General features: G+C 49.8%; 52 protein-coding genes and 1 riboswitch (2 of these 53 only partly in view). Of the genes, 37 read left to right on the top strand and 15 right to left on the bottom strand.

The annotated features are described in order from the left end of the window. The 8 genes from MHB80_RS21235 to MHB80_RS21200 all read left to right on the top strand — a co-directional run. Positions 1–634: the 3' portion of an AraC family transcriptional regulator gene (locus tag MHB80_RS21235; RefSeq protein WP_341278843.1), read on the top strand. Its footprint begins 245 nt before the window's first position; the window shows 634 of its 879 coding nt (coding positions 246–879); its start codon lies beyond the left edge, outside the window; the stop codon is at positions 632–634. A gap of 142 nt (positions 635–776) precedes the next feature. Continuing rightward, positions 777–2,288 (top strand): alpha-glucosidase/alpha-galactosidase, encoded by a 1,512-nt coding sequence (locus tag MHB80_RS21230; RefSeq protein WP_341278842.1) that lies wholly within the window; start codon positions 777–779, stop codon positions 2,286–2,288. Between the two features lie 122 nt (positions 2,289–2,410). Beyond that, positions 2,411–3,463 carry a substrate-binding domain-containing protein gene (locus MHB80_RS21225; RefSeq protein ID WP_341278841.1) on the top strand — a complete coding sequence of 351 codons (1,053 nt, stop codon included), beginning with the start codon at positions 2,411–2,413 and terminating at the stop codon, positions 3,461–3,463. 292 nt (positions 3,464–3,755) lie between these two features. After that, on the top strand, positions 3,756–4,673 hold the full coding sequence (locus MHB80_RS21220; RefSeq protein ID WP_341278840.1) for a sugar ABC transporter permease: 918 nt from the start codon (positions 3,756–3,758) through the stop codon (positions 4,671–4,673). Then, positions 4,670–5,503 (top strand): carbohydrate ABC transporter permease, encoded by an 834-nt coding sequence (locus MHB80_RS21215; RefSeq protein ID WP_341278839.1) that lies wholly within the window; start codon positions 4,670–4,672, stop codon positions 5,501–5,503. Before MHB80_RS21220 ends, MHB80_RS21215 begins: the two co-directional genes overlap by 4 nt. 65 nt (positions 5,504–5,568) lie before the next feature. Then, on the top strand, positions 5,569–6,900 hold the full coding sequence (locus MHB80_RS21210; RefSeq protein ID WP_341278838.1) for a sugar ABC transporter substrate-binding protein: 1,332 nt from the start codon (positions 5,569–5,571) through the stop codon (positions 6,898–6,900). Positions 6,901–7,056: 156 nt separating this feature from the next. After that, the gene (locus MHB80_RS21205) at positions 7,057–9,588 is read left to right on the top strand and encodes a glycoside hydrolase family 2 protein (RefSeq protein WP_341278837.1); all 2,532 of its coding nucleotides are present in this window, start codon (positions 7,057–7,059) and stop codon (positions 9,586–9,588) included. Positions 9,589–9,615: 27 nt separating this feature from the next. Further along, positions 9,616–12,171, top strand: a complete 2,556-nt coding sequence (locus MHB80_RS21200; RefSeq protein ID WP_341278836.1) for a glycoside hydrolase family 2 protein — start codon at positions 9,616–9,618, stop codon at positions 12,169–12,171. 139 nt (positions 12,172–12,310) lie between these two features. Here the strand turns inward: MHB80_RS21200 and MHB80_RS21195 are convergent, their stop codons facing one another. From MHB80_RS21195 to MHB80_RS21165, 7 genes are all read right to left on the bottom strand, one after another. Next, positions 12,311–13,177, bottom strand: a complete 867-nt coding sequence (locus tag MHB80_RS21195) for an SDR family oxidoreductase (protein WP_341278835.1) — start codon at positions 13,175–13,177, stop codon at positions 12,311–12,313. Positions 13,178–13,179: 2 nt separating this feature from the next. Further along, positions 13,180–13,683 carry a hypothetical protein gene (locus MHB80_RS21190; protein ID WP_341278834.1) on the bottom strand — a complete coding sequence of 168 codons (504 nt, stop codon included), beginning with the start codon at positions 13,681–13,683 and terminating at the stop codon, positions 13,180–13,182. Between the two features lie 107 nt (positions 13,684–13,790). After that, positions 13,791–14,357: a MarR family transcriptional regulator gene (locus MHB80_RS21185; protein WP_341278833.1), complete on the bottom strand. Its 567-nt coding sequence runs from the start codon at positions 14,355–14,357 to the stop codon at positions 13,791–13,793. Between the two features lie 196 nt (positions 14,358–14,553). Further along, positions 14,554–14,973 carry a hypothetical protein gene (locus MHB80_RS21180; protein WP_341278832.1) on the bottom strand — a complete coding sequence of 140 codons (420 nt, stop codon included), beginning with the start codon at positions 14,971–14,973 and terminating at the stop codon, positions 14,554–14,556. Between the two features lie 4 nt (positions 14,974–14,977). Continuing rightward, positions 14,978–15,144, bottom strand: a riboswitch (cyclic di-AMP (ydaO/yuaA leader). Positions 15,145–15,355: 211 nt separating this feature from the next. After that, positions 15,356–16,720 carry an arsenic transporter gene (locus tag MHB80_RS21175; protein WP_341278831.1) on the bottom strand — a complete coding sequence of 455 codons (1,365 nt, stop codon included), beginning with the start codon at positions 16,718–16,720 and terminating at the stop codon, positions 15,356–15,358. Between the two features lie 51 nt (positions 16,721–16,771). After that, positions 16,772–16,948: a hypothetical protein gene (locus tag MHB80_RS21170; RefSeq protein ID WP_341278830.1), complete on the bottom strand. Its 177-nt coding sequence runs from the start codon at positions 16,946–16,948 to the stop codon at positions 16,772–16,774. A 200-nt stretch (positions 16,949–17,148) separates the two neighbouring features. Continuing rightward, positions 17,149–17,475, bottom strand: a complete 327-nt coding sequence (locus MHB80_RS21165) for a helix-turn-helix domain-containing protein (RefSeq protein ID WP_341278829.1) — start codon at positions 17,473–17,475, stop codon at positions 17,149–17,151. Positions 17,476–17,712: 237 nt separating this feature from the next. Between MHB80_RS21165 and MHB80_RS21160 the strand changes: the two genes are divergently transcribed. The 3 genes from MHB80_RS21160 (at position 17,713) to MHB80_RS21150 (ending at position 20,732) form a co-directional block, all read left to right on the top strand. Then, entirely contained in the window at positions 17,713–18,474 is a 762-nt protein-coding gene (locus MHB80_RS21160; RefSeq protein ID WP_341278828.1) for a GTP cyclohydrolase II, read from the top strand. A 164-nt stretch (positions 18,475–18,638) separates the two neighbouring features. Further along, positions 18,639–19,658 carry a hypothetical protein gene (locus MHB80_RS21155; RefSeq protein ID WP_341278827.1) on the top strand — a complete coding sequence of 340 codons (1,020 nt, stop codon included), beginning with the start codon at positions 18,639–18,641 and terminating at the stop codon, positions 19,656–19,658. 111 nt (positions 19,659–19,769) lie between these two features. After that, complete coding sequence (locus MHB80_RS21150; protein ID WP_341278826.1) at positions 19,770–20,732, top strand: aldolase catalytic domain-containing protein; 963 nt, start codon at positions 19,770–19,772, stop codon at positions 20,730–20,732. A gap of 100 nt (positions 20,733–20,832) precedes the next feature. On the opposite strand, the gene MHB80_RS21145 is transcribed toward MHB80_RS21150, so the two are convergent. Both MHB80_RS21145 and MHB80_RS21140 read right to left on the bottom strand, forming a co-directional pair. Continuing rightward, positions 20,833–21,273, bottom strand: a complete 441-nt coding sequence (locus tag MHB80_RS21145) for a GNAT family N-acetyltransferase (RefSeq protein ID WP_341278825.1) — start codon at positions 21,271–21,273, stop codon at positions 20,833–20,835. Positions 21,274–21,310: 37 nt separating this feature from the next. Continuing rightward, positions 21,311–21,625: a hypothetical protein gene (locus MHB80_RS21140; protein ID WP_341278824.1), complete on the bottom strand. Its 315-nt coding sequence runs from the start codon at positions 21,623–21,625 to the stop codon at positions 21,311–21,313. A gap of 148 nt (positions 21,626–21,773) precedes the next feature. On the opposite strand from MHB80_RS21140, the gene MHB80_RS21135 reads away from it, so the two are divergent. After that, on the top strand, positions 21,774–23,096 hold the full coding sequence (locus MHB80_RS21135) for a VWA domain-containing protein (RefSeq protein ID WP_341278823.1): 1,323 nt from the start codon (positions 21,774–21,776) through the stop codon (positions 23,094–23,096). On the opposite strand, the gene MHB80_RS21130 is transcribed toward MHB80_RS21135, so the two are convergent. Further along, positions 23,074–23,238, bottom strand: coding sequence for a hypothetical protein (locus tag MHB80_RS21130; protein ID WP_341278822.1), 165 nt, complete (start codon positions 23,236–23,238; stop codon positions 23,074–23,076). The genes MHB80_RS21135 and MHB80_RS21130 overlap by 23 nt on opposite strands. Before the next feature lie 182 nt (positions 23,239–23,420). Here MHB80_RS21130 and MHB80_RS21125 point away from each other — a divergent pair, with 182 nt between their 5' ends. The 7 genes from MHB80_RS21125 to MHB80_RS21095 all read left to right on the top strand — a co-directional run bounded on the left by MHB80_RS21125 (position 23,421) and on the right by MHB80_RS21095 (position 36,439). Continuing rightward, positions 23,421–24,869, top strand: coding sequence for a CopD family protein (locus tag MHB80_RS21125; protein WP_341278821.1), 1,449 nt, complete (start codon positions 23,421–23,423; stop codon positions 24,867–24,869). A 22-nt stretch (positions 24,870–24,891) separates the two neighbouring features. After that, positions 24,892–25,755, top strand: coding sequence for a histidine kinase (locus tag MHB80_RS21120; RefSeq protein WP_341278820.1), 864 nt, complete (start codon positions 24,892–24,894; stop codon positions 25,753–25,755). A gap of 52 nt (positions 25,756–25,807) precedes the next feature. Then, a complete protein-coding gene (locus MHB80_RS21115) occupies positions 25,808–26,191 on the top strand; it encodes a RidA family protein (protein ID WP_341278819.1) in 384 nt (127 codons plus the stop codon). Between the two features lie 345 nt (positions 26,192–26,536). Then, entirely contained in the window at positions 26,537–27,349 is an 813-nt protein-coding gene (locus MHB80_RS21110) for a copper amine oxidase N-terminal domain-containing protein (protein WP_341278818.1), read from the top strand. Between the two features lie 414 nt (positions 27,350–27,763). After that, positions 27,764–28,795 (top strand): phenylalanine--tRNA ligase subunit alpha, encoded by a 1,032-nt coding sequence (pheS, locus tag MHB80_RS21105; RefSeq protein WP_341278817.1) that lies wholly within the window; start codon positions 27,764–27,766, stop codon positions 28,793–28,795. A gap of 24 nt (positions 28,796–28,819) precedes the next feature. Further along, positions 28,820–31,264 (top strand): phenylalanine--tRNA ligase subunit beta, encoded by a 2,445-nt coding sequence (gene pheT / locus MHB80_RS21100; protein ID WP_341278816.1) that lies wholly within the window; start codon positions 28,820–28,822, stop codon positions 31,262–31,264. A 774-nt stretch (positions 31,265–32,038) separates the two neighbouring features. Beyond that, on the top strand, positions 32,039–36,439 hold the full coding sequence (locus MHB80_RS21095; RefSeq protein WP_341278815.1) for a hypothetical protein: 4,401 nt from the start codon (positions 32,039–32,041) through the stop codon (positions 36,437–36,439). Between the two features lie 167 nt (positions 36,440–36,606). Here MHB80_RS21095 and MHB80_RS21090 read toward each other — a convergent pair whose 3' ends face one another. From MHB80_RS21090 to MHB80_RS21080, 3 genes are all read right to left on the bottom strand, one after another. Further along, on the bottom strand, positions 36,607–37,287 hold the full coding sequence (locus MHB80_RS21090; protein ID WP_341278814.1) for an SDR family oxidoreductase: 681 nt from the start codon (positions 37,285–37,287) through the stop codon (positions 36,607–36,609). A 371-nt stretch (positions 37,288–37,658) separates the two neighbouring features. Then, positions 37,659–38,030 (bottom strand): cytochrome C oxidase subunit II, encoded by a 372-nt coding sequence (locus MHB80_RS21085; protein ID WP_341278813.1) that lies wholly within the window; start codon positions 38,028–38,030, stop codon positions 37,659–37,661. A 214-nt stretch (positions 38,031–38,244) separates the two neighbouring features. After that, positions 38,245–38,622 carry a phage holin family protein gene (locus MHB80_RS21080; protein WP_341278812.1) on the bottom strand — a complete coding sequence of 126 codons (378 nt, stop codon included), beginning with the start codon at positions 38,620–38,622 and terminating at the stop codon, positions 38,245–38,247. A 200-nt stretch (positions 38,623–38,822) separates the two neighbouring features. On the opposite strand from MHB80_RS21080, the gene MHB80_RS21075 reads away from it, so the two are divergent. The 5 genes from MHB80_RS21075 (at position 38,823) to cysK (ending at position 44,837) form a co-directional block, all read left to right on the top strand. After that, entirely contained in the window at positions 38,823–41,192 is a 2,370-nt protein-coding gene (locus MHB80_RS21075; protein ID WP_341278811.1) for an endonuclease MutS2, read from the top strand. Positions 41,193–41,263: 71 nt separating this feature from the next. After that, positions 41,264–41,686, top strand: a complete 423-nt coding sequence (locus MHB80_RS21070) for a DUF350 domain-containing protein (RefSeq protein ID WP_341278810.1) — start codon at positions 41,264–41,266, stop codon at positions 41,684–41,686. 115 nt (positions 41,687–41,801) lie between these two features. After that, positions 41,802–42,332: a hypothetical protein gene (locus MHB80_RS21065; RefSeq protein ID WP_341278809.1), complete on the top strand. Its 531-nt coding sequence runs from the start codon at positions 41,802–41,804 to the stop codon at positions 42,330–42,332. Positions 42,333–42,554: 222 nt separating this feature from the next. Further along, the gene (locus MHB80_RS21060; protein WP_341278808.1) at positions 42,555–43,889 is read left to right on the top strand and encodes an MFS transporter; all 1,335 of its coding nucleotides are present in this window, start codon (positions 42,555–42,557) and stop codon (positions 43,887–43,889) included. Between the two features lie 30 nt (positions 43,890–43,919). Continuing rightward, positions 43,920–44,837, top strand: a complete 918-nt coding sequence (gene cysK, locus MHB80_RS21055) for a cysteine synthase A (protein ID WP_341278807.1) — start codon at positions 43,920–43,922, stop codon at positions 44,835–44,837. Between the two features lie 10 nt (positions 44,838–44,847). Here the strand turns inward: cysK and MHB80_RS21050 are convergent, their stop codons facing one another. Continuing rightward, entirely contained in the window at positions 44,848–45,972 is a 1,125-nt protein-coding gene (locus MHB80_RS21050; protein WP_341278806.1) for a CotH kinase family protein, read from the bottom strand. A gap of 354 nt (positions 45,973–46,326) precedes the next feature. Here MHB80_RS21050 and MHB80_RS21045 point away from each other — a divergent pair, with 354 nt between their 5' ends. The 11 genes from MHB80_RS21045 to MHB80_RS20995 all read left to right on the top strand — a co-directional run bounded on the left by MHB80_RS21045 (position 46,327) and on the right by MHB80_RS20995 (position 55,011). Then, positions 46,327–47,088, top strand: coding sequence for a hypothetical protein (locus tag MHB80_RS21045; protein WP_341278805.1), 762 nt, complete (start codon positions 46,327–46,329; stop codon positions 47,086–47,088). 112 nt (positions 47,089–47,200) lie between these two features. Next, positions 47,201–47,866: a DUF2642 domain-containing protein gene (locus MHB80_RS21040; RefSeq protein WP_341278804.1), complete on the top strand. Its 666-nt coding sequence runs from the start codon at positions 47,201–47,203 to the stop codon at positions 47,864–47,866. A 289-nt stretch (positions 47,867–48,155) separates the two neighbouring features. Then, positions 48,156–48,380 carry a hypothetical protein gene (locus MHB80_RS21035; protein WP_341278803.1) on the top strand — a complete coding sequence of 75 codons (225 nt, stop codon included), beginning with the start codon at positions 48,156–48,158 and terminating at the stop codon, positions 48,378–48,380. Between the two features lie 36 nt (positions 48,381–48,416). Continuing rightward, a complete protein-coding gene (locus MHB80_RS21030) occupies positions 48,417–48,824 on the top strand; it encodes a spore coat protein (protein ID WP_341278802.1) in 408 nt (135 codons plus the stop codon). 97 nt (positions 48,825–48,921) lie between these two features. Further along, positions 48,922–49,413, top strand: a complete 492-nt coding sequence (locus tag MHB80_RS21025) for an Lrp/AsnC family transcriptional regulator (protein WP_046233088.1) — start codon at positions 48,922–48,924, stop codon at positions 49,411–49,413. A gap of 12 nt (positions 49,414–49,425) precedes the next feature. Further along, positions 49,426–50,643 carry an aminotransferase class I/II-fold pyridoxal phosphate-dependent enzyme gene (locus tag MHB80_RS21020; RefSeq protein WP_341278801.1) on the top strand — a complete coding sequence of 406 codons (1,218 nt, stop codon included), beginning with the start codon at positions 49,426–49,428 and terminating at the stop codon, positions 50,641–50,643. A 213-nt stretch (positions 50,644–50,856) separates the two neighbouring features. Continuing rightward, complete coding sequence (locus MHB80_RS21015; protein WP_341278800.1) at positions 50,857–51,429, top strand: cob(I)yrinic acid a,c-diamide adenosyltransferase; 573 nt, start codon at positions 50,857–50,859, stop codon at positions 51,427–51,429. 17 nt (positions 51,430–51,446) lie between these two features. Next, positions 51,447–52,418 carry an RluA family pseudouridine synthase gene (locus MHB80_RS21010; RefSeq protein WP_341283043.1) on the top strand — a complete coding sequence of 324 codons (972 nt, stop codon included), beginning with the start codon at positions 51,447–51,449 and terminating at the stop codon, positions 52,416–52,418. 30 nt (positions 52,419–52,448) lie between these two features. After that, a complete protein-coding gene (locus MHB80_RS21005) occupies positions 52,449–52,832 on the top strand; it encodes an arsenate reductase family protein (protein ID WP_341278799.1) in 384 nt (127 codons plus the stop codon). A 7-nt stretch (positions 52,833–52,839) separates the two neighbouring features. After that, on the top strand, positions 52,840–54,075 hold the full coding sequence (locus MHB80_RS21000) for an aminotransferase class I/II-fold pyridoxal phosphate-dependent enzyme (protein ID WP_341278798.1): 1,236 nt from the start codon (positions 52,840–52,842) through the stop codon (positions 54,073–54,075). Positions 54,076–54,150: 75 nt separating this feature from the next. Beyond that, a complete protein-coding gene (locus MHB80_RS20995; RefSeq protein WP_341278797.1) occupies positions 54,151–55,011 on the top strand; it encodes a 5'-3' exonuclease H3TH domain-containing protein in 861 nt (286 codons plus the stop codon). A 286-nt stretch (positions 55,012–55,297) separates the two neighbouring features. Here MHB80_RS20995 and MHB80_RS20990 read toward each other — a convergent pair whose 3' ends face one another. Then, positions 55,298–56,575: an MFS transporter gene (locus MHB80_RS20990; protein WP_341278796.1), complete on the bottom strand. Its 1,278-nt coding sequence runs from the start codon at positions 56,573–56,575 to the stop codon at positions 55,298–55,300. A gap of 145 nt (positions 56,576–56,720) precedes the next feature. Between MHB80_RS20990 and MHB80_RS20985 the strand changes: the two genes are divergently transcribed. Further along, complete coding sequence (locus MHB80_RS20985) at positions 56,721–57,530, top strand: acyl carrier protein (protein WP_341278795.1); 810 nt, start codon at positions 56,721–56,723, stop codon at positions 57,528–57,530. Further along, positions 57,527–57,671 carry the 5' portion of a hypothetical protein gene (locus tag MHB80_RS20980; RefSeq protein ID WP_341278794.1) on the top strand. The gene runs 131 nt beyond the window's last position, so 145 of the gene's 276 nt are visible here — the first part of the coding sequence; it begins with the start codon at positions 57,527–57,529; its stop codon lies beyond the right edge, outside the window. Before MHB80_RS20985 ends, MHB80_RS20980 begins: the two co-directional genes overlap by 4 nt.

The following is a 57,671-nucleotide window of genomic DNA, read 5'->3' as shown; positions in this document are numbered from 1 at the left end:
GGGCACCGCATGCCGGATGCTCAATGTTGAATTTATTTTTAGCCATACCGGTGTGGGACTTCCTTCCCTTAAACGGCTGGCGGAGACAGATCGTGCGCTTGCGGCGCTGTTCGCCGTGCAGCACGATTATTTGCTGCTTTACGATCCGAGCGATGTGTATCAAATGCTGAAGGCGCTCGTGCTGGAGCTGGACGGCAAGCGGCGCGCGGAGCAGCTTCTCACTGCACTTCAACTGACGCAGCTGCTTGTTCAAATTGGCAGGCTTGCGCAGGAGGCCTCCAGCCAGTCACATGATGCATCGGAGTTTTATGTGGGCGAGAGCCTCGCTTTTATTCAGCAAAATTATGACCGCGACATTCAGGTCAAGGATATTGCGGCGGCGGTAAGGCTGCATCCGGGGTATTTCCACCGCATATTTAAAGCGGGAACGGGCTGCTCGGTTATGGACTACGTCATGCGCTTTCGGATGGAGAAGGGGCGAATGCTGCTGGAGCAGACCGATATTCCGGTCAGTGATATTTGCCATTATGTCGGCGTGAACAGCAGCCAATATTTCAGTACCCTTTTCAAAAAATATACGAATGAAACGCCGCTGGCCTATCGCCGCGCGGTGCGCAAGGAAGTGGAGCGCTAGTCAATCGTTCAACTTATAAAGTTAGAATTTTATACAAAGAAGCAAAATAGAAGTTACAATTGTGCAAACGCCTCCACACTGCCGGTGCTACAATTAGCGTATTGTTCACCATTATATTGCGAGCCATTGGAGGCGTAAATCAATGTCATTTAAAGTTGCGTTTATTGGAGCAGGAAGTATTGGTTTTACTAGGGGATTGCTGCGTGATTTGCTGACCGTTCCAGAGTTTAATAACATCAAGGTCGCTTTTCAGGATATTAATCCGCAAAATCTCGACATGGTTACCCAGCTATGCCAAAGGGATATTAATGAGAACGGCCTAGTAATTGAAATTGAGCCTACGACCGATCGCCGGGAAGCGCTGAAGGATGCACGTTACATTTTTGTAACGATTCGCGTCGGTGGTTTGGAAGCTTTTCAGACCGATGTAGACATCCCGCTCAAATACGGCATAGACCAATGTGTGGGAGATACTATTTGTGCAGGCGGCATTATGTATGGGCAGCGGGGCATCGCCGAAATGATGAATATTTGCAAGGATATCCGCGAGGTGGCGGAGCCGAACTGCCTGCTGATGAATTATGCGAACCCCATGGCGATGCTTACATGGGCATGCAATAAATATGGCGGTGTACGGACGATTGGCTTATGTCATGGTGTTCAGGGCGGACATGCGCAAATTTCCGAAGTATTTGGCCTTCTGCGTGAAGAGGTAGACATTATTTGTGCGGGAATCAATCATCAAACGTGGTATGTGCAAATTAAACATAATGGCGAGGATATGACGGGCAAGCTGCTGGAGGCATTTGAACAGCATCCGGAATTCAGCAAGACAGAGAAGGTACGCATCGATATGATGCGCCGCTTCGGCTATTACAGCACGGAATCCAACGGTCATTTGAGCGAATATGTGCCTTGGTACCGCAAGCGGCCGGAGGAAATTCGCGACTGGATCGATCTTGGAACGTGGATTAACGGTGAAACGGGCGGCTACTTGCGCGTATGTACAGAAGGGCGCAACTGGTTCGAGACCGATTTCCCGAACTGGATGAAGGAAGAACCTAAGGCATACACCAAGGAGCATCGCGGGCAGGAGCATGGCTCGTATATTATCGAGGGGCTGGAGACGGGACGGGTGTACCGCGGCCACTTCAACGTCGTCAACAATGGCGTGATCTCCAATTTGCCGGATGATGCCATTATTGAAGCGCCGGGCTACGCGGATCGCAACGGCATCAGCATGCCGCATGTTGGCGATTTGCCGCTAGGCTGCGCGGCTGTGTGTAATGTCAGCATTTCTGTTCAGCGTCTGGCTGTAGAAGCAGCGATTCAGGGCGATGACAAGCTGCTGCGCCAAGCGATGATGATGGACCCTCTGGTTGGAGCGGTGTGCAATCCAAATGAAATTTGGCAAATGGTCGATGAAATGCTTGTTGCCCAGGAGCAATGGCTTCCGCAATACGGAGAGGCCATTGCTGCCGCAAAAAAACGTTTGGAAAAGGGCCTTGCCATTCCGGTGCGCACCTATGAAGGAGCAGCGCGTCTGAAAACAAAATCGGTTGAAGAAATGCAGAGCAACCGCGAGGAAGCAAGCCGCAATGCAGGCGAGTCGGATAAGGCGATCGATCGCCCTGCCGCCGCAACCGCTGAATAGTAAAATATTCCAAAACATTACCTTGTGTACAGGGAGGAGTGTATTTGTTATGATAATCAATAAATTATTTGGTTTACAAAATAGTAGTTGACTACAGTGCTTGAGACTTGGAGTGATTGGCCGTGAGGAAGCAAAAAAAGATTACGATGCAGGAAATAGCGGATCGGGTAGGCGTATCCAAATATGCGGTATCCAAAGCTTTATCGGGAAAATCGGGCATTAGCGCCGTTACGCGCAGCAAAATATTTGAGATGGCCTCGCAGCTTGGCTACATGAATCAGAAAAGCGCCAAAAAAATGCCAAGCAGCAAGCAGAATGAGGAGGAAGAGCACCAAATCGTCGGCATTCTCATTCCGAATATTCGGAGCCAAAACAAGGAATCGGGCTATTGGGGCAAAGTGCTTGACGGCATTTCCAAAAGCTTGGAGGCAAAGGGGCTGGGCTCCGTCCTCATATCGGATGATTCGCCGCGAAATTTCAACCTCGTCATGAAGCCAGAAGGCTTAATGGGTATTATTGGTGTTGGCTTGATCGCTACACCGATGCTGGTTGAGCTGCGTAACAAGGCGATTCCGTTTATTTTAGTTGACCATGAAGACGAGCTGCTGGAATGCGACAGCATCTTTATGAACAACTATGATATCATTCGCAAGCTGGTCAAGTTTTTGATTGGCAAAGGCCATACCCAGATTCAATTTATTGGGCAGCTTGGCTATTCCCGCAGCTTTATTGACCGCTGGAGCGGCTTCCGCTCGGTTATGGATGAGAGCCGGCTTGATTACACGCCTAGCGAGGGTCTGCTTAAAGTAAAACCGACGCTGGACGAGTTTAATTTGAATTTGCTGCAGTCCAGTCTGAAAGAGCTTGAAGCAAGCCGTTTTCCAACTGCATTCGTATGTGCGAATGACCAAATTGCCTTGCTCGCAATGAACGCCTTACAGCGGCTGGGCAAGCAGGTTCCCGAGCAATGCTCCTTAACGGGCTTTGATAACAATCTTGAAATATTAGGCGAAACGCCAATGATTACGACGGTAAATGCAGAGAAAGAGGCGCTAGGCATAAAGGCCGTTGAATTGCTGCAATGGCGGCTGGAAAACGGGCATATGCCCTATGCGAAGATTTTGCTGCAAAGCGATTTAATTATTCGGGAGAGTGTAGGCGATCCTGTAAATTAGTAAAGGTTTATTTGTTAGGTTTCGAGATGGAGTGCAGCAATTAGAAAATGGCGTGAACGAGACGGTTAGCGGGGAATGCTCCTCGTTAAACCGTCTTTTTTTGTGGAAAAAGTAGATTTTTGTCGATTGTTATTGTTGTAAACGCTTTAAGTAAACTTTTATTATTTATTGTAAACATAACAATTTCAAAAATTTAGGTTGACAATGTTTACGCTTTCATACTACTATTGGTTTACGTTATCAGGGTTCAACAAGTTCGACCATTTATCCCGCGCTGAAAAGAGGTCTTGCCATGCTTAATAAAAAACAAAGCCGCTGGAAAATTACGGGTCATGATATTGCCGGCTACGTATTTATCTCTCCTTGGCTAATCGGTTTTCTGCTGCTGACGCTGTGGCCGATTTTACAATCGTTCTACTTGTCTTTCACCGATTATTCGCTGCTGGATTCACCAACGTGGACCGGGACGGATAATTACGAGAGCATCTTTACGAAAGATCGGCTGTTTGTAAAATCGCTAACGGTCACCTTCACCTTCGTGTTGCTTGCTGTTCCGATTAAACTGTTTTTCTCGCTAATGGTTGCGCTTTTACTTAACAAGAAGGTAAGAGGCCTCAACTGGTACCGGACGGCGATTTATTTTCCATCGCTAATCGGCGGCAGCATCGCGGTATCCGCGTTGTGGAGAAATATGTTCGGCCTAGATGGCTACGTCAATCACGTGCTTAGCTGGTTCGGCATTGAAGGAATTGGCTGGATATCCAATCCGGATACGGCACTAGGCACATTGATCTTGCTGAACGCTTGGCAATTTGGATCAACGATGGTTATTTTTCTGGCCGGCCTTAAGCAAATTCCGAAAGACCTATATGAATCGGCTTCCGTCGATGGAGCGAGCAAGCTTCGCCAGTTTTTCAAAATTACGATTCCGATGCTCTCGCCCGTTATGTTCTTTAACCTCGTGCTGGGCATTATCAACGCCTTCCAAATGTTTACCTCGGCTTTCATCATTACACAGGGCGGACCAGCGAACGGAACCTATATGTACGTGCTGTTCCTCTACGAGAAGGCATTCAAGCAGTATGAGATGGGTTATGCATCGGCGCTTGCCTGGATATTGCTCGTCATTATCGCGGCCTTTACGGCCATTAATTTCCTAGTATCGAAATATTGGGTATTTTACGAATCGGATGGGGGGAAAGCCAAATGAGATCAGAAAAGCTAGCTGGACTCCGCACCCATTTGATTTTGCTCCCATTCTCGCTGCTGATGCTTTATCCGGTTATTTGGTGGGTTGGGGCATCGTTCAAAAGCACGGCTGAGCTTGGAGAGCCATCGCTATGGCCGACCGTCTTCATGTGGGAGAACTATTCGAATGGCTGGAACTTCTCGCCACAGTTCACCTTTGCCACTTTCTTCGCCAACACCTTGATGATGGAATTTTGGAACGTTATAGGCGGCGTCGCCACAGCTGCGCTTGTTGGCTATGGCTTTGGCCGTCTGAACTTCAAGCTTCGCAATTTCTGGTTTTCAATCTTGCTGCTCACGATGATGCTGCCAGCTCAAGTAACCGTCGTGCCGCAATATATATTGTTCAACAAGCTAGGGTTCACTGACAGCTATGTTCCGCTTATCCTCCCGCATTTTTTCGGCGGCGGCGCCTTCTTCGTCTTCCTGGTCGTCCAGTTCGTGCGGGGCATTCCACGCGAGCTTGATGAAGCGGCGCAAATTGATGGGGCATCGGTATATGGCATCTTCTTCCGCATCATCGCACCGCTCATTAAGCCAGCGCTTGTCACGGTAGGGATTTTCACCTTCCTATGGAGCTGGGATGACTTCTTCTCGCAGCTGCTTTACCTCAGCTCAGTCGAGAAATTTACGGTTGGCCTGGCATTGCGGATGTTCATTGACCAATTCGAAGTCCAATGGGGACAATTGCTTGCGATGTCACTATTGTCTGTCGTTCCGTCGGCGATATTGTTCTTCGTCGCCCAGAAGCATTTCGTAGAAGGCATTGCGACAACGGGGATCAAAGGGTAAGGCATCAAACGTTTTTCAACAACCGGCTTCACCAACATTTATATAAAAAAGGGAGTGTTCTACGTATGAAAACACAAAGAAAATGGCTGAAATGGTTGCCCGTTACTCTGATTTCGGTTCCCCTCGTTCTTTCCGGCTGCGGCTCAAACAGCGGTGGCAATTCAACTGCGGCAAGCACTGCGCCAGCGGCTTCGTCTACTGGAAATGCCGATGCAGCGGCAAAGCTGAAGGTGATGTGGTGGGGCTCGCAGGCAAGACATGATGCCACGCTTAAGGATTTGGAGCTGTACACCTCGAAGAACCCGAATGTGACGTTTGCGCCTGAGTATACAGCGTGGGACGGTTATTGGGAAAAGCTGCCGACGCTCGCGGCATCGAGTACGCTGCCAGATGTACTGCAGATGGATGCAGCTTACATTCAAGGCTATGCGAAACGGGGCCTGCTGGCGGATCTGTCCGATATTGATCTGTCGGGAGTCGTAGATGCACAGGTTTTGGAAAATATTAAAATTGGCGGCAAGGTGTACGGCGTTCCTCTCAGCTATAACGGACAAGGCATCGTCTACAATAAAGAGGTGCTGGAAGCGGCGGGAGTTAGCCTTCCAGCGAGCAACTGGTCGTGGGATGATTTCTTCGCTTATGCGAAAGAAGCGCATGAGAAGCTGCCGAAGGGCCAATACGGCATTGACGATATGACGAACATTTGGGAATTTTATCAATATTACCAAACCTCCCAAGGAAAAGGGCCGATCTTTAAAGACGGTACAACGTTTAATCTCGATAAAGACACTTGGATGAAGTTCCAGCAAATTTATGCGGACTTCCGCAAAGATGGCATAGTCCCTGCAGCAGACCAGCAGCTATCCTTTAAGGAAAATGATCCGCAGCTCGATTCGATGGCTTCAGGCAAAGTTATGCTGAGAACCGCATCTGTCGGCTCGGCAAGTGTGATTGAATCCTTGCTCCCTGGCAAGCTTGGAGTAGGCAGCATTCCGATCGGTGAAGCTGGCGGCGGCTGGGCGCAATCAACGATTTTCCTGTCTGTGAGCGAAGGCTCGGCTAGCAAGGAGCAGGCGAAAGCGTTCATTAAATGGTTCGTGGCTGACAAAGAATCCGGCAAGACGCTTGGTCTGACACGCGGTATTCCAATTAATGAAGAGGTGTTCAAAGAGCTCGAGCCGACGCTTACGTCCGGCGACTTGTTTGCTAAAGAGCTGCTTGAAGCGGCAAAACCGAAAGCATTGCCTTTCTATCCAGCTCCAGCGGGTGCGGAGGATTTCGTAAAAACCTACAAATCCGAGATGGAAGCGGTTATGTTTGGCCAAGCCACATTGGAAGAGGCTTATCAAACGCTGCTCGATAAAGGGAAAGACGCAGAAGCGAAGCTGAACAAATAAGGATAGCGAACCGGAAATGTAAAAAAAGCACGGCGAAAAAGCCATAGCGCGAAGAAGGCCCAGCTAAAAATCGCAAGCGATTGGAGGCGGGTCTTTTCGCGCTTCACGTATTTTTTTCAACACACATATAGAGATAAATTGGAGGAGGAGAGCCATATGAAAATAACAGACTGGCGGTTGCAGCATTTTGAAGTAGGGGAGAAGCCTCCTCTTCAGGTGGCGGCACCTGGACTTGACGACCGTTTTTGGATGACGGCGAAGGTTCCCGGGGATGTGCATTCCACTCTGATTGATCGGCGCATTATTGAGCATCCCTATTTTGGGCATAACGACATCAAATGTCGCTGGATCGAGCAGAAGGAGTGGTGGTATCGAGCGCAGTTCGACTATGAGGTTCATGAGGGTCAAGGGGAGCGGCATGAGCTGATTTTTGAAGGCTTGGATACATTTGCGACGATCTTCGTCAATGGACTCGAAGTGGGTACGGCGGAAAATATGCATCGCATTTATGTTTTTGATGTGACGAGGGTTGTGCGTCCAGGCAAAAATGCCATTGCTGTCCGTTTTGACCCGCTGCATTTGCATCATCAGGATAAGGAGCCATTCCAGTGGTCCTCCTATACAAAGGAACGTCCATGGCTGCGCAAGGCCGCGATGAACTTCGGCTGGGACTGGGGGCCACGAATGGTCACCGTCGGCATTTGGGGCAGCGTTCGTCTGGAGCGCAGACGTGCCGCTAAGCTCGGCAGTGTATTCGTTCAAACGTTATCGGCTGGCAAGGAAGAAGCGGCTTTGAAAGTAGCAGTTGATACGGTTGCCTATCACAAGCTGGCGCAGCTGACTGCTGAAATCAAGCTGTTTACGAGAGAGGGAGAGGTTGCGGCATCCGCAGCGATTTCCTTGAAAGGCGGGCACGAAGCATCGGCGGAGCTGGCTGTAAAGCAACCGCAGCTATGGTGGTCGCATGATCTTGGCGAGCCGTATTTGTATGAGCTGGAGGTGCAGCTGTTTGCGGATGGTGAGCAGGTTGACAGCTATCGCAAGCGCTGCGGCATCCGGACAATTGAGCTGCAGCTGGAGGATGAGGCTGGAAAGCCCGCTTTTGCCTTCCTGCTGAACGGCGTCAAGCTGTTCGCCAAAGGCTCCAACTGGATTCCGGCTGACAGCTTTATTGGAGCGGTGAAGGACAAGCGCTATACCGATCTCATCGAGCTGGCTGTCGATTCCAATATGAATATGCTGCGCATTTGGGCTGGCGGCATCTATGAGAAGGATGTTTTTTACGAGGAATGCGATCGTCTTGGTGTACTCGTCTGGCAGGATTTTGCCTTTGCGAATGCACTATTCCCAGATTTCAACCGTAATTTCATGGAAAATGTGAAGCAGGAAGCGATCGATAATGTGAAGCGTCTGCGCAATCATCCGTCGCTTGCTTTATGGTGCGGCAACAACGAAATTGACTGGCTGTATGACATGAAGTCGGCTGGCGGGGATATTACTTGTCCCTTCTATGGCGAGAGCATCTACCATGAGCTGCTGCCGGAAGTGCTGGAGCAGTATGACAGCAGCAGGCCGTATTGGCCGTCGTCGCCATATGGCGGCAATGATGCCAACGATCCTGATGTCGGTGACCGCCACAATTGGCAAGTATGGCATGGCTCGGTGTATCCGCGCAAATTCGGCGAGGCGCCGCTGCTTGATTACAGCATTGAAGGCGTTACGTTCAAAAATTATAAAAAAGATTTCACTCTGTTCAGCAGCGAGTTCGGCATGCACGCATCTGCGAACCGCTATACGCTGGAGCGCTATATCCCGGAAGGCGAATTTTATTGGGGCAGCGTAGAGATGGCGCATCGCAACAAGGATACGAACCATCAGAAGGGCATTTTGCTCATGGATGGTTATACAGGCATTCCGCAAAATATCGAAGAATATATGAACTTCTCCATGCTCACGCAGGCGGAGGGCTTAAAATATGGCATTGAGCATTACAGGCGCAATAAGCACCGCACCAGCGGATCGCTCGTCTGGCAGCATAATGACAGCTGGCCAGGCACCAGCTGGTCGCTGATTGACTATGAGCTGCTGCCGAAGGCTTCTTTTTATTATGCGAAAAAGTTTTATCATCCACTCCTGCTGTCGCTCGATTATGAGCCAGGGCAGCCGCTCTGCGTATGGGCAGTTAATGACCGGCTGGAAGCGTATGAGGGCGAAGTGCTGTTCAAGTGTTATACGCAGGAAGGCGCCTTGATGTATGAGCAGAGCTTTGACGTCAATCTGCCGCCGAATACGGCAATTCAAATTGGCGAGCTTGCAGAGGCAGTAGTGCTAGGCAATGCTGCGCCAGAGCAGGTCATTGTGAAGCTGTCCGCTCCTCGGTGGGACGCGCCGGACAATTATTATTATTTACGTGATCATCGAGAGCTCAGCTTGCCGGACAGCATCCTTGCAGCGACGTTTAATGAGAAGGAGCAGACGGTTTCGATAGCTGCTTCGGGCGGTGCGGCGCGCCTGGTGAAAATCGCTGTGAAGCAGGGCAACATCCGCTTCAGCGATAACTATTTTGACCTGCTGCCCGGTGAATCGGTTACGGTCACCTTGCAGCAAGCAGACGGACAGCCGCTGCGATCTGAGACGCTGGAAGTGTCAGCTCTCAACGCTGACAAGGCTGAAATACATTTTAACTAAACGAATATAACGTTTGTGGAGGTCGCGATGAACGAAGCGAATAGAACTTTATCTGATTGGAGCTTTAGAGCATGCGGGGAGAAGGAATGGCTGCCAGCGACTGTGCCGGGAAACGTGCATATGGATCTTCTGCGGCAGGAAAAAATAGGCCATCCGTTTTACGGGACGAATGAGCATGGACTGCAGTGGATTGACAAGCAGGATTGGGAGTATAGGGCGACGTTCGGCGTAACGCCGGAAATGCTCGCACAATCGCAGCTTGAGCTGGTTTTTACAGGACTAGATACGTATGCTGATGTGTACGTAAATGGCAAGCATATGCTGTCGGCGGACAATATGTTCCGCAGCTGGAAAATCAATGTTAAGCCGGTTTTACAGCCGGAGGGCAATGTGATAACCGTCAAATTTCGTTCGCCTATTAACGAGGATTTGCCAAAGCTTGAGAAGCTGGGCTACTCGCTTCCAGCGACGAATGACCAATCAGAGCTTGGCGGGCTTGGCGACAAGAAGCTTAGTGTTTTTGCCCGCAAGGCTCCTTATCATTATGGCTGGGACTGGGGCCCGCGCTTTGTGACGAGCGGCATTTGGAAAGAAGTTAAGCTCGTTGCCTGGTCGGATGTACGACTGACCGATCTATATATCGAGCAGCAGGAAATAACGTCTGTTCAAGCGAGTCTCAGGATTGTCGCAGAGGTCGAATGCGAGCAGACTTGGCAAGGGGTACTGCGGGTTGAGGCAGACGGCAGGCGCTGGGAGCAGCAGGTTAAGCTGGACGCGGGATTGCAGACGGTGAAGCTGGCGGCGTCTATTACCGAGCCGCGGCTTTGGTGGTGCCGAGGCCTCGGCAAGCCGGAGCTCTATCATTTTAAAGCACTGCTTGTGCAAGCAAAGGATGGAGTCGAGCAGTCTGTTAGCAGCCGAAGTGTAACGACGGGTTTGCGGGCAGTGAAGCTGGTAACCGATCAAGATGAGCAGGGCCATGCTTTTTATATCGAGCTAAACGGCGTTCCGGTGTTCGCCAAAGGCGCTAATCATATTCCAAATGACAGCTTTCTGCCTGATGTGACGTATGAGCGCTACCGTCATGAAATTGCGAGTGCTGCGCTATCGAATATGAATATGCTCCGTATATGGGGTGGCGGCATTTATGAAGCGGATGTGTTTTATGAGCTTTGTGATGAGTACGGCTTGCTCGTCTGGCAGGATTTCATGTTCGCTTGCAGCATGTATCCCGGAGATGAGGCTTTTCTGGAAAATGTGCGTCTGGAAGCGGAGGAAAACGTTCGGCGTCTGCGCAATCACCCCTGTATCGCCTTATGGTGCGGCAACAACGAAATCGATACAGCCTGGTCGCATTATGATGACAATATGGGCTGGGGCTGGAAGCGCGATTATACGCCGGAGCAGCGGGAGCAGCTGTGGGCCGATTATGAGGCGATTTTCCATCGGATTTTGCCGCAGACGGTCGCTGGGCTTGGCAATGGTATTGCGTATTGGCCTTCATCGCCGATGCGCGGGCTGACGGGAGACGGGGAGCAGCATGCTTTCAACCTGTCCAAGAGCGGCGATATTCACTACTGGGGCGTCTGGCATAACGTAGAGCCCTTTGAAAAATACAACGTCCACGTAGGCCGCTTTATGAGCGAATACGGCTTTCAATCGTTCCCTGAGCTGCAGACGGTGCAGCAGTATGCGGAGGAAGCGGATATGGCAATTGAATCGGAGGTTATGCTGGCGCATCAGAAAAACGCGCGCGGCAACCAGCTGATCAAGGAATATATGGATATGTATTTGCGCCAGCCGAAGGATTTTTCGGCATTTCTGTATTTGAGCCAAGTGCTGCAGGCGGAAGCGATGAAGACAGCGATTGAGGCTCATAGGCGGAAAAAGCCATTTTGCATGGGGACGTTATATTGGCAAATGAACGATTGCTGGCCCGTTGCCTCATGGGCGGGAATGGACTATTATGGGCGCTGGAAGGCGCTACAATATTATGCGGGACGCAGCTTCCGTGACATAATGTTATCCTTCGATGATACTAGTGGCGGCCGCGTTGATTGCTATGTATTGTCAGATCAAAATGACCCTTTCATCGGCGAGCTTGGGCTAGAGCTGTGCTCCTTCGCCGGCGAGGTGCTGAAGAGATTTGCTGTTCCCGTGTCGCTTCAGCCGAATAAGGGCCACATTGCCTGCTCCTTTGAGCTAAAGGCGCTGCTTCCAGAAGGTATTGAGCCAGGCTCAGTTGTTCTGGCAGCCAAGCTTAGGCAGGGTGGACTGCTTGTGGAGAAAAAGGAGCATTATTTCAGGCCGATGAAGGAGCTTGCACTTATAGCTCCTGCCATTAAGGTAAGCGACGTTGAAGGCAGCGGCGGCACAGCCTTTGTTCTGGAGACGAATATGCTGGCGAAGCAGGTTCGACTTTCCGCGTCCATCGAGGGCATTTTTAGTGACAACTATTTCGATTTGCTGCCGAATGAACCGCGTACGATCACGTTTTACGCGCGAAATCCGCAAGGGGATCAGGCTTTCATTACTGCATCACCGGGCGAGCTTGCCGTCCATTCGATGACCGATTTTATTTAAGGTGGAAATAAAGTATTGGACTGAAAAATAAAACTGAAAAATAAAGTTGTAGACCGAAAATGATTTAACGACTGGATGAAATTCTGCGAATTCATGAGTCTGAGTAAGGCGGAAATTTCATAATAGGTGGACTCCGCCTCTACCGGAAATGTTCAACATACTCATGCAGAAAGGCCTCTAGCGTTCGTGGCTCTCTGCCGAGCAAGCGCTGCACAGTATCATTTGGAATTTCTGGCACCACCGTAGACATGGTTTGAATTTCCACAACATGGTGCGCGAGCCAAGGAGGCATATTCCCATGCTCGATAAGATTGCGAAGCAGTACTTGTGGTTCCATGTTGATGTAGCTTATTGGCCGATTAAGCAGGGCAGATAGTTGACTCGCGATCTGGGGATAATTGAAAATTTCCGAACCAGTAAGCGTATATATTTGGCCTGATATCTTGCGATTGGTAAGAACCTCTGCGGCAACATCTGCGATATCGCGACAGTCAATGAAGTTACACGGTGAATCGCCCATGGAGCCGAAGAAAACATTTTGGGTTGTGATCGTTGGTGCAAGGCGCAGCAAGTTTTGCATGAACGCATAAGGGCGCAGCACGGTGTGGGTGAGACTCGATTCCCTCAGCGTTTTCTCGATTTCTTGATGCCAGCCCGCCACTGCCACTGGCGAGCTGTGCTCAAAGGCAGGGCTGGATATTTTTACGATATGTTTGATTCCAGATTCTGCGGCAAGCTGAATGATTGAAGTTTCCAATTCGATTTGTCTCGGACTGTTGGACATGGCAAGGAAGAGCTGGCTAGCACCTGTAAACGCGCGGCGCAGCGATTCGGGGTCGGAAGCATCCGCCGATGCGACCATGATAGTCGATCGGCCTTTTTCTCCGATCTGATCACGCAGCTTCTCTGGCTCTCTGCTCAGCGCCTTGGCGGGTACGCCAAGATCAACTAAACGTTTCAAAAGCGCACTTCCTATCGTACCTGTTGCTCCCATAATAACTATCATTTTTATCTTCTCCTTTTGGTTGAAAAATGAGTTGTGGCGGCAAGACGCCACCGCCATGTCACTATCGTGCTTGCTATGAAACCAGATAATGGGAAATCGGTCCAGACACGACCGACCCAGGCCAAGTGATGGCTCGGATTCATAAATTCTAGTAAAACAGATGTCAACCATGCGGCGTATAGGCCAAACAAGGACCCGGCCAATGCGAACATCCCTACCACAACCAAGTGAGGTGCATTGATGACCCATCGTATACGGCCCACTCGGCTGCGCAACAAAAGGCCAATCATTAAGGCCATCAAGGCCGATGCACCACCGATTGTGGTCAATGCCCCTATTTGAAGACCCCTATCGGCAGTAACCAATCCCCCGATACCTGCCATGCTGGCAGGAGCAGCATAGGCCATGACAACTTCACGCCACAGTATAAAAATCTTTTTCTTGGAACTCGTAGTCTTGATGCCGTAAACAGCATCTGTCTGATTCGGGTATTTCATCTTGTTCATTTAGCTGCTCCCTCTTCCTTGATATCGTTCAACGATTGCTTTCAGTGAAATATAATTAGCGTCCTAACTATATAAGGATAAAAATAGGCTAGCTTTACTAGCCCATTCTAATCATTACTGATGTTTCCCTTTGGATTCGAGCCTAGTTCGCCCGTAAGAGCTGAGATGCCTTGTGTAACTCGGCCTAGCAAGTCGAGAAATACGCTGCGCTCATCGATATTGAGCAAGCCCACCATTGCTTCCAACCGAGCGAAATGCTCAGGAGCCATTTCACGAAGCTTCTTCGCTCCTGCTTCCGTCAATATGACCGATCTCTGACGCCCATCATCTGAGCTTGATCTCCGAGATACTAGCCCATCTCGTTCCAGGGTGTCGATAAGACCTGTCACTGTAGCACGTGTAACGCCTAGATGCTCCGCTAATTGCGAAGGCAATTCTTCTCCTTCGTTATCTTCAAGATCTGCCAATAAACGATATCGACTTGTTGATAAACCGAATCTAGAGAAATGAATCTCCGAGGCATGTCCAAGCTTGACTCCCGCTGCCATTAGTCTAGACGCGACGAGTATAGCCTGCGCGTCTATGTCTAGGTTATAGCGATCAATCTGACGCTTGGATTGTACTAGTGAAGGAATAGCGTCAATGTCATTTATTATTTTATTATTGTTGTTCATATATATAGTATGGTTCCTAATTACTTTGATGTCAACACATTTATATAACCTATCAATAGCCCGCCATTCTTCCTATCTGGAACTAAAACTTTATTTTCTTTCCATAGGAGAACAAGCAGCCGATAAAAAAGGAACCTTTCCGCCAGCTGAATCATGGCGGGGAAGGTTCCTTTGTGTCAGGTCGATCCAAAATAGGCTAAAAAATAGAAAGATAGAATAACGAGCGGTTAAGTAAAATAGGTTCCTCGGAAGTGTTGTCATCCGGTTCAATTTCTGCCGTCCAGTGTTTGAGATGGTGAATGGCGTGATCGAACAGGTTGTACACACTGTGTTGATCAGCTTGCTCGCTCCGAAGCGAACGGCCTGTTATGGACAAGGTGCCGATAAAGCTGCTCAGCGTGCTGCACCACAGGCCCCAATCGTTAGGGCGTTCCATTTCGTCTACAAAAGTCTCGCCAAAGCCAATGCCTTTGTCCGTCGTTACCCGCAAGCAGGCACGGTTTCCAGCGGCGTCTACATTGAGTGCTGGAATGACAAACAGCTCAATGCGCTTGACCGTAAGCTTCATTGCGTGCTTCGCCTTAGGCGGAGCGTCCGGCGCATGAAGGACAATCATATTCATCTCTCCTCACGTTCGCTTACGGAGTTAGCTGTCGGATTCGGGCCAGAGAGCTGCCCTACCAGTGCGCGAAGGCACCGGATTCACCCCTTGCGATTCAAGCTGTCGCTTCAATCACGTCGTTGGTTCCCCCGCTTTTTCAATTGAAAAATTAAGCGATTAATAATAGAGTGCCAGAATTCGGCTAGGGATATATATTAAACCTTAATGGCTCATTTGTAAACCTTTTAGCAGTAAAATAAAAAAATGCTGCTGCCTCAAGTGAAAACGAGCGCTGCCGTTATTTGGCGGCAACACTCGTTTTCTGCAGAAATAACTGCTGAATTATGAGTACAGCAGTTAATGGTGAACTGACCGCTCATGTAGAAGTTGTCGTGAGTTAATGCATAGGGAAGATCCAGCCAACCCATAAAGCAAGAATAACGAGAGTAAACAGCAGAACAGGCGGAATGACGACAATCGTTACTTTGACATAATCCATCCAATTGATTTTTACCTTGGCTTTCTGTACAAGATTCATCCAAATGAGCGAGGCTAGCGTGCCTATCGGTAAAATGAGTGAGCCAATATCGCTCCCAATGACGCTGGCGAGGTAGGCGATTTTGAGTGAAAGCGGATCGAGGTTCATTTCCGTGAGGGTGATCGTGCCGATCATGAGCGCGGGGTGATTGTTGACAAGTGTAGACATGGCGGAGACAAGCCCTCCGATTAAAATGCTTGCATTCATCAGGCTTCCCATGACAAGCGGCTCGAACACCTGCACGAGTAATTGCGTCAGACCAATATTGTGCAGGCCATAAATAATGATATACATGGCGAAGGCGAAAATGAGTATATGCCACGGAATTTTACGCAAAATGTCGTTCGGCGGCATTTTCAAGTAAACCCAGCGCCAACTAAGGAGCAGCAGGGAGCCGAAAACAGCGACCCACTCAACGGGGATATGCAAATAGGAGGCAGCAAATAAGCTTAGCCGGACAGAGAAGACGAAAAGCAGAATCAATTTCATAAAGCGGCTGCTGTATTTGGGATATGCAGGCTTGCTTCCGTTAGGTGTGAGTAAAGGATGGTAGCCAGATTGAATAGGGACAATTGTAATCGTATGGGGGACTTGCCGGGGAAGCTGATGGTAAAAGTAGAAGAACAGCAGCAGGCTGAGCAGCAGCAGACCAATTGTAGCGGGGATAAACATCATGACGGTATGCATGTACAAATCCATGCCGACGATTTTCAGCGCAATCAGATTTACAATATTGCTTACTCCGATTGGGGCGCTGGAGGCGGTAGCGATTAATGCTCCTGAAAGCAGGTATGGAATTTTTTGGTGATTTTTCAGTCCCATGTGATGCAGCATAATGAGCAAAATCGGGGTCGTGATAAGAATGCTGCCGTCATTGTTGAAAAATAGCGTCATCAGAAAACACATCAGGTTTACATACCAGAACAATCTGAGTCCTGAGCCACGTGCTCGAATGGCAAGCCCTTCGGCAGCCCAGATAAAGAAGCCAAAGCTCTCCAGCACGATTGCCATTACGATCGTCGCCATAATGGTGATGGCTGCTCCACTAACGGTGGCGCTAATATGCGCCAGGTCCGTCAACGAGACGACTCCGCTCAATAGGACGAGTATGGCGCCAAACGTAGCAGGAATGGCTTCATTCAGTCCTCTGGGACGCCACAAAATGAGCAAGATCGTGAAGAGGAAGGCAAACAGGGAAACGATAATGGAAGGTAGCGAGATCAAATGTTAATCACCTCGAATTCTTGGTTAAATTCATAGTGAAGCAGAAAAGGGTTATTCGTTTGCGGCAGCTGCATTATGCTGAGCGGCTTCTACGCGGCTGCTTTCATAGCGTATATCGGCTGCCGTAGAGGATAGAGATATAATAGTAGGCTGTTTGATCGGTGGAGGAGGCTTGAGAATGAAATAGAGGGACAGGCCTGACGAGCAAATAATGAAGATCGTAAGCAATCGGGTTTCCTCCTTTCTAGTGATCATGTATAAGAGGACGATTATCATGGGGAGATATGAATAATATATGTATATGTGGCCTACTGATAGAGGGTACTAGACGTTAATAGTAGATTGCTATAATTCCGCGAAGCGTCCCCGCTCCGGAAACGCAAAACAACCTCGGCCTTGTTAAGGGCCGAGGCTGCTTCGTTATCTTTTTACTTGGATATGGACATAGGCGCTACCCAATCGGATGACCATTGCTGCAATTCGCGAATGACCGGCTCCAGTGCGTGTCCCTTTTCGGTAAGCGAATATTCGATGCGAACTGGAATGTCTGGAAAGACGGCGCGGCTTACAATTCCCTCATTTTCAAGATCCTTGAGCCGCTCAGACAGCAGTCTGCCGCTAATGGGAAGGGCACCTTGAATGCAGCTGAAGCGCTGCGGCCCGGACAGCAACTGATAAATAATCAAGCCGGTCCATCGTTTGCTTATAATGTCCATTCCTTTGTGCAGGCGCGGACAAAGCCCGGATTTCTCCATGTAGATCACCTCATTATAACTTGCTATTAAGTATAGCTTTAATATTATTTATATACAAGCAAACTTTTTGAACGCTCATAACTTGACGTAATAGAATTTCGAATATATAATTAGTTACTAATGGTAAGCGAAAACTTGTTCCCCTATGATTATTAATAAGGCAAGGTGCATTTATAGCAGATGAAGCTTAGCCTTTCAACCTATTATATCAAATACAGATGAAGAAGGTGCACACTAATGATTAAACCATCCATTCGTTCTATTATAAATGACAAAATAAAAACAATTGAAGGCGATTCGCACGATATCCACGTTGTCGGACCCATTCAGCTTCCGGTTGAGCTTGACGGCGAGACGAAGATTTTTCAGTGGTACAGCTGGCTGAAGCGTGAGAAAAATAGCGCCCAAGAAGAAACAGATCTATACAGCGAGCTGGCGAAGGGGCATTATGCGGAGCTTCAGCAATCCAGCGTGCTCGTCTATGGCGATTTTGCCGAAGGCGAAGATGCGATGATTCGTATGCACAGCATTTGCCATACGGGCGATATTTTTGGCAGCCAACGCTGTGATTGCGGCTTTCAGCTTAAGCAGTCGATGCGGATGATTACCGAGCATGGGACGGGCGCCTTATTTTATTTGGCGAATCATGAAGGCCGTGGCATTGGGTTGTTCAGTAAGGCAATGGCTTACCTGCTTCAGGAGGAAGGGCTCGATACAGTTGATGCGAACTTGGAGCTGGGCTTTGCTGAGGACGCTCGCGATTACAGTGAATCCATTGCTGTCTTGAAGCTGCTTCGCTCGTTGCCTGTGTCGATTATTACGAACAACCCGCGCAAAGTGGAGGCGCTTCGTGAAGCTGGCATGCATATTGCCCGCCGTGTTCCGCTTTGGGGGCAAACCTCCGTCTACAATGAAAAGTATTTGACAACAAAGGTTGTGAAGTCAGGGCATTATTCGGCCGAAGCCCAGCATGAGGATAATCAGGTCAAAGCGCTGTAAGATCAGGAGATATTTTGAAGATAAGTTAAGGATACGGATGTGTTTTGAAAAAAGTTTGCGCGGAGGCCTGCTTCCGCGCTTTTTTGCCGTAACTTCCGCTCTGTTCATGCGTCTATTGGATATTGACGATAATGTGGCATATACTATTAGAGTGAGAGGGCCAGGTGAACATGACGATTGAGGTGAATAGCGACGTGCGTAGTCGTAACTATAGATGGAATGTTTTAGTTCTTATATTTGCATTATTCATTGCAGGTTGCAGCGGCAACAATAAAAATACAGAGGAACGGCGGGAATCCCACGCTGGTGCACAGGTTTCGCCAGTCGTGCAGGGCGCACCCCAAGAGAAGGACAATTTGCTGGAGCAATACCGCCAGACGGTGCAAAATGCAAAGGAGCCGTTCGAAATTGTTTCATTCTTGAACGAGAATATGTCAAAGGCTGGACAAGAGCGGGCGGATACGATGATACGCGAGCTGAATGCGTATTATAACAATGATCTGGAACGAACGCAGGACGCTTTTTTTGAAAATAATGTGCAGGAGGTGCTGCTCCAGCAGCAATGGCCGATTACGGCCTCCAACGCCGCCGAAATTCAGGATGCCGCTGTGAAGCAGCTTGTTATTACGAAGCTGATGGGCGGCTACAAGCTGATTATGGTAGAGGGCACCATTTACCCGATCATTGATTTTGAATTGCAAAAGGTTTACAAAAATTATGTATCGCAGCAGATGAATGATTATATTTTTTTGCGGGCGGTAGAATCAAATGAGGTTTCAGCGAAGGATGCGGGGCTGATCATTACGTGGGATAAGCTGGCTAATCGCGCAGTATTGTCGGAAACCTACATTAAAACGTATCCCGATTCAGCAGAGCGCCCGGAAATCGAGCAGCTTTATTTAAACAGCTACTTATCGATGTATATTTATGGGCTCAATAACACACCCGTATTTGATATGGAAACGTATCGGCTGCTCAGCGAGGTGAAGACGAGCTATCAAAAGCTGGTGAAGGAGCATCCGGAGACGGTAACAGCAAAAATGGTATCGCAGTTTTTGGACGTGCTGGCAACGACGGATGAGCAAGTTTATAACCGAATCAATGGACAGCAGATGGATATCCCCGCGGTCAAGCGATTCCACGAACGTTTTCAGGCGAAAGCGGAGGAGCTGCTTGGTGGCTAAATGGGTCGATTTGAGGCGGCAGAAATGGGCAAATTTCTTTTGCGTTTCCTAGGCATTTCAAGTATGATGAATGTTAAAGATTAGCGACGTACAGTCAGAAGGAGCCTTTACATGAATTCAAAAACAAGTCATTGTAAAATCGTCGATTGCACTATTCGCGATGGCGGATTAGTAAACAACTGGGATTTCAGCGTAGAGTTTGTCCAGCACTTGTACAAAAGCCTGAACGATGCTGGCGTTGATTATATGGAAATTGGCTATAAAAACTCGCCAAAGCTGCTCAAAGGTGCAGAAAGTGCAGGCCCTTGGCGTTTTCTAGATGACGAGTTTCTCAGAACGGTTATCCCTAATAAAGGAACTACAAAGCTGTCGGCACTTGTTGACGTAGGCCGTGTAGACGAGAACGATATTTTGCCGCGCAGCGAAAGCCTGCTTGATCTAATCCGTGTCGCTTGTTATGCGAAAGATGTGGACAAGGGTCTTGAGCTTGTTAAACTATTCAGTGACCGTGGTTATGAGACGACGCTGAACATTATGGCCTTGTCGAATGTAATGGAAAACCAACTGCTGGAAGCGTTCGAATTGATCAATGACAGCGTTGTTGACGTTGTGTACATCGTCGATTCCTACGGTAGCCTGAAACCGAATGATGTAAGCTACTTGACGGAAAAATTCCGCAAGTATCTTCCAAACAAGCGTCTGGGCGCGCATATGCATAACAATTTGCAGCTTGCATTCGCAAATACGCTTATTGCTGCTGAAGGCGGCGTTGAGCTGCTTGATGCATCCGTATATGGCATGGGCCGCGCAGCAGGCAACTGCAACACAGAGCTGCTCGTATCCCAACTGCAAAACCCAAGATACAAAACACGCCCCGTTCTCGATATGATCGAGAAATACATGATTCCGCTTCGCGAGAAGGAAGAGTGGGGTTACATTATTCCTTACATGATTACTGGTATTTTGGACGAGCATCCACGTTCGGCAATGGCGCTTCGCGATTCCGAAGACAAGGATAAAGCGGTAGATTTCTACGATCGCATGACAACGCCAGAATTATCGCATAGCAAATAGCAGCTTCCTCACAGCAGCCTGTATAATTGAAAAGCCCTGGAAGTCCGTCCATGTTGGAATGGCGGCTGTCCAGGGCTTTTTTATTGGATTTGTGCAGGCTTTAGGCCCGATGGGCAAGCAGCTTGGTCATCGTGACATGAGGCATGCCTTCCTCAAAGAAAATGTCCGAAACCGTGCGATAGCCCAGCTTGCTGTAGAAGCCTTCTGCCTGCGTTTGCGCATTCAGCTTGGCCGAGGCAAGTCCTTGGGCCGCGGCTGCCTGCTCCATCGCTTCGACGATGATTTTACCAATGCCCAGCTTGCGGTAGTCTGCCAAAATACAAATGCGCTCCAGCTTGGCAACACCGTCCACTACTCTCAGCCTTCCTGCTCCTACCGGAACTTGCCCGCTGAGGGCGAGCAGATGCTGGGCCGTATCTTCAAATTCATCATATTCATTAGCAGCAGGAACGCCCTGCTCGTCTACAAATACGCTGCGACGCACTTCAAATACGGCATCCCGGTCTTCCTGATTCTGAACCAGACGCGTAGTAATTGACATATCGGTTTGTTCCCCCCTTTTTCCCATACTTCTACGATTATTGCTCATTATTTATAAGCCGCAATTCGCCTTCGCCGCGAATCGCCGCCGCAAAATGCTTCTCATTAGGATGGAAGTAAGCTGTACCTTCAAATATTCGATTGTCAATGGAGGTGACGAGCAGCTGGATTCGAATGTCCTCGCTTTGATTGAACCATTTCAATACATCAGTATCTGCAATACCGTTCGCATCGACGTACCACAAAGCCGAGCCAAAATCGGTCACTAAAAATAAATCGGCATTCGTAAAAGTAAGCTGGCGAGTTCCGAGCTGATAGATTATTTCAATATTGGTTAACGCTATCGTTTCCATCTGATTATCCTCCTAAGAAAAACACCGCATATGGTCTGGACAAGCCAGCGCTGCAGCCTGTTAATCATTTTAATGTTGAATAGGTATTTATGCAACAATCAGTACCCCCTTATCGTCTAAATGGAAAAAGATAGAAGGGGGATATAAGATGCAAAATACAAATAAATTCATCTTATTTCGCACATTGGTTATTATTTTCGCTCTCATGCTGGCAGCAGCTTGCTCTGGCAGCATGAATAGCGAATCTGATCGGAGTAATTCAAGGACAACAGAGACAGGGGATACGGGAGTGGGAAGTACGGATGCAGAAAGTGGTGAAGGCAGCAGCACCAAAGAAGACAGCTCACCAAGCAAAGGAGAATCTGCGGAGCCTGTTCCTGAGAGTGAACGCAGAAAAGGTGGAGACAGGCGTTATTCTTCGCAACAGGTGGAAGTGAAGCCAGGCCAGCTTACGGCGGGGGAATGGGATGATTTGGCGGTATGGCAGCGCTTTGGCAATTTGCTCAATAGCAAAGAGGGAGATGATAACGCCCGCTATTGGTCTTTCCATGCTTTTAACCGCTTGGAGGTTGTTGTGACATCAGGGGGACGCGCAGTATCCGATGCAATCGTTACGCTAAATGATAATCAGCGCCAGCAAGTATGGGAAGCGCGCACAAATACGGATGGAAAAGCTTATTTATTTGCCGGGCTTTATGACAATGGCCAAAACGATAAGCAAAGCAATTATAAAGTCGAGGTGCAGGCAGGTCAGTTCATTAAGAGCCTAAGCGATATTAACCTGCCGGAGCAAGGCACGCTCAAGGTTGATTTGGGAGGCGAAGCGGAGCTCGCCAATCAGGTCGATATTATGTTTGTTGTGGATACGACAGGCTCGATGGAGGATGAGCTGCGCTATTTGGAGGCCGAGCTGAAGGATGTAATCGGCAGGGTAGACCAGCAGCATGGCCAGCAATTGGATATGCGGCTCAGTGCCAACTTTTATAAGGATAAATTTGATGATTATACGGTGAAGTCGTTTCCGTTTACGAAGGATGTCGATCAGGTTGTCCGGAAATTGGCAGCGGAAAAGGCGGATGGCGGCGGCGATTACCCGGAAGCGGTGGATGCGGCGCTGCGCGATGCCATTCATGGACATGACTGGAGCGAGCAGGCGCGGGCAAGGCTGCTATTCCTCGTATTGGATGCTCCGCCGCATTATAACACGAAAGTGGTTAATGAAATTCAGGAGCTGATCCAAACAGCAGCCGCGGATGGCATCCGTATTATTCCCGTCGCCTCCAGCGGCGTAGATGTACAAACAGAATATTTGCTGCGCTTTATGGCGGTGGCGACGGGAGGGACGTACTTGTTTTTGACGGATGACAGCGGAATAGGCGGCGGCCACCTGGAGCCTGCTGCCGGGGAATACGAGGTGAAGCCGCTTAATGATTTGCTCGTGGAAATGATTAATCGGTACGTTCAGCCGTAATATCATGCTCATAGTTATAAGCAATTAGAGTAATGGCTGCTCCGGTTTGGTTGGACAGCCGTTGCTCTAATTGTTTTATTTCTGCAAGCGCGTCCTCGTTATGATTCAAATCGGCGATTGTGTAGCTGCTGTTAAACACCATCTAGACATTTCCTCCTCCAGTGCATAATGGCTTGTTCCTATTATGATGCCGTTCCTTCTCTTTCATGATGCACCCTCCTCTGTCACGTTATACAGTTTTCACAACATGCTAAGTGAATTGTCCTTTGCTGCCTTGTAAGGTAAACTGTTACAAGAGGATAACTGAAGGAAGGGATTTGCAGCATGATTTTAAGTTTAATTTCCTGGAGCAAGCAGCTAGTACGGCATACATCCGCCAAAATAATAACTTCGTATGCAATGCTGTCTTTGCTTCTGATTAGTTGCGCGCTGTTAGTTGGCATCCTGCCATCCGAAGCCCATGCAGCGCGAAGCTTAGAGCCCCAGCAGATTTCCGGGGTTTTACCAACACTTGCAGCGAGCTTTAATCCGCATGAGCAGGTTGGACATGACCAGATGGAAAATATGGATCATGGTCATGACAGCGGCCTTAGCGTTGGCACAGCTTTATTTTATACAGCAAGAATTGTCTATTACATCACGCTGTTGCTGGCGGCAGGACTGATGCTTTGGTTCAGCGGGATTCGCTTAGGAAGCGATGAACAGCGCAAACGGATGCAGCTCTGGAGCTTGCCAATGATGCGGACGCTGCTGCTTGCTTCTCTTTTGTATGTATTCGCCAGTGCGCGAAGCTTGATGGAGGGCTACGGAGGCGGTGGGCTGGAATGGGTGAGGCTGTTCACCGGAACGAATACCGGTCAAGCTTGGCTTGCGCTGCTTATATTATCGCTTCTAGGCTTTATCGTTATTAGGGCAAGCGATACCTTCAAGCTCATATGGGCGCTGCTATTGCTCGCTATTGAGGGCTGGAGCGGCCATATGGCGGCGTTGCAGTCGAATATGAATTTAGGCATCGTTCTTGATTTTATTCATCTCGCTTGTGCCGCTTCATGGAGCGGAGGATTGATGATTTTACTGGGGCTTTGGTTTGCTGATCGGAAGGAAGCGGGGCGCTTTGCAGAACGCTTCACGACAGCAGCATGGATTTCCATGGCGCTGCTTGTCATTACGGGTGCGGCGATTACATGGCTGCTGCTGCCAAGCTTGTCCTATTTATTTTATACAAGCTGGGGGATTTGGCTGCTGGTGAAAATCGCGCTGGTCGTACTCGTCATCGTCACAGGCGCGTTGCTTCGTGCCCGTGTTCGGCGGGGGGAGCTGCCGCATGGCTTGATGCTGAAAGTGGATGCAGGTCTAATGCTGGCGATCACGCTTATTGTCGGCGTCTTTACCTATATGAGCCCCATACCGGACAATACGCCAGTCCGATTTCATAAGATGGGCGAAACGCGCCATTTTACCGTTAATATAACGCCAAATGAGCCGGGGGCGAATCAATTCGAGGTGAAAATATGGCTGCCGGAGCAGCTGGGAGAGCCAACAGATGTGAAGCTGGTGCTGCATTCGCGTGATAAGCAGCAGCTTGCGCCCCTTGAGGTGCCGCTGGCAATTTTTGAGGATACGTCGTATGAGTCGTTTCCTGGTTTTGTGAGAACGTCGTACCATGCAGAGCAGATGGATATCCCATTCCCTGGGAAATGGACGGCTGAGCTGCAGGTGGTCGATAAGAGCGGGGGCAAGCTGAACGAAAGCATCGATTTTAAAAACTATTAATGCAGGCAGGGAGCGGTAGCGGGTGTCTTATCGATGGTTGAAATGGTTGATCTTGTGGATTCCAACACTTACAATTGGCCTTTGGGAATATGTCAGGCATGCTTTTCTGCTGCCATACATCTCCATGGATCTGGGTAATGTGCTTGCTCCTGTGCTAGTTTTTTTAGTCACATTGACACTGCTGCGCGGTTTGTTCAAGCGTCTAGAGCTCATGCAGGATGCGCTGCAGCGCGAACGGCTGTCGAAATCTTCATTTGAGCAGCGCGAGAAGCTTGCGCGTGAGCTGCATGATGGCATTTCGCAGTCGTTGTTTCTGCTTTCCGTGAAGCTGGACAGCCTGGAGCATGCCAATACACCGGAAGGTGTTCGTCAGACGACTGAGCAAATTCGAGGAACAGTCCGGCATGTGTATGAGGACGTTCGCCAGTCCATTGCCAACTTGAAATCATCAACAGCCGCAAGTCCAGCGGAAGGGCCTTGGCGAGCGGCTATTCATTCCCTTGCCGAAGAGCTGCGGGAGGCTGGTGGCGGTTATACCGCCGAGGTTAATTGGCAATTGCCCGAGCATGCGCTGTCAGATAAAGAGAAGGTCGAGCTGATGGCGATTGTGCGTGAAGCGCTGATGAATATCCGCAAGCATACGCACGAGGCGCATGTGAGCATCTCCTGTTATCCGCTTGAAGGTGGAGCATTAGGCAGCTTTCACTGTATCGTAGCGGATACAGGAGGAGGTGCGGATGCTGAGCAGCTGGAGGCGAAAGGCCGCTATGGCATTCGCATGATGCGTGAACGAGCGAAGCAGATGGGCTGGTCGCTTCGTGTAAAGAGTGAGCGCGGCCAAGGAACGCGAGTGGAAATAGCGACGGAGCCTTTAAACGGCAGTTAGTATGAAATACGGTTGCGGGAATTACCATTTTCAATGTGGGGGAGAGAGCACGATGAGCAGACAACAGGTATTTACGGGTTCCCCATGGGAGCCGCTTGTGGGCTACTGCCGCGCGATTCGCGTCGGCAATCGGATTGAAGTCGCAGGAACGACAGCGATGAAGGATGGCGAAGTCGTGGGCCAAGGAGACCCGTATGAGCAAACTCGGTTTGTTCTGCAAACGATTGAGAAGGCTTTGGCTGAGCTAGGGGCAAGCATGTCTGATGTCGTTCGGACCCGAATGTTCGTTACTGACATTTCGAAGTGGGAAGAGATTGGAAGAGCACATGGCGAGTTTTTTCGCACGATTCAGCCAGCAGCAACGATGGTAGAAGTCAAAGCACTTATTGATCCGCTCTTGCTCGTCGAAATAGAGGCAGAAGCCATTATTCAATAATAGAAGCGTCTATAGGACAGCTCCTTCCTCATCGTAAAGATGGGGCGGGAGCTGTTTTTATGTGCTGCTTTTTATCGAATGAATATATTTCCGGAGGTCTTGTATAAATATCAGTGCAATTAAGTTAAAGCGGTCTAAAAGCATAAACATCTGTTGTAACATGTAAGGGATCAATAATGTGAAGGGCGGGGTTTAAATGCAAGTGAAGCAAGCACCGAAAGGCGTCTGGCCCGTTATGCTGCTGGCGATTAAGTCCTCATTAGTGACCAGAAAGGTAACTTTTTTATTCATACCACGTCTATATAATTAGGGATAATAACAACAGCTATTTTTTATGACGGAGGTATGATGATGTTGAAAAAATTCGCTTTAGGCTTAATGGCAGCGGCACTGCTGGCTGTATCAGCCCTTTCCGCGCCTGTTTTTGCTGCTGATCGGCCGGTGGAGCTTAATAATGGAAAACTGAAGGACAACCGGATGCTTATACCACTACGCGATGTTGCACAAAATATGGGGGCTGCTGTAGAGTGGAACCAGAAGCTCCAGACGATTGAAATCCAAAAAGACGATATCGAAATGCTGCTTACGATCAACTCTAAAAAAGTGCTTGTCAATCAAGCTGAAACGGAGCTCGACGTACCGGCGCAATTAATCAACAATACCACCTATGTACCTCTGCGGTTCGTAAGTCAAATACTGGGTGCAGGTGTAGACTGGAATTCATATGGCCAAGTCGCAACGATTACACTCGAAGGGAAGCAGCTTGTTGTATATGTGGAGCAAGTTAAGCTTTTGGCCGCTGAAAAAGCATCCGCAGCTCGCTTGAAGCAGCTGTCCGATAAATTAAATGAAGCAGCTGATGTATCATCCATTAAGCAGATTCGCACTTATTTTAAGCCTTATTTTACCGATCGACTTATTAATACCATTATTCGAAATAAGGGTCTCGAATTTGACTATGCGTTTAAAGCTCTTGTAACGAACGGCAGCTACAGGACCAAAACAACAGGAAGCTTTCTTCAATCGCTGGACACCTCGCATGATGCTTGGGAAGTTTATTACATTATGCGAGACACCCAAATAATCAAGGAAAATGGCGTATGGAAGGCGGATAGCGTCAGCTTTACCGAAGGCAAAAATCCGATTTCGGGAGCATAAGTCGGGCAAATCGCAAGGCAGTTATTGCATCGCGCCATCCATTTGCTTATAATGTAAAAGATATTGTATCCATATGAGTTGAAATGCTGAGACGGAGAAAAGTAAGCAGTGCCTTCACACAGGGAGAAGTCGCCATAGATTGAGAGCGTCTTTCGTGAAAATAGGCTGTCTGAAGTTCGCTCCTGAGCAGACTTCTGAACCCGGCATGGCGCCAGCAGGTGCTGCATGTCCGCAAGTAGGAATGTTTCGGTTCCCGCCGTTAACGGGATTGAGGAGCAAGCTATTGCTGTCCCTGTCTGTATAGAGGGGAGCAAGCAGATTGTTCGAATTAGGGTGGTACCACGGTTCTTTCGTCCCTTGCGGGAAGAAGGGGCCTTTTTTGTTTGTTCAAAAGAATGAGGAGGCGAGCATCAGATGAAGGAACGTTTGGAGGCTTTGCGCGGCGAAGCGCTGCAGGAGCTGCAGCAGGTAGACAATCCGCAAGTGCTTAACGATCTGCGGGTAAAATATTTAGGGAAAAAAGGCGCGCTCACTGAAATTTTGCGCGGCATGGGCGGACTTAGCGCAGAAGAGCGTCCAATTATCGGCCAAGTCGGCAATGATGTGCGTGCGGCGATTGAAGCCGTTATCGAAGAGAAGCAGGCGATATTCCAGCAAGCCGAGACGGAAGCTCGCTTGCGCGGCGAGACGATTGATGTGACGCTGCCGGGCAAAGCATTGCCAACTGGAGCCGTACATCCGCTTAACAAGGTAGCACAGGAAATCGAAGATATTTTCATCGGACTAGGCTATACGATTGCGGAAGGACCGGAAGTGGAGACGGATTATTACAACTTCGAGGCGCTGAACTTGCCGAAAAACCATCCGGCGCGCGACATGCAGGATTCGTTTTACATTACGGATGATATTTTGATGCGTACGCAAACATCCCCGGTTCAAGTGAGAACAATGCAGGAAATGAAGGGCAAGCCGATCAAAGTTATTTGTCCAGGCAAAGTATACCGCCGAGATGATGACGATGCGACGCATTCCTTTCAATTCAATCAAATTGAAGGGCTCGTTATTGCGCCTAACATTCGCATGAGTGATCTAAAAGGCACACTGCTGCAATTTGCCCAGCAAATGTTCGGCTCGCAAACGCAAATCCGTCTTCGTCCAAGCTTCTTCCCATTCACGGAGCCAAGTGCGGAGGTTGACGTAAGCTGCGCGCAATGCGGCGGACATGGCTGCCGGATGTGCAAGCAGACGGGCTGGCTGGAAATTCTCGGCTGCGGCATGGTTCATCCACGCGTACTGGAGATGGGCGGCTACGACCCGAATGAAGTTAGCGGATTCGCTTTCGGCATGGGTGTAGAGCGCATTGCGCTGCTGAAATACGGCATTGACGATATTCGTCATTTCTATACGAACGATCTTCGGTTTTTACAACAATTCGCGAAAATGTAGCAGGAAAGGAAGGGGAGCAAAGCGATGAAAATTTCATATCAATGGTTGAATGAATATGTTGATTTATCTGGCTTTACGGGCGCAGAGCTTGCCGAAAAAATGACGCGCGGAGGCATTGAGATCGACGAGGTGGAATCCCGCAATAAGGGAGTGACAGGCGTCGTTGTCGGCTATGTCAAATCGCGCGAGAAGCATCCGGATGCGGATAAGCTGAACGTGTGCAAAGTAGATGTAGGCACAGGCGAAGAGCTGCAAATCGTATGCGGAGCCAAAAATGTCGAAGCGGGACAGCTCGTTCCAGTCGCTACCGTTGGAGCAAAGCTGCCTGGCGACTTGCATATAAAGCGCGCAAAGCTGCGCGGCGTAGAATCGCAGGGCATGATCTGCTCGGCGAAAGAGCTTGGCATTAATGACAAGCTGCTGCCGAAGGAGCAGCAGGAAGGCATTCTCGTATTGCCGCCGCATACGGTAATCGGAACGCCGATCGCTGACGTGCTTGGGCTCAACGATGAGGTGCTGGAGCTCGACTTGACGCCGAACCGTTCGGATTGCCTCAGCGTAATCGGCACAGCGTATGAAATCGGCGCATTGACCGGCCGCGAGGTACGTATTCCTGAGCCGGTTATTGCTCACGCTTCCGAGCGCACAGACAGTCATGTTCAAGTTACGATCAGCGCGCCTGAGCAGTGCTTCCACTATAGTGCGCGTTACATTAAAGGCGTGAAAATTGGCGAGTCGCCGTTATGGCTGCAAAACCGTCTTATTGCCGCAGGCATTCGCCCGATTAACAACGTCGTTGACGTAACGAACTTTGTTCTGCTGGAATATGGCCAGCCGCTTCACGCCTTTGATGCAGATCAGGTGAAAAGTGGACGGATCGATGTGCGTTTGGCGCATGAAGGCGAAACGATGCTTACGCTAGATGACCAAGAGCGCCGCCTAGAGCCGCAAATGCTCGTCATTACAGACGGGGAGAAGCCAATCGCGCTTGCAGGAGTGATGGGTGGAGCGAGTTCTGAGGTAACGGGTGATACGGTTAATATTTTGCTGGAATCGGCTAGATTTGATGGTGGCACGGTTCGCAAAACATCGCGCCAATTTGGCCTTCGCTCAGAATCCAGCATTCGCTTCGAGAAGGAAGTGGACCCGGGCCGCGTTATTCCGGCGTTAAACCGTGCAGCAGCCTTGATTACGGAGCTTGCAGGCGGACTCGCTACAGAGGGCATCGTGGAGGTGACGACAGCTCCGGCGAAGCAGCAAATCGTTGAAGTAGCCTTGGCTAAAATCAACCGCTACCTCGGCACCGAACTGTCCAGCCTTGAAGTGCAAACGATTCTGAATCGTCTAAGCTTCGGCTACAGCGTTAGCGAGGAAGACGTATTTCAAGTGGAAGTGCCATCGCGTCGCGGCGACATTTCGTATGATGTGGATTTAATTGAGGAGGTTGCCCGCCTTTATGGCTATGACAACATTCCGACTACACCGATTTTCGGCGATGTAACGCCAGGTGCACTGACGAAGCCGCAAGCGATTCGCCGCGAGCTGCGCAAGCGTCTGTCGGATGCTGGCCTGCACGAAGTCATCAGCTACTCGTTCACAGGTCCTGAGCGGACACAGCTGTTCCCTGCTTTGTCGGGTGAATCGACGAAGGCTGTGAAGCTGTCGATGCCGATGAGCGAGGAGCGCAGCGTGCTGCGGACGACGCTGATTGCGCAGCTGCTGGAGACAGCAGCTTATAACCGCAATCGCAAAAACGAGTCGGCTGTCATTTTTGAAATCGGCAGCGTGTTCCATACAGAAGAAGAGAAGCTGACACGTCTTCCTCAGGAGAAGCATCGCTTCGCGGCATTGCTGACAGGAAACCGTGTAGAGCCGCAGTGGAACCGCAAGGCTGCTGCTGTTGATTTTTATGATGCCAAGGGCGTTCTGGAAACGGTGTTTGCCGTACTTGGCATGACTGATAAGGTAAGCTATGCCGCGGCGCAGCCGGAGCACTTTCACCCGGGAAGAACGGCGGCTGTTCAGCTGGAAACCGAGCATGGAACAGAAGTCATCGGCTATGTTGGTCAGCTTCACCCAACGCTGCAGTTGGAAAGCGATTTGGCGGATACGTATGTGCTGGAAATCGAGCTTGCGCCGCTTTATCAGCTGGCAGGAGACGAAATCGTCTACAAGGCGCTTCCACGTTATCCGGCTATGCAGCGTGACATTGCTGTTGTGCTGGATATGAGTGTGCCTGCAGGCGAGCTGACTGCCCTTGCATGGCAAACGGCTGGCGAGCTGCTGGAGTCTGTACGCGTGTTCGACGTCTTCACGGGCGAGAAGCTGGGAGCAGGCAAAAAGAGCGTAGCGCTTTCGCTCGTATACCGTCATGCAGAACGCACATTGACCGATGAAGAAGTGACTGAGCTGCATGCCAAGGTCGTCGCTGGATTAGAACAATCTTTTGCAGCAGAATTAAGAAAATAGGCAGGAAACCTTCCACGCCGTATCGAAATAGTTCCTTGTGGACTATCGATACGGCTTTTTGCTTTGTTTTTGAGCAGGAGCAGGCCTTTGGACGGTTTTTCCAGGGCAGATGCCCGCGTCGTTTTGTCATCAAAACTTGTTCTTTTTGCTAGTTGAAACATGGATAAATAGTTGCTTGCGAGTCTGTGTTGGATTTTGGGCTGAAATATAAAGATGAGAAAAGCTTCATGTCTGAGACAGAAGCAGTCGGTTACACTTATATTTGAAATATAGGAAGGTATATTTTAAAGCTATCCCTTCTCTATATTTCCTGGAATGAAACGCGCCGAGCTGCCAAAGGATGGCGACAGCCGTTTCACCTTGAAATATAGGAAAGGATATGATGTTTCTATCCCTTCTCTATATTTCTCGGACTGAAACGCGCCGCACCGCCAAAGGATGGCGACAGCCGTTTCACCTTGAAATATAGGAAAGGATACGATGTTTCTATCCCTTCTCTATATTTCTCGGACTGAAACGCGCCGCGCCGCCAAAGGATGGCGACAGCCGTTTCACCTTGAAATATAGGAAAGGATATGATGTTTCTATCCCTTCTCTATATTTCTCGGACTGAAACGCGCCGCGCCGCCAAAGGATGGCGACAGCCGTTTCACCTTGCTATAATACAACTATAATATAAGACTCTATGTGATATGTTCTTCTATATAAGGATTGGGGAAACCATCCTGCTGATTGATAAGGGAGCGAGAAACACCTATAGGAGGATAATGCTTTATGGATACTGAGCAAACTGTAGTAACCGTTGATATATATGGGCATCAATATCGTTTGAAGGGCCATTCCAACTCAGAATATATGCGGCGTATTGCCGGAATGATAGATGATAGCATGAATAAAATTGCCAAAGGTTATCCACAGCTGGATTTGCCAAGAATCGCAGTGCTTGCAGCTGTGCAGATGACCGAGGAAGTGTTTCGCCTGCGACGCGACAATGAGTCGCTGCATGATGCTGAGGCGAAGCGGCTAGTGCTTGCCGAGCAGCTTGGTGAGCTCCAAGGGATGATGACAAGCTTGCGCGAGGAGTACCAGGCTTTGCAGGTAAAGGCGGAAATCGATCTGCAGGAGCTGCAGGAGGTTTTTGAATCAGAGCTGGAGCAGGCGAAAAAGAAGGCCGCCGAGGAACTGATTCATGCGCTTGCTCAAGCGGAAAATCAGCTGAAGGATATGCTGGCGGAAGCGGACGAGCGGCTGGCAGCACAGCAGCAGGAAGCATCGGAAGCGCTTGCGCGTCAGCGCGAGGAAGCGTCGGAGACGCTTGCTGCCCAGAAGCTGACGCTTGAAGGCGCGCTTGCGCGGGAGCAGGCTAGTGCAGCGGAAAAGCTTGCGGAAGCCGAGGCTGCTGCCGAGGAGCAGGTGGCGCGCGAGCGTGTTGCTGCGGCTGCGAAGCTGGCGGAAGCAGCCGAAAAGCTGATTGAAGCGGAAATCGTCGCGGAAGAGCTGCTGGAACGAGAGCGCGCGGAAGCGGAAGCGAAGCTTGGTGTATTAGAAACGAAGCTGGCGGAGGCGAAGAGCGCAGCAGATGAGGCGCTAGAGTGGGAGCGAGTAGAAGCAGAAGCGAAGCTTGCGGAGGCGAAGAGCGCAGCGTCAGAGGAGCTTGAGCGGGAGCGTGCGGAAGCAGAAACGAAGCTGGCGGAGGCGAAGAGCGCAGCAGATGAGGCGCTAGAGTGGGAGCGAGTAGAAGCAGAAGCGAAGCTTGCGGAGGCGAAGAGCGCAGCGTCAGAGGAGCTTGAGCGGGAGCGTGCGGAAGCAGAAGCGAAGCTGGCGGAGGCGAAGAGCGCGGCGTTAGAGGAGCTTGAGCGGGAGTGTGCGGAAGCAGAAGCGAAGCTGGCGGAGGCGAAGAGCGCAGCGTCAGCGGAGCTTGAGCGGGAGCGTGCGGAAGCAGAAGCGAAGCTGGCGGAGGCGAAGAGCGCGGCGTTAGAGGAGCTTGAGCGGGAGCGTGCGGAAGCAGAAGCGAAGCTGGCGGAAGCGAAAAGCGCTGCGTCAGCGGAGCTAGAGCGGGAGCGTGCGGAAGCAGCCGAAAAGCTGATCGAGGCGGAAATCATCGCCGAGGAGCAGCTGGAGCGCGAGCGCGCCGAAGCGGCAGAGCGGCTCGCGGAAGTGGTTGAAAAGCTGAACGAAGCTGAAGCCTCTGCGCAGGAGCAGCTTGCGAGAGAGCGTGAAGCAGCGGCAGCGAAGCTTGCAGAAGCGCAGAGTGGGGCAGAAGCGATGCTTGCGCGTGAACGTGCTGAAGCTGCAGCGAAGCTGACCGAAGCGGAAGCGAAAATTTCCGAGACGGCAGCGAAAATAGCGGAAGTAGAGGAAAAGCTGATCGAGGCGGAAATCATCGCCGAGGAGCAGCTTGCGCAGGAGCGCGAGGCAGCCGCCGCGGGGCTGGCGGAAGTGCGGAGCAGAGCGGAAGCAGCGCTTGCGGAGACGCGCGCGGAAGCGGCTGCAAGCTTGGCGGCAGCAGAAGCGGCTGCGAAGGCGAAGCAGGAACGCGAGCAGGCAGAGGCGGAAGCGAAGCTGCTGGAAGCAAAAGCGGAGCTAGAGCAGGAACGCGCGGCAGCGACGGAGCTGTTGACGGAGGCGGAAGCTTCTGCTCAGGAGCAGTTGGAGCGCGAACGTGCCGAAGCAGCTGCAAAACTGGCGGAAGCCGAGGCCATAGCCAGCGAAGCAAGAAGCATCGCGGCAAGAGAGGTTGCGCGGGAGCGCGAAGCTGCTGCTGCGAAACTCGCAGAAGCGCAGAACGTCGCGGAAGAGCTGCTGAAGCGCGAGCGTGAGGAAGCGGCGGCCAAGCTTGCAGCAGCAGAAGCGGCAGTGCAAGCTGCCGAGGAGCAACTGGAGCGTGAACGGGCAGTAGCTGAAGTGAAGCTGCTTGAAGCAAAAGCAGCAGCGGAAAAGGCGCTGGAGCAAGAACGTGCGGCAGCTACGGAGCTTTTGACAGAGGCGGAAGCGTCTGCACAAGCGCAACTGGAGCGCGTACGTTCCCAAGCATTGGCTAGGCTTGCTGAGGTCGAGAAAGCTTTGCAGGAGCAATTGGAGCATGAGCAGGCTGATGCAGCATTGAAGCTTGCGGAGGAGAAGAGTGCCGCAGACGAGAGGCTTGCACGCGAGCAAGCGGAAGCAGCAGCGAAGGTGGCAGAAGCCGAAGCAGCAGCGCGAGCTCGCGTCGAACTCGAACGTGCAGAAGCGGCTGCGAAGCTAGCGGAACTGGAAGCTTCAGCTCAAGCAGAATTGCAACGCGAGCAGGCAACGGCGGCAGAGCTGCTTGAAGAAGCGGAAGCGGTGTTGTCTGCTGAGCGTGCAGCTAAAGCCCAAGCGCTAGAGCTTGCTGCACATCAGCTAGCTGAGCGTGTCATACAGCTGGAGCAGAGCTGGCAGGCGAAGCATGAGCAGCGTGAAGAGGAATGGAAGCTGGAGCTGTCTAGTGCGGCGCAGCAGCAGCAGCAGCAGCTTGACGAGCATGAGCAGCGTCTGCTTGCGGAAGCATCGGCTAATGTCGAAAAACTGGTTTCCACACATATGAAAGAGTTAACGGAGCAGGAGCAAGCCTTGAAGGCTGATCTCGCGCTGCGATATAAAAATTGGGAAGAAGAACGGGCTAAGATGCAAACAGCTGTTGCCGAGCTTCAAGAGAAAGCTGCCAAGGAAAAAGCTGCGCTTGAACAGCGTATTACCGTGGCAGATGACCACTTGTTGCAGGCTATGGAACAGGAAGAAGCATTGCGCTCCTCCCTTGCAGTTCTAGAGCAAGAGCGCCTGGAGCGTGACGCGGAGCTTGGCGAAATTCGCCAGCAGTTGGACGAGCTGCATGTCATAAATGAGCAGCATGCCGAGACGCGTGCGCAGCTAGGCAATCGATTAAAGGAAGCAGAAGCGCAAATCGCTGAGCAGGCTAAATATTTGGCGAATGAAGCGGCTAAAGCGGATGAGGCTGAATTGCGTGTTATGGAGCTGGAGGAAGAGCTCAGCAAGCTTCAGCAGCTGCAGCAAGATCGTCAAGCTCACTATGAGCAGGCTAGAAGTGAGCAGGAGCAGCAGTATCGAGAGCGGCTTATGGCATTTGAACAGCAGCTTGAGGCCCAAGCGCGGCTTCATGAAGAATGGAAAAACAATGCGGAAGAAAAACAGCTGGAGTTCGAAATCCAGCTTGAAGAAGAGCGTGAAGCGCTTGAGCTGCAGCTTCGTGAGCAGCAGCAAGCACTGGAGGCAAGGAAGCGTGAGGGCGATGCTGCTCAGGCAGAGCTTACGCTCAAGCTTCGTGAGCAGGAACAAGCGCTCGAAGCCAAGCAGCGGGAAAGTGAAGCTGTTCAAGCAGAGCTTGCACAGGAGCATCAGCGGCAGCTTGCTATGCTGGAACAGCAGCGCGATGAGGTTGCGAGCCAGCTCAAGCAGGATTTTGCCGATCAGCTGGAGTTGTTGAAGCTTGAACAACTGGAGCAGTCAGAGCAGCTGGAACGTGATTGCTCGGAGTTAAGGAAGCAGCTTCACGAGAAGCAAGCTGAATATGCTAGTCTAATAGAGCAGCAGAAGCAGCAGTTCGACGAGCTTTACCGTGAACAGGAGCTGAGAGCGCAGCAGCACCGCAAGGATGAACAGGCTGCTTGGCAAAGCAAGCTGGAGGAGCTTCAGGCAAAAGTAGAACAGGCAGAGTTCCATGAGCTGGAGATGGACGAAAGGCTGGGACAGCTGGCAAGGCATGAGCAGGAGCTTACAGAGCAGCTTGAATTGATTGCGGCACGAGAGCGAATTGCAGCTCAGCAGCTCGAGGCTTTACTTCATAAACAGCAGGAACTGGATGAGCAAATGGAGCAAGAGCGCAAGCACTCCGAGCAATTGACAGATGAAATTAACCGTATGGTTGCGGCGGAGTCCGAGCGGCAAGCTGGCGAGGGGCATTTGAAGGAGCAGCTGGAGGCAGCTTTGGCGCAAGCCGCTGCGGCAGTCCAGCAGAGCGAGCAAGTTGATCAACGCAGGCAGCAGCTTGAACTGGAATGGTCTGAGGCCGTTCAATCGACGGAGCAGCTCAGAGCAGAGCATGAGAAGCTTTCTATCGAGCACGGCAAGCTGGCACATGAGTACTCCTTGCTGCAAAACGAATACAATGAATGGATTGAGCTAATCGAGCAAAGCTAGCCTATGACAAATGATCCGTTTATCCAGCCCGGTGTGCCGGAAAAGCTAAGATAAACGGATTTTTTTGCATATCGCGCTGCGTAGGCGCAAAAAAATCCCATGAAAGAAGCAGCGAGCCATTGCCCGTGCTTCTTTCATGGGATTTTTATTAATAGCGTCTCACCTAATTAACCATAGCTGACCGTACTGCCTGTTGGCCCGCCGCGAGGCAGGCTTGCGAGCCGCAGCAAATCGGGTGTGACAACTGCCGGGTCCTTGCCCGTGGCATGCATTTCGGTGCGAAGCGTGCCAGGGTTGTATAAATTAATGAGAATGCCATATTCATGTTCTTCATCAGCTAGAGTCCGGGTTAGCGACTCAAGGCCAGCTTTGGCTGCACTGTAGGCGCCATATCCTCCGGCACCGTTCCAGGAAAGGCCCGACGTAATATTAATGATGCGTCCATAGCGTTCTTTGCGCATAAAGGGAATGACAGCTCTGGATAAATAAAAGGGTCCTGTCAAATTGGTAGCGACCTGCGTATGCCAGTTTTCTGAAGTCAGCTCAATGACATGGCCAGACTCCAGCACAGCGGCATTATTGAGTAAAATGTCAATTTTACCCCATTTGTCGACAGCTAGAGTTACCGCTTGCTTTATTTGCTGTTCGTTGGTGATATCCGTAGGTATAACAAGCGCTTCCCGTCCGGTAGCTTTCTTTATCGCCTCAAAGGTTTCTTCGAGCTTGTTCAAACGACGGCCAAGCAGTACGACCTCTGCGCCTTCTTTTGCGAACGATAGAGAAGCGGCTCTTCCGAGCCCGCTGCCTGCGCCGCTTACCATTGCCACACGCCCATTTAAAAGGCTCATCGTATCACTCCCTTCGGCTTTTGCAAGAAAAAATCGTAAGCGCTAACTTTTAGCTATCATGACCATCTTATCAAAGGGAAGCGGGAAGCGAAAGTGCGGCAGTTATCAATTTTTCTTAAAGAGCAGCAAAAGAAAAATGATATTTCAGTCCATTATCGGAAAAATCATAAACACATCGCCATGTTTTATGCGTGCATCAAATTCGGCGCCAGCCCAAGACTTTATCATTTCATCCATGGCTGTGGCTTGTTCTTTTGCTCATGTCTGATTACTATTTTTTTCAAGCAAAAACAATAAAACCGCCAGTGTTCACACAAAGGTGAGCACTGGCGGCTGGTTGCGGGATTCAAGAAGCCCCAATTCAAATCCATTTATTCAACAATAAGCTTCGCTTGCATTTTAGTATGGCCTGTACCACACGGCACGTTGCATACGATTGTGTATTCGCCAGCTTTTAGCGAAATGGTTTTGGATTTATTGTTTGGAATCGTAATATCGGTTTTGGTAACTTGGATGCCATGGACGCCATCCGTTGATTCAAGCTTAAGGTTAACGGCCTCGCCCTGCTTGATCTTATATTCGGTTTGCTCAAATTCCCAGCTCTTTGCTTTGACAATGACTTCGGCGGCACTGGCATCTGTATCTATAACGCCGCCCGCTTCGCTTGCTCCCCCGCTTGTCCCGCATGCGGCAATGATTGCAACAAGGCACATCACGGCAGCAAGAAAAATCCACTTTTTCATCTTGTTCGGCTCCCTTTCTGCTTACACGCTTTATAATTCGGAATTTTTTTTCGCATCGCTATTATTGTAACCCAATTTTCCCAAACTGACAGCATCAGAAGGTGACAAATTGTTGAATGGCTTGATGAAAAAGCCCTTGCCCATCACTCAAGGAGCGACAGGAAAGGGCTGACAAGCACGTGGCTTCCGCTGATGACGCAAAGCGATTAATTCATTAATGGTCGCTGCTGCGGCGGTCGTGATCGGAGCGTCCGGCTTCATATGGCGTGCTGACGGGAATGAACAAGTCGATAATCCCGATAACGAGCGCAGCCAGAATGGCACCGAGCCAAGTGACTGAAACGCCGCTGACGATGAATTGGGCGATCCAGATGACGACGACGCTGGCGATGAAGCCGACGATGCCCCGTCCAAACGGTGTAACCTTTTTGCCAAAAATCGCTTCGATAATCCAGCCCAGCACGGCAATGACGATAGCCAGCATTAAAGCGCTCCAAAAACCGCCTACGCTGAATTGTGGCACAAGCAAGCCCACAAGCATTAACACAAGAGCTGCTACGATGAACCGAACGACATGCCCTAGAAAGCTCATGTACACAACCTCCTTAGATGATTTAAAACCCTTCAGTACGGCCTGTGATAGTCAACTGATTTTGCACGTCAACCAGGCAGGATATTCTGATTCCTTCGTATTGTAGCCAGTTTTCGCCGGAACATGTATGGAAGGTAACGTCATGTCGTGCATCAAAGCGCTGATTCGGCTATAATATAAGGGCGAGAGGAGTGTTACGCTTGGATAGTAAAATATTAACAACACTTGAATTTCACAAAATTATACATAAATTGACTTTGCACGCAGCAACATCGCTCGGCAAGGAGGAAGCGGAGAAGCTTGCTCCAAGCTCTGATTTGGAGATGGTTAAGCTGATGCTGCAGGCGACGGACGAGGCTTATAAGGCGGACCGTCTCAAGGGCAATCCGCCATTTGGCGGTATTACCAACATCAGCAGCTCACTTCACAGATCGCGTATCGGTGGAACATTGAATCCGGTGGAGTTGATGGAAATTGCCTCGACGTCGAGAGGGGCTAGGCGGGTAAAGCGGCATCTGGAAAATCTGCATGATGATGATCCGATTCCTTTGCTGCATGAAACGTCTGACCAGCTCAGCGAGCACAAGGAGCTCGAGGACGCGATTTTTGACTGCATTGACGATCAGGGTGAGGTTATGGATAGCGCTAGCGTCCAGCTCGCTTCGATTCGCAAGGAGCTTCGTGGAGGAGAATCGCGCATCCGCGAGAAGCTGGAGCAAATGATTCGTTCTTCCTCCGTGCAGAAAATGCTCCAGGACGCCATTATTACGCTGCGCAGCGACCGTTATGTCATTCCAGTGAAGCAGGAATATCGCTCGCATTTTGGCGGCATTGTGCATGATCAGTCCGGCTCAGGCGCTACGCTATTTATTGAGCCGGAAGCAACGGTTGTCATGAACAATAAGCTGCGTGAGCTGAGAGCGGCAGAGCTGCGTGAAATCGAGAAAATTTTGCAAATGCTAACCGCTAAAGCGGCTGAGCATGTCGAGGATTTATTGTATAATCAAGAGCTGCTCGGCAAGCTGGATTTTGCTTTTGCCAAGGCGCGTCTTGGGCATGAGATGAAGGCTACGCTGCCACGCATGAATGATCGAGGCTTTCTGAAAATCAAAAGAGGACGCCACCCGCTCATTGCGGCGGACAAAATCGTTCCCATTGATGTTGAGCTGGGCAATACATACACAGCCATTATCGTAACGGGACCAAATACAGGCGGTAAAACCGTCTCCCTTAAAACAGTAGGTTTGCTCAGCCTGATGAGCATGTCCGGTTTGTTCGTTCCGGTAGAGGACGGCAGCCAGCTTTGTGTGTTTGACGCCATTTATGCCGATATCGGTGATGAGCAGAGCATTGAGCAGAGCCTGAGTACGTTTTCCAGCCATTTGGTTAATATTGTTCGTATTTTGAAAACAATGACGGCGAAAAGCCTTGTCCTGCTCGATGAGCTTGGCGCGGGCACCGACCCAGCAGAAGGCTCGGCACTGGCAATTGCGCTGCTGGAGCATATTCATAGCCTGGGCAGCCGTATTATTGCAACGACCCACTACAGCGAGCTTAAAGCGTATGCTTACAATCGCAAAGGGGTCATTAACGCAAGCATGGAATTTGATATTGCCACACTCAGCCCAACCTACCGCTTGCTTGTAGGGGTACCGGGCCGAAGCAATGCCTTTGCGATCGCAGAGCGGCTTGGCCTAAGCAAAACAATCATCGATCATGCGCGCGGCGAAGTCAGCGAAGAGGATCAGCGAGTTGAGAATATGATCGCTTCGCTCGAAGCGGACCGCTTGAATGCAGAAAGCGAACGTCAGACGGCGCAGTCGCTGAGGCAGGATATGGAGAAGCAGCGTGGACGGCATGAGGCGGAGCTGCGCAAGTTTGAGGAACAGCGTGACAAAATGCTCGAGAAGGCTCAGGAGCAAGCGCGCGAGGCAGTTGCAAAAGCGCGTCTGGAGGCCGAGAAGATTATTTCGGATCTGCGCAAGCTGGCATTGGAGGAAGGCGCTTCAGTCAAGGAGCATAAGCTTATTGATGCTCGCCGCAAGCTGGATGAAGCGGTGCCTGAGCTGCACAAGAAGCAAAATCGACCTTCAAACGCGGCACAACAGAAGGCTGCTCGCAAAATCGAAGCCGGTGACGAGGTAATGGTCTACAGCTTGAATCAGAAGGGGCTTATCATCGAGGTGCATGGGGCGGATGCGACCGTTCAGCTCGGCATAATGAAGATGAAGGTAGCCATTGCCGATATGGAGCTGATTAAGCCAGCTGCCCCGCTGAAGCAGCAGCCTAAGCAGGCAGCTAGTGTAAAACGCTCCAGAGATGAAAATGTGAAAATGGAGCTTGACCTCAGAGGCTCGAATTTAGAGGAAGCACTCATGGAGGTTGATCAATTTCTCGATGAATCTTTCCTCTCGGGCATCGGGCAGGTTTATATTATTCACGGGCATGGCACGGGCGTGCTGCGTTCAGGCATACAGCAATATTTGCGCAAGCACAGCCATGTGAAAAAATACCGCTTGGGCAACTATGGCGAAGGCGGAGCCGGTGTTACGGTTGCTGAGCTTAACTAACTAGGCGCACTGCGGCGTCTATGCCGCAGCTGCCGAAAGATTTTTGCGATTTAGTTAAAGGAGGGTAACGCATGAGCAATGAGGTCGATGTGCTGCTTGGCAATTCCTATTTGGCAATGCTGCTTTATATATCCATTGTGGTTCTCTCGCTTCTCGTTTTTTTATGGGTGTTCGAGGTTGTTACCCGTTACAACTGCTGGAAAGAAATTAAAAACGGCAACGTTGCTGTAGCGATGGCGACGGGCGGGAAAATTTTCGGCATATGCAATATTTTCAGATTTTCGATTGAAGCGAATGATTCCATTTACCAAAGCATGATTTGGGGCGCATTTGGTTTCCTTATTTTGCTTGGCGCTTATTTTCTATTTGAGTTTTTAACGCCGGTATTTCGCATCGATGATGAAATTGCGCGCGACAACCGGGCTGTAGGCTTGATTGCTATGGTTATTTCCGTTTCACTTTCGTATGTCATTGGCGGTGCCATCGTGAGCTAGATTGCAGGAGGAACGACATGAAATATTTATGGGGAACATTGCTAGCATTAGCCATTGTTTTTTTTAGCATCGGGGTTTATTACGTAATCAACAATTAAATGGGGGGCAATCAAGGATGGAAGAGCAAGTTGTATGTCCGTGGTGTTTGACGGAAATCGTATGGGATGAAGAAATAGGTCCCGAGAAGCATTGTCCACATTGTGAAAATGAGTTGGCTGGCTACCGCACGCTGCAATTTGGCGTCGATAATGACCGTGATGAGGATGATGAGGAAGAAAAGCCAGAGTGGGAGCAAGAAGACGGCAGCGGTCAGGAATCAGGCGGTGGCTGGGATGAGGCAGATGACGGCTTCAGCAGAACGCACCGCGACTGGATTGGAGCGCAAGGCAAAGTGCAGCAAATCATCAATGAGCAGGAGGAAGCGCCGGAATGTCCTTCCTGCCGGGAATATATGCTGGAAGCAGGCAAGATGGCATTAGCAGCAGGCTCTTTCGAGCCAACGCTGCATCCTGCATTGGGACAGCCCTTGCTTCAGCCGCCATTTGAGCTCAAGTTATATGTGTGCCCATCATGCTTCCATACAGCTACTCAGCTAAGCGGCAATGACCGAGAAGGAATGCTGAAGGCACTCGCTTCTGAAGATTAAACTCAAACAGCCGGACAACGCGGTTTTGACCTGATTTGCCGAGGTCACTGCGCTTGCTCCGGTTTTTTTCTACCTCCAGCCTATAAATGCCAGCAGCATTAGCGGCATGTGCCTGACGCAAGTAGGGAAGCTTATATAGCACCTATACAAATGCAGGGGCAGCAAGCCGGACGGGACAGCAAGCTAGCCTTTGCAGACGGCTGCCGGGGAAGGGGTACGAAAATGAAACAGAACAAAGGTGAATTCGGAACTGGTGCTAGTAATGGCACTGGGGCAAAAACACGAATGAAAGCGTCGATGCCACTCGGGCCATTTAGCCGCCCAGCCATGCTGGGAAGAGCGCCAACGGGCGGTGTATTGGATCGTCAGGCGATATTGCTTCTGGCTGTTCAAGCGCTATTCGGCATTGCGCTTGCGCTCTCAGGAACGTTCGTGCCCATCTACTTATGGAAAGCCAGTTCCTCCTATATGCTGGTCGGCTGGTTTACGATGTGCCAGTATGTAACGTGCGGCATTACCTTTTGGCTGGCGGGAAAATGGGTTAAAGAATATAATAAAATGAACAGTCTCCGCACAGGCATCGTGCTGTCGGGGGCTTTTTATTTCACAGTGCTCATGCTCGGCAAGCTGGCGACGAGCTATATTATCCCGCTCGGCCTATTGAATGGCGTAGCGCTGGGCTTGTTTTGGGTCGCATTTGATGTCATTTATTTTGAAATTACCGAGCCGGACAATCGCGACCGCTTTAATGGCTGGTCAGGCTTGCTTGGGTCAGGTGCGGGGATTTTGGCGCCTTGGGTATCGGGCCTGCTTATTACCTCAATGAGCGGCGAGCGCGGCTATCAGATTATATTTACGGCATCGCTTGTCATACTGGCCATTTCGGTTGTGCTGAGCTTCTGGCTGAAGAAACGTAAGCAGGATGGCAGGCGATACAGTTGGACGCATGGCTTTCAGCAGCTTGTCATTCCCGGCAATCCGTGGCGCAGAATGCTGCCAGCTGTCGTTGCTCAAGGCGTACGGGAAGGTGTATTTCTTTTTTTAGTCGGCTTGACCGTCTATATCGCCACCCAGAATGAGGCCAAGCTGGGCAGTTTTACGCTCATTACGTCTTTCGTTGCGCTACTCAGCTTTTGGCTGGTCGGCAAGCGTCTGTCCCCGCGCAATCGCAAACGGGCTATGCTAGTCGGGACGGTCATGAATGGACTGGTCATATTGCCTTTGTTTTACGAGGTGAATTTTACAAATTTATTGTTATTCGGTATTGGGACGTCGATTTTTATGCCGCTCTACATTATACCGATGACTTCAAGGGTGTTTGATTTAATTGGGGAATCACAATCCAGCGGTGGGGAACGCGAAGAATTTATCGTTTTGCGGGAAGCGGGATTGACGTTTGGACGGGTGCTTGGACTAAGCGGATATTTGATCGTGCTGACGCAAAATCATTCTCCGCTTGCGGTCGTCTGGCTGCTGTTCGTAGTCGGCTCGGTGCCTATTATTGGCTGGTGGATGATGCGTCCATTATTGGAACAAGAGACAAAGCAAGAGACATGATGATTCATGGAAGCAGGAGGATTAACAATTATGCCGAAAATCGTATCAAGCATTATTGATTTAGTGGGCGAGACGCCGGTTGTGAAGCTGAACCGTCTGGCGGAGAAAGGCTGCGGAGATGTCTTCGTGAAGCTGGAATATTTTAATCCAAGCGGCAGCGTTAAGGATCGTGCGGCAGCCTCCCTCATTCAAGCTGGAGAGCTTAGCGGCCAAATTAAGCCGGGCTCCACGATTATAGAACCAACAAGCGGCAACACGGGCATTGGACTGGCCATGGGGGCGGCGGCTAAAGGCTACAAGCTCATTTTAATCATGCCGGACAATATGTCTCAGGAGCGCATTAAGCTGCTTCGTGCCTATGGCGCGGAAGTGGTATTGACGCCAGCGGCCGAGCGGATGCCTGGTGCGATTGCCAAGGCGCAGGAGCTGGCTCAGCACATTCCAGGCAGCTTTATTCCGAATCAGTTTGAAAATAAAGCAAACCCCGATGCCCATCGCGGTACGACAGCAACGGAGATTTTGCAGCAGATGGAAGGACGGCTTGATGCTTTTGTCGCCTGTTCAGGAACGGGCGGCACCATCACTGGAACGGGTGAGACGCTGAAAGCCGCACTTCCGAATTTGCATATTGCGGTTGTGGAGCCTATGGGATCGCCCGTTTTGTCTGGCGGGGTGCCTGGGCCGCATAAGCTGGTGGGCACAAGCCCCGGCTTCGTGCCCACTATACTGAATGTTTCCATCTATGATGAAATCATTCAGGCGGCGGATGACGATGCAATCTCTATGATGAAGGCGCTTGCCCGTCAGGAAGGCTTGCTGCTCGGACCTTCTTCAGGAGCTGCCGTTTGGGCGGCTTTTCAGGTGGCTCGCCGGCTTGGAGTCGGCAGCAGGGTGCTCTGCATCGCGCCTGATACAGGCGAGCGATACCTCAGCATGGAGTTATTTTAAAAAAGAAGCCTTAATGAATTTTAACTTTAAGGGCGGCTACATCTGCTGTCTTCTGCGTGAGCTTCCAGCTTTTTAAAGCGTGTCTGATAATAGCGCGCCTTTCCTTCACATAATTCAATATGAAGTCTGGCTCGCTCAAATACGTATTAAAGCTGCTTTTTCTTGTGTAATCCTCTTGAATGGCTGGTGTCAGCTTGCTGTACATCGCGCTCACTGTCCGCTCCACCTGTTCCTCCGTAAATGCTGTTTGCAGCAGCCGGAGCAGGATGGAGCGGTATTTGCGTTTATAGGCCGGAATGGCCAGCAGTTTGTCCGTCAACGTATTGTAGCCTTCAATCCGCACCAGATCACTTCCACACGGCTTGCCGTAGCAATTTCTTCCCCATGTTCCCTCATAATCCCAAGGCATCATCCGGTATTTTCCCGTTTTTGCATGCACATAAAGCGCATAATTTTGATCGAAGCCATCATAGTTTCCCGTAAGCACGGCTCCAGCGAGCCAGAGCAAATATTGATCGACATCAAGATGCTTTTCCGCCCAAGAGCTCCATTGCAGCCGGGTTTTGCGCTTGCTGTTAATGCCTCTGACGAAGCGGATTAGCCGCAGCTCGGAGGTGGCGAGTCCCGATACAAGCTCATAGCCGTCAAAGAGGGATTGCTTCCTTCGCTCCGTAATGGGATCAATAAGGCTGAAGTTTGCGCTGTCGTTGACCGCATAAATAATGGAGCGGCAGCCAATGCCTCTTTTGCGAAAAAATCTGGGATCGACGGATTCTATCTCTAAATAGACGCCTTGAGGGGCGCCATTAATGACGAGCCAAATATGCCGGGTACGCGGTGATGGCACGCCAATCTGATTAAAAAACTGGAAGGACAGCGCATTGCGAATCATCGAAGGATCATCAAACTCGGCGTTCCAATGCAGCGTCAAACCGGCTTTCGTTCTGACTTCATAGGATTTTTTAAAATAGTTCCTCGTATGGCCGCCGCGAAAGCCGAAAGTGGCTTCTCTCGATTGTCCATTCATATCCAGCTGAACTGGCTGGAACGTATGGCTCCAGGAATCCTCCTGCAGCTCCTGCAAATGATCAGGTTCAATCGTAATTTCACGAATCGGCAGCGTTTGGGTTGACATGGGGCTTCCACCTCCTGCGGGCAGATCCGCCTATCGTCCTCAGATAGGCTTTTGCTGATTTACCTTATTCTGCCGCAGGGTATTTTGCTACTGTCGGAGCAGCGACTCTATGAATCTTTTCTAGTTATATGCTTATACCTTTAATAAATAGTTATTAATCTAGTACCTCTTATATGAGGGATACATATAAATGTATTATAAATCGTCTCCCATGACAGATGAACGGCATCAAGCACTGGAGGGATGCTCGCTACTCAGGCCAAGGTGATAAGAGCAAGCAGGAACAGAATGAATAGCGTTTAAGATTGCATGTAAATCTAGCATGGCACATTAAACATTTGGAGGGATTTTATTATGAATTATTGCTGCAACTATGTAAGTGGAGAACAGGATAGAAACTCGGGCAATATGAACCACCACCATAAAAGCAACCAACACAAAAGCAGCCAACACAAAAGCAGCCAACACAAAAGCAACCAACACAAAAGCAACCAACACAAAAGCTCGAAAGGCAATGGAACTAAAACATTTCTCGAGGGCCTCGTTGGACAATATGTAAAAATCAACCGTGGTGGTCCAGAATCCCTCCAAGGTACGCTAGTTGCCGTGAAAAATGACTATCTAGTGCTTTGGACAAAGGAAGGCATTGTTTATGTGAGCTCGAGCCATGTGAAGAGCATTACGGATTTCCCTAGCGACAAAAGCAAAGGCCACACTCCCCAATATATTCAGGCTTCCAGCTTCATCGGCGTTATCCGTGCACTTAACCAAAAATTTGTGCAAATCAACTGGGGCGGTCCGGAGAAAATCGAAGGCTTTATCGCTGAAGTTGGCAGCACATCTTTATTGTTGGTCGTAAACCGTGAAGTCGTTCAAATTCAATTGTTCCACATTAAAACAATTAAGCAGCTCGGACAAAACACTTCCCGTGGTGACCGTTCCGGAGGGAATAATAACCGTACAGGTGGATCGAACAACGGAGGGAATAATAACCGTACAGGTGGATCGAACAACGGAGGAGATAAAAATCGCACAGGTGGATCGAACACCGGAGGAAACAAAAACCGCAATAAAAGCGGAAACAAAAACGGAAACCGCTCTGGCAAAAGAAATTAACGTTTTGTGAGAACGGCACAACGCATTAGACGCTAATGAAATACCGGGTCAGGCACTTGATGCCGAAGCCCGGTATTCCTTTAAAAAAGTCGGCAGAAAGGAGAGAGATACTGTGAAAAATCGCCATCCGCTGCTTGACCAGCAAATAGAGCTGGACATATCGGGAAAAGTTGCTTCCATTCGTGGCAAGCTGATTGAATTTGGGCAGGATATTTTAGTGCTGCATACGGGTTTGCAATTTATTTATGTCCCGCTCATTCATTTGCAGCAGCTTCGTCTGTCCAATCACAAGTATGACCCATTCGAGGTGCCGGAACTGCCCTTTGAAGCCTACAATGAAAAGGTCTCTTACCGCAAAATTTTAATGAATGCCAAAGGAATGTTTTCCGAGCTGTACATTACCGGGAATCAATCGATCCATGGCTACGTTACGACAGTTATGAATGATTATTTCGTGTTTTATTCCCCGATTTACCACACGGTTATGGTGTCTTTGCACCATCTGAAATATTTAATTCCCTACAACCCCGATGTCACGCCATACAGGCTGACTCCTGAGCAGTTTCCATTAAGGCCATCTCCAGTCACTTTGTCGCGAACGTTCGATCAGCAGCTGCGCAAGCTGATGGGTGAATTTGTCGTACTCGATTTAGGCGAAAATTCAAATAAAACGGGCGTCCTTAAAGCGATTGATCAAAGCATGCTTGAGCTGTCTACCGCGAGCGGGGCTTCGGTATTTTTACATTTTGATCATGTGAAAACCGTTCATTTGCCCTAAAGGTCCGTTCAGTCTTCCGTAAGCTGTATGTTGAAGGTGAAAGTGCCTATTGACCTTGCGAAGAGGGGATAGGCACTTTTGCATGATTAACGCCGTTGTGGACAAGCACGCAGATAAGCCTAGTGGACGGCATTGTAAAAATAGGGGATGCACCCGTACATAATTAGTGGGAGACTGATCCATAATACGAAAGAGTTGACATCCTGTCAGCCGAGCGGAGCTATGAGATTCGCTTGCGAGCATGTAAGCATGTATCCAATCAAACGATAGTTCAGAAGGAGGAAATTCGATGTTACAGCCAATGACGGCGAAAGAACTCGAGTATATAGTCGATTCGATGTCCAACGAGGATTTGCTGATCAAGCAATGCACAGCCGTTTCTATCGGGGCAAGCAATCAGCAGCTTCGCCAAGTGTGCTCCCAAATGCTGAATACCCATCAACAGCATTACCTGACGTTGATGCATACGCTTCAGCAGCATCAAAGCATGGCGCCGACCCAGCCCCAGCAGTAAGCACATTCGGCAACTAGACATAAGGAGGAAAAAGAGATGCAACAGCAATACGCGCAATCGTTTTTGCCAGAAGAGGATCTGGCCTACACCGTACTTAGTGACTTGAAACGCGTAACCCGTGAATATGCGACGGGGGCCACAGAGGCTGCTTGTCCGTCTATAAGGCAAATGTTTACGAACCTGCTGAACAGCACGCTGAAAATGCAGGGTGAACTGTATCAAGTGATGCAGTCGCAAAACATGTACAGCACGGCATCGCCTGTTCTTAGACAGGAGATCGACAAGCAGATAAAGGAGTATCAGCAAACCCAGCAAAAAACATCGCAATTTTTGCAGCAGCGTATGGGCAGCCAGTCGCAGGCGATGCATGCTGAATACGGCCATATGGCACAGCAGCAGCAACAGCACAACCAGCAAAATTCCCATCAGCCCTACTACATGTAAAGACCCTTCGGGGTCTTTTGTTTTTTTCTTTGCAGGAAGCCCGGATTCGTTGTAATATGAAGGTTAATAACTTCAGGTTTGCTGGAAGGAGTATATGATGAACGAATTGCAACTCAAAGTATTGGAGCTGCTCAAGGAAGACGCCAGACGTGATGCCGATTTAATCGCCACTTTGCTAGGTGCTCCCGCTGAGGAAGTAAAGCAGGCAATAGCCGAGCTTGAACATAATCATATTATTGTCAAATACGCGACTATCGTGAACTGGAGCAAGGTGGATGACGAGAAGGTAACGGCGCTGATTGAGGTGCAAATTACACCTGAGCGCGGACGCGGCTTCGAAGGCATTGCCGAGCGCATTTACTTATATCCGGAAGTGAAATCCGTTTATTTGATGTCCGGAGCCTATGATCTGCTTGTCGAGATTGAGGGTAAAAACTTGAAGGAGGTTGCCTCCTTCGTATCGAATAAGCTGTCTCCAATCGATGCTGTATTATCGACAAAGACAAACTTTATTTTGAAAAAATATAAACAGGATGGAATTATCTTCGAGGAGCATGAGGGTGACGATCGTTTGATGATTTCGCCGTAAGAGGTGAATGTGATGATTAAAGAAGAGGAAGAGCTGGTACGGACGAAGGTGAAGCGTCAAGCGATGACCGACTATTTGACCCCTTCTGTCCAAAATATTAAACCATCGGGTATTCGCCGTTTTTTTGATTTGGTTAATACACGTAAAGATGTTATTACTCTTGGCGTTGGCGAGCCGGATTTTATTACGCCATGGCATGTTCGTGAAGCGGCAGTTTATTCGCTGGAACGAGGCAAGACGCAGTATACGTCCAATGCGGGCCTGCCTGCCCTGCGCGAAGCGATCGGCCAATATTTAAATGACCAATTCCAGACGCCGTATGATCCGGCAAATGAAATTCTCGTAACTGTTGGCGGCAGTGAAGCCATTGATTTGGCGCTGCGGGCACTCATTGTGCCAGGTGATGAAATTTTAATTCCTGAACCTTGCTATATTTCCTATTCTCCTATAACTGCGCTGGGCGGCGGTGTTCCCGTTGGCATTGAGACGTTCGCCAAAGACAAATTCAAGCTTACGGCTGAGTCGCTGGAAGCGGTTATTACGCCGCGCTCCAAGGTGCTTATTTTATGTTACCCGAGCAATCCGACTGGCGGCATTATGACTTATGAGGATTGGCTCCCGATTGCCAAGGTGGTCGAGGATAATGATCTGATTGTCATTTCAGATGAAATTTATGCCGAGCTTACTTATGGAACAAAGCATTGCAGCTTCTCGGCGATGCCGGGCATGCGGGATCGTACTATTCTCGTCAGCGGCTTCTCGAAGGCATTTGCGATGACGGGCTGGCGGCTTGGCTATGCTTGCGGACATCCGGATCTCATTGCCGCGATGCTGAAAATTCACCAATATACGGTCATGTGTGCTCCGGCAATGGCACAATATGCTGGTGTAGAAGCGTTGACCAGAGGCTTGGAAGAGAAAGACCGGATGGTTGATGCTTACAATCAGCGTCGCCGCCTTGTTGTGAAGGGCTTCCGTGATATCGGGCTGGAATGCCATGAGCCGGAGGGGGCGTTTTATGCATTTCCTTCAGTTAAGGCGACGGGGCTTACATCCGAAAAATTTGCCGAACGCCTGCTTGAGGAAGGCGGCGTAGCAGCTGTTCCGGGCGATGTGTTTGGCCTTGGCGGCGAAGGGCATTTGCGCTGTTCCTATGCAACCTCTGTTTCGAACTTGGCTGAAGCGCTCGATCGCATTGGCGGCTTTGTCCATAAGCTGAGGCAGGGATAAACGGGAAATCCGAAGAGCAGCGTTCTGAAGCTTTTTATATGGAAATTTTTGAACGATAGGCGGTGTTCCAGTTCGAGCTGGAATGCCGCTTTTTTGTGCCGCACACGGGCAGATTCTCCGGGAATGCTTCGGCAGGAGTGGCCGTTTATGGTATAGTGTATAGTAGCTTTTTAAAAACAGACGGCAGTGTAATGAAAGGGGCAAGGTTGAGCCATGAGATTATATACGCGTACGGGAGATAGTGGAGAAACGGCCTTAATTGGCGGACGTGTCCGCAAGGATGATATTCGGGTAGAAGCCTATGGCACGATTGATGAGCTGAACTGCTTCGTTGGGCAGGCGGCTGCAGAAGCTGCACAGCATGAGCAGCTAGCAGAGATGGCAGCACTGCTGGTCGATATTCAGCAGGAGCTGTTCGATTGCGGATCTGACCTTGCTTATGCGAGGCCGGGAGCACCGCTTAAAGTGACGCCGGAACCGGCAGAGCGGCTGGAGCAGGTTATTGATGTATATATTACGGAGGCGCCGGAAATTACTCGGTTTATTTTGCCTGGGGGAAGTCCGCTGTCGTCACTGCTGCATGTTTGTCGCACCGTTTGCCGCCGGGCCGAGCGCCGTGTCGTGACGCTGGCTGCGGATCATCCAGCTAACCCAGAGGTGACGAAATATTTGAATCGCCTTTCGGATTTCTTTTTTGCAGCCGCGCGTGTAGCGAACGCCAAGCTCGGCGTTCCGGATACCGAATATATTAGAAGCAAGGAAGTGTTCCGGAAACGGAAAAAATAATGGATGCGGGCGATTTGATGAATACCGATGGAATAATGGATATGGATGCTAATTATTATAAGCCGCTGATTGTCGTCGTGAGGGCGGAGGATGCGGGGAAGTCCGTACGCGCCATAGTGGAGCGAAGGCTTGGCGTATCGCGCAGCCTGCTGTCGCGAGTCAAGCTGACGGAACATGGCATTACGGTCAATGAGCAGCGTGTCTATACGACCGCGACTGTTGCGGAAGAGGATATCATTCGCATTCGGATGGAGAAAGAGATATCGGAAGATATTTTGCCGGAGCTAATCCCGCTCCAAATTGTGTTTGAGGATGAGCATTTGCTCATTCTCAATAAGCCGCCGGGCATTGTCGTGCATCCAACGCATGGGCATTACACGGGGACGCTGGCAAATGGCGTTGTGCATCATTGGCGGGAACGTGGCGAAAGGGTGCGCTTCCGCCCGGTAAATCGCTTGGATGAGGATACCTCAGGGCTTGTTGTCGTTGCGAAGAGCCCGTATATTCACCAGCAATTATCCGACCAGCTCCAGGCAGATGCCATTACGAAGCGTTATGCGGCTTTCGTATATGGTGTTCCTTCCGAGCAGGCAGGTACGATTAATGAGCCGATTAACCGTGATCCAGATTCGCCGCATGTCCGGATTGTGACGCCGGCTGGCTATCCCTCGGTCACGCATTATGAGGTTGCGGCGGAGTATGGGGATGGCGCTGCATCCCTTGTTCGTCTGCGGCTGGAAACAGGACGCACGCACCAAATTCGCGTGCATATGAAATATATCGGCTGCCCGTTGATAGGCGATGCCATGTACGGACTGCCGCCAGAAGCGGAGGAACTATGCGCAGCGTGGGAGGAAGCAGCTGGCAGGCAAGCTCTGCATGCGGAGATGCTGGGCCTGACGCACCCGATGACGGGTCAATGGATGGAGTGGCGCGCCGAGCTGCCAGAGCAGCTCAAGCTGCTGGAGCAATTGCTGGAGCAAAAGTAAGGATGCAAGCCGGAAGGAGGAGAACCGACTATGAGTGCAAATACATGGCAAGCGGGGACGATAACCGTCTATCAATATCCCAAATGCGGAACATGCCGCAATGCGGTGAAATCACTGCAGGCGAAAGGCAATCAGCTGGAGCTGAAGCATATTGTGGAGGAGACACCTACAGCTGAGCAGCTTAAAGAGCTGGTCAAGCTCAGCGGACTTGCGCTGAAGAAGTTTTTTAACACCTCTGGAGACGTATATCGCGAGCTTGGGCTGAAGGACAAGCTAGCTTCCATGAGCGAGGAGGAGCAGCTTGCTCTGCTGGCTTCAAATGGCATGCTGATTAAACGCCCGATTGCGACAGATGGCACGAAAGCGACGGTTGGCTTTAAAGAAGAGCAATATGAACAGGAATGGAATGGGTGAGGGCAGGATGACAACAGGAAAGTGGCGTTCCAATCGGCTGGATGAGCTGGGCTCTTCTATTTTTGCCGAGGTCATTCAGTGGAAGAAGCAGGCTAGAGCTTCAGGCATGGATGTGATTGATTTAGATATCGGCAGTCCGGACAAGCCGCCTTCAGAGGCCGTCATGCAAGCTCTCGGCGCTGCTGCGCTTCGCCCAGATCAATATGGCTATATGGGCACGAGGGGCAGTGATGCTTTTCGCAAAACGGCAGCGGAATGGATGGCATTTCGCTTTGGCGTGCAGGTAGATGCGGATGCGGAAATGCTTTCTTTAATGGGCTCGCAGGATGGACTGGCTCATTTGGCGATGGCGATCTGCAACGCGGAGGACGAGGTTCTGCTGCCGAATCCGGGTTATCCGATTTATGCAGGCTCGCTTGCAATTGCCGGTGTAAAGCCGATTTTTTATCCGCTGACGGCGGCGGGCGGATTCTTGCCTGATGTGGAGGCCATCACGGAAGAGGAGTGGCGGCGTGCCCGGTTTATTTTGCTCAACTATCCAGGGAATCCGGTATCTGCTGTAGCGGATATGTCGCTATTTGACAAGGTGCTGGACAAAGCTCGTAAATATGACGTGCTCGTTATAAACGATGCCGCCTATTCTGAAATGGCGTTTGACGGCTTTGAGCCGCCCAGCATTCTTGCCGCTGGTGGGGCGATGGAGCGCGCAATTGAAATTCATTCCTTATCGAAGAGCTTCAATATGGCTGGCTGCCGCATCGGCTTTGTGACAGGCAATCGGGAAGCGGTTGGCGCGCTGCGCGAACTAAAGGAAAATATTGATTACGGCATCTTTGCCGTCGTGCAGGAGGCGGGCGTTGCGGCGTTGAAAGAAGCGATGTCCAAGGCGGCTCCTCCTAAAGTGGGGCAGCTGTATGAGCGCCGCCGCGATGTTTTCATCGACGCTCTTGGTGCGAGAGGCTGGCAGGTGGAGAAGCCTAAAGCGACGATGTTTATTTGGGCAGCGCTGCCAGCTATGGAGTGGACGCATCCGGATGGGCCTTGGACGTCGCGTCTGATTGCCCGTGAACTGCTCGAACAGACGGGCGTAGCGGTCATTCCAGGCGAAGCATTCGGCAGCGAGGGTGAAGGTTATGTGCGTCTGGCGCTTGTGGTTGATGAGGCGCGGCTGCTTGAGGCAGCGGAGCGCATTGGCCGTTTTATTCGCGGCGAAGCACGTGTGCAGCAACGTTCAATAACATAGAAGAACCCTTCTAATAAGAGTGCTCTATGATACAATATGTACAGGTCGTATTCAACTAGGGAAGGGCTTTTTATTATGAATGAAAATAAGATTCTTATAGTGGATGGAATGGCTCTTCTTTTTAGAGCATTCTTTGCTCAGTCGTATAGTCCTAGGCGCATTGAAGACGGGACCCCAACAAACGCAATATATGGGTTCTTACAATACCTTTTTGACGCAATCAACCAATTCCAACCTACCCATGTGGTTTGCTGCTGGGATATGGGAAGGAAGACATTTCGAACGGACCTTTACTCTGGTTATAAAGCTAACCGACCAGAAGCTCCTGAAGACTTAGTACCGCAGTTTTCTTTGGTTAAGGATATTGTAGCAGCTCTTGAAATTCCGAATATCGGTATTGAAGGCTATGAAGCGGATGATTGCATAGGTACCGTGTCTCAAAAGCTAAGTCAGTTAGGCCACGTATATATCCTCACTGGGGATCAAGACATGCTCCAGTTGGTATCTGAGCGCATTCATGTAGTCATCATGAAGAAGGGCAGATCCAACTATGCTGTTTATGATTTAGATTTTCTGAAAGCTGATAAAGGTATTTATCCTTTTCAGGTCATCGAGATGAAGGGTCTTACAGGGGATACAAGTGATAATTACCCCGGAGTAAAGGGAATAGGGGAAAAAACCGCACTTAAATTACTGAGCGAATACGAGTCAATCGACGGTATATTAAGTAATTTAAACCATTTACCGAAAAGTGTAAAAGCGAAAATCGAGTCTGATTTAGAGATGTTGCATCTTTCAAGAACGCTTGCGAGAATTAACATTGAGGTTCCAATTGAATGCTCCCTCGAAGAGTGTTTATGGAAGGTGAATTTGGAATCAGCAGAAATTTTATTTGAAAAATATAGGCTAACCTCTTTATTAAAAATGATCGGTTAAAGACTAACTAGCGAATGCTAAAGGCTATCGAGGACATCTCGATAGCCTTTTTATGTTTTTTATAGATCGCATTAAACATGAATGTAGCCGTTCAGAACATGCAGTAGAGCATGGGTCTGTTTGATTTGTGCAAGGAAACACCTGTGAACAGCCCAATATCAAAGGGGAACAGAGCTATTATTAAAAAATGGTAAAGGCTGAAAAAAGGTGAATCCTCTCAATCTAATAAATGTTAATCCGTAAAATATAGATAATATCATTAGAATGGGCCGAAACGGTATAGTCGTTACATGGATTGGGTTTTTTGTTGATTATTGCTAGCGATATCGGCAATTGGGTTGATCTGAAGCTTCAAACGAAACATCAGAGAGATGACAACTGTGGAGACAATAAACGCAATGCCTGAGCATAGGTACATGAAGGCTAATGGCAGGAACGTGCTAAGCCATCCGGAAACCATGGTCATGAGTACCATGGAGCCCATGAAGATCGGGCCAAAAGCTCCGTTAACTCTTCCGACATAAGCTTCATCCGTCGTTTTCATGACAATGGAGTTAATTCCCACTTGTATGAAGGGGAGGACAAAACCGCGAATGAACTGCATCGCCAGAGATAAGGAGAGAAGGGTTGAAAATCCCATGCCGATCACGGAGAAGGCGCTGAAGAGATTGCCGATGGCTAAAATTTTCTGAGAGGGTACAAGCTTCGAGATTCCTACAACGAGCAAACCTCCAGCAATGGTTGCTACAACATTGGTACTGGCAAACCACTGATAATATTCTTTATCCAATTGCAGCTGATCAACGACGATGAAAATGCCGAGCGGCTGAATGATACCGACCGCAAGTCCTCCTAGGCCGTAAGCGATGCCAAGCAAACGAAGTGCCGGATTTTGAAATACATATGTAAAGCCGCCGCGTAATTCAAGCCAGAAGGAATCCCTTTTGTTCCCGGTTTTGTCCTGCTTGTCTGGTGGCAGCAAGGTTAAAGTGATGGCCGACAAAACAAATGCGATGGCTACTAATGCGAGGGAAACGTTAATGCCGTATGCGCTATAAACGAAAGTTCCAAATACCGGGCCTATGACCACAAAGATGCTAATCAACGTTTGGTACATCGCCATGCCTGTCTGAATATGCTCCTCCGGCACATGCTGCTTAAATAGTTTCATTCCGGAGGGCTGCGAGAATTGCGATAGAACCGCGGATAGCAGCGTCGTGAAGAATATTGCTTTCCATGAGCCTGCGATTAAGGCCGCCAGGATGGCCAGCAGCGATAGGGCACTGAGCAAATCACAGTAAATCATGGTTTTTTTAGGTTTCCAACGATCCGCAAACGTTCCGCCGATGACAGAGAAGATGAGAATCGGTGCAAATTCGGCCACATAGAGCAGTGACACGGCAACGGTATCGTTATTCGTCATTTCCATAACGAACAGTAGAATGGCAAAGTTACGCATCCAGACGCCAATTTGCAGAAACAGACTGGATATCAGAATGACGCGAATAAACTTGTTGCCGAAAAAATCGGACGCAGATAAAAATCGTTTTACTCTTTGCACCATGTTTGATCGCTCCTATTAATCTTTGATCTTTCCGTCTTTGCATTAAAAATACCACGAACCGCTCACACCTACAACAGAACCTTAAAATGTGGATACATTATGTGATTTCAGCTATTAACGAGTAACGAAAGGAGGTGAATACAATTTGGAAGACCAAAATCAATTGAAGTGGATTATCTTGCAAATGCTTGTGACCTCAAACAGCCGTACTACGGATTTGCTCGAGGTTATAACGATGGATCGGCTGCGGCCTATTGTTGCGAGTCAATCTCATGTATCCGGAGGGAAGATCTTGCGCGAGTCGTTCCTGATTACGGAGAGGGATAAACGTTATGTATCGCAGAACATCGTTTTAATTGATCCGGCCTACGTTCCCTCTACGCTGCTGGAGCAGATTATGAGTAAGAAGGAGGGAATCGGTCATGTGCTCAGAGTAAGCCATACTCGTGATATTCGAAGTATGGTTCAGTATGGCTGGCGGCTTACAGCCGAGGCCGTGGATTTATTTGATCAACCATATCGCCTTCGATTTCAAGAGCATCGCCGGGTTCCATTCAAGGAATATAAGATGACTTTTCCTCCATTTCAGGAAAGCGGCGTGCATCTCATTGAATATTTTAATCCAGATATGATCCGAATGAATACCAAATCGACCCAGCCATTTATGGATGAGGAAGGGGACCACGATAGGATGAACAGACAACAAATGTTCGATGAAGTGATGAATATGATCACCAGGCAGATGAATATACAGATGAATCAAGGCGAGGTTGACGAGACAATGCCACTTGGGGACAACGGGCTTGAGCTGGACTCTATTCAAATTATCGAGCTTGCTGCCAGAATAGAGACGCAGTTCGGCTTGACTATAGCCGATAGCGAGCTCATTCAAATTGGCGGGTATACCGTCGGACAACTGATTGGCACTCTGCATGAGCGAGTCAATGCTGTATGAGTGAGAGTCCGCTGATTAGCAAGGAGGCAATCAAAAGTCTACTGCTAGAGAATCAGTTGTTCGTCTCAAGGCCAGATGAGATGAACGATGATTCACTTATTATGATGGACTCTTTATGCCTCATATGGTTTCTCGATATGC

The sequence above is a fragment of the Paenibacillus sp. FSL H8-0537 genome, from assembly GCF_038051995.1.
Taxonomy (GTDB): domain Bacteria; phylum Bacillota; class Bacilli; order Paenibacillales; family Paenibacillaceae; genus Pristimantibacillus.
Note: the sequence above shows the minus strand (reverse complement) of the source record. Positions and strands in the feature narration are given on the sequence as shown.

Coding starts and splice junctions, on each gene's coding strand:
- pheT (WP_341278816.1), top strand. CDS start 28,820: ATGAAAATTTCATATCAATGGTTGAATGAATATGTTGATTTATCTGGC.
- MHB80_RS21015 (WP_341278800.1), top strand. CDS start 50,857: ATGAGATTATATACGCGTACGGGAGATAGTGGAGAAACGGCCTTAATT.
- MHB80_RS21060 (WP_341278808.1), top strand. CDS start 42,555: ATGAAACAGAACAAAGGTGAATTCGGAACTGGTGCTAGTAATGGCACT.
- MHB80_RS21125 (WP_341278821.1), top strand. CDS start 23,421: ATGATTTTAAGTTTAATTTCCTGGAGCAAGCAGCTAGTACGGCATACA.
- MHB80_RS21050 (WP_341278806.1), bottom strand. CDS start 45,972: ATGTCAACCCAAACGCTGCCGATTCGTGAAATTACGATTGAACCTGAT.
- MHB80_RS21200 (WP_341278836.1), top strand. CDS start 9,616: ATGAACGAAGCGAATAGAACTTTATCTGATTGGAGCTTTAGAGCATGC.
- cysK (WP_341278807.1), top strand. CDS start 43,920: ATGCCGAAAATCGTATCAAGCATTATTGATTTAGTGGGCGAGACGCCG.
- MHB80_RS21220 (WP_341278840.1), top strand. CDS start 3,756: ATGCTTAATAAAAAACAAAGCCGCTGGAAAATTACGGGTCATGATATT.
- MHB80_RS21045 (WP_341278805.1), top strand. CDS start 46,327: ATGAATTATTGCTGCAACTATGTAAGTGGAGAACAGGATAGAAACTCG.
- MHB80_RS21195 (WP_341278835.1), bottom strand. CDS start 13,177: ATGATAGTTATTATGGGAGCAACAGGTACGATAGGAAGTGCGCTTTTG.
- MHB80_RS21190 (WP_341278834.1), bottom strand. CDS start 13,683: ATGAACAAGATGAAATACCCGAATCAGACAGATGCTGTTTACGGCATC.
- MHB80_RS21205 (WP_341278837.1), top strand. CDS start 7,057: ATGAAAATAACAGACTGGCGGTTGCAGCATTTTGAAGTAGGGGAGAAG.
- MHB80_RS21095 (WP_341278815.1), top strand. CDS start 32,039: ATGGATACTGAGCAAACTGTAGTAACCGTTGATATATATGGGCATCAA.
- MHB80_RS21115 (WP_341278819.1), top strand. CDS start 25,808: ATGAGCAGACAACAGGTATTTACGGGTTCCCCATGGGAGCCGCTTGTG.
- MHB80_RS21085 (WP_341278813.1), bottom strand. CDS start 38,030: ATGAAAAAGTGGATTTTTCTTGCTGCCGTGATGTGCCTTGTTGCAATC.
- pheS (WP_341278817.1), top strand. CDS start 27,764: ATGAAGGAACGTTTGGAGGCTTTGCGCGGCGAAGCGCTGCAGGAGCTG.
- MHB80_RS21165 (WP_341278829.1), bottom strand. CDS start 17,475: ATGGAGAAATCCGGGCTTTGTCCGCGCCTGCACAAAGGAATGGACATT.
- MHB80_RS21210 (WP_341278838.1), top strand. CDS start 5,569: ATGAAAACACAAAGAAAATGGCTGAAATGGTTGCCCGTTACTCTGATT.
- MHB80_RS21145 (WP_341278825.1), bottom strand. CDS start 21,273: ATGTCAATTACTACGCGTCTGGTTCAGAATCAGGAAGACCGGGATGCC.
- MHB80_RS21140 (WP_341278824.1), bottom strand. CDS start 21,625: ATGGAAACGATAGCGTTAACCAATATTGAAATAATCTATCAGCTCGGA.
- MHB80_RS21005 (WP_341278799.1), top strand. CDS start 52,449: ATGAGTGCAAATACATGGCAAGCGGGGACGATAACCGTCTATCAATAT.
- MHB80_RS21030 (WP_341278802.1), top strand. CDS start 48,417: ATGCAACAGCAATACGCGCAATCGTTTTTGCCAGAAGAGGATCTGGCC.
- MHB80_RS20990 (WP_341278796.1), bottom strand. CDS start 56,575: ATGGTGCAAAGAGTAAAACGATTTTTATCTGCGTCCGATTTTTTCGGC.
- MHB80_RS21080 (WP_341278812.1), bottom strand. CDS start 38,622: ATGAGCTTTCTAGGGCATGTCGTTCGGTTCATCGTAGCAGCTCTTGTG.
- MHB80_RS20995 (WP_341278797.1), top strand. CDS start 54,151: ATGAATGAAAATAAGATTCTTATAGTGGATGGAATGGCTCTTCTTTTT.
- MHB80_RS21160 (WP_341278828.1), top strand. CDS start 17,713: ATGATTAAACCATCCATTCGTTCTATTATAAATGACAAAATAAAAACA.
- MHB80_RS21185 (WP_341278833.1), bottom strand. CDS start 14,357: ATGAACAACAATAATAAAATAATAAATGACATTGACGCTATTCCTTCA.
- MHB80_RS21020 (WP_341278801.1), top strand. CDS start 49,426: ATGATTAAAGAAGAGGAAGAGCTGGTACGGACGAAGGTGAAGCGTCAA.
- MHB80_RS21010 (WP_341283043.1), top strand. CDS start 51,447: ATGAATACCGATGGAATAATGGATATGGATGCTAATTATTATAAGCCG.
- MHB80_RS21150 (WP_341278826.1), top strand. CDS start 19,770: ATGAATTCAAAAACAAGTCATTGTAAAATCGTCGATTGCACTATTCGC.
- MHB80_RS21065 (WP_341278809.1), top strand. CDS start 41,802: ATGGAAGAGCAAGTTGTATGTCCGTGGTGTTTGACGGAAATCGTATGG.
- MHB80_RS21000 (WP_341278798.1), top strand. CDS start 52,840: ATGACAACAGGAAAGTGGCGTTCCAATCGGCTGGATGAGCTGGGCTCT.
- MHB80_RS21070 (WP_341278810.1), top strand. CDS start 41,264: ATGAGCAATGAGGTCGATGTGCTGCTTGGCAATTCCTATTTGGCAATG.
- MHB80_RS21135 (WP_341278823.1), top strand. CDS start 21,774: ATGCAAAATACAAATAAATTCATCTTATTTCGCACATTGGTTATTATT.
- MHB80_RS21230 (WP_341278842.1), top strand. CDS start 777: ATGTCATTTAAAGTTGCGTTTATTGGAGCAGGAAGTATTGGTTTTACT.
- MHB80_RS21025 (WP_046233088.1), top strand. CDS start 48,922: ATGAACGAATTGCAACTCAAAGTATTGGAGCTGCTCAAGGAAGACGCC.
- MHB80_RS21035 (WP_341278803.1), top strand. CDS start 48,156: ATGTTACAGCCAATGACGGCGAAAGAACTCGAGTATATAGTCGATTCG.
- MHB80_RS21180 (WP_341278832.1), bottom strand. CDS start 14,973: ATGATTGTCCTTCATGCGCCGGACGCTCCGCCTAAGGCGAAGCACGCA.
- MHB80_RS21130 (WP_341278822.1), bottom strand. CDS start 23,238: ATGGTGTTTAACAGCAGCTACACAATCGCCGATTTGAATCATAACGAG.
- MHB80_RS21215 (WP_341278839.1), top strand. CDS start 4,670: ATGAGATCAGAAAAGCTAGCTGGACTCCGCACCCATTTGATTTTGCTC.
- MHB80_RS21090 (WP_341278814.1), bottom strand. CDS start 37,287: ATGAGCCTTTTAAATGGGCGTGTGGCAATGGTAAGCGGCGCAGGCAGC.
- MHB80_RS21110 (WP_341278818.1), top strand. CDS start 26,537: ATGATGATGTTGAAAAAATTCGCTTTAGGCTTAATGGCAGCGGCACTG.